Source organism: Bradyrhizobium elkanii USDA 76, assembly GCF_023278185.1.
In the GTDB taxonomy this organism is placed as follows: Bacteria; Pseudomonadota; Alphaproteobacteria; order Rhizobiales; family Xanthobacteraceae; genus Bradyrhizobium; species Bradyrhizobium elkanii.
Genome location: NZ_CP066356.1, coordinates 8368114 through 8424771, shown reverse-complemented (window position 1 = coordinate 8424771; position 56658 = coordinate 8368114). Strand labels below are relative to the sequence as shown.

The following is a 56658-nucleotide window of genomic DNA, read 5'->3' as shown; positions in this document are numbered from 1 at the left end:
AGCCTCGCGAGCTGAGGAAGAACGCCTCGCCTTTGGGCCTGGGAAACACGGTGTCGCGCTCACGGGCGTATCGACGAAGTTTGGCTGCCTGGGTCGTTGGGTGAACAGGAATCAGGCGGTCTTTACGGAACTTGGTTTTACGGACGAGGATGCCCCCGTTGGTCAGATCGACGTCGCCGCGATCAAGCCTGACCACTTCGCCCGATCGTAACCCCGTGCTGGCCAACAATCCGATTAGCGTCGCCATCGTGCGGCCCCTGAGAGGGGTCCCTGGCGAAATGAAGCTGCATGCGTCGATAAGCGACGTCAGCTCAGCCTCACTTAGGGATGCGCGGCGGCGGAATCGCCCTGGACCACGGGAAAGCTCTGCGCTCCAAGACCTCGGTCTGGGGGTCGTAGACGACCAGGTACTCGTAGAATCGGCGGAGCACGCCGTGACGGACCGCGCGGCTGTCGGCGGCGCCACCGAACGACAGGACGAAGTCCAGCGCCATCGTCCGGGTGGCGGGCGCACCCAGCTGAGATCGCTCGACGTAGCGAACGAAAGCCCGCAGCGTGCCGGCTTCTGGAAGCGGCGACAACAGGTGAGAGGAGGCCTGACTACCTCAAGCAGATTGGTCGCGACGCTCTTTCCAGAGCTCCGATAGTGTGGCGTTAGGTTTACTGAGGCCTTCCGCCGCGGCCCTGTCTTCCTAGAATCCATAGGACCGTTCGGCCCAGCGGAGAAGCACACGCGCATCCCGATCGGGTAAGACCACGCGCTGACTACGCAGGCCCTTGGCGATCGCTTGGCCAACCTCTGGCGCAACTCGATTACCATGGGTCATCAAGAAGAACCAACCAAATGGGACGCCGACCTCACGGTCGATGGCTTCGACGCGATCCATCAGGATATGAACCGAGGCGTCGCCAGCGATCAGCCTCTCTTCCGGCAGATGCCGCGGGCGCGGCACGAATCCGATCTCGCGTGTGCCTTTATCGTCGTAGTCGTAAATGTCGAGCGCCCAGTGCACATAGACCCGCTCGGCCGAAGCGCTTGATTCTTCCCAATCCTGGAAGAAGCGCGTCTCCCGCGGCACGAACTCGAACCAGTCCGGCACCAGTTCAAGAAACGGCGTCTCGGTCGTGCCCTCGCGTGTCGTTTCACGTACCACACGGCGTTCCATCTCTGGCCGCTGCGCCTCGCGCTTCTCGCGCTCGAGGCGGGCACACCGCGTCAGGAAGCTCCGGACATGGACGACGCTGCTGCCTGGGCGCCCAAGCATCCGATAGAGCGGACCAGCGATTACCTTGTCGTCGGACATATCTTCGTGCGTGATCCATGACGGATCGAGTAATTCGCCCTTGCCCCAAGGGCGATATGTCGGATTGACGATCGGCCCGGCACGCCATTCAACTTCCAGACCGAGACGGATTTGCACATAGTCCGCCGCGCCCGGTCCAGTTGGCGCGAAGGCATACACACTGTTGCCGTGCCATTCCGAGATCTGAAGGTCGCTCTCGCGCAGTCGCGTCCAGAGCGCGCCAATGTCGCCATTGTCCTTGGCAAGCTCCGCTTCCATCCACGGCCGGTATTCTGCGATCCGTGTCCCGTCGGCGGCGACCACCGAGCGCGTGTCGCGCCAATACTGCTCGTCAATGCCCGATGTCGAAAACGGAAATCCCGGAAACGCCTCTGTGAGCGCGGCCGCCAGCGCCGCTTCGTCAGATCCGGTCGGAAGACGTGCGAGAACCGCCTCGATCGAGGCGGGATCGGGCAATCGCATTGGGATGTTCTCTGGAGCGTCAGCCATGCCATGATCCTATCATCGGCGGTTGTCGAATTCTGCTCGTTTGCTAGCGCGTCCTATTCACCGCGCGTTCGATCTTTTCCATCGACGCGAGGATTTGCTCGAACCGAGGAGCCTCGCCGAAGATCATTGGCGTCATGTTCGTATAGTCACGCGCGAGCGCGTCGATCATTGCCGCAGTCGGCGCAAGCGCAAACGATCCGGTCACGGCCGAGACGAGATCGTAATCAGGCCGGTTGAAGAACATGAGAGCATGACGGACGCAGTCGGCCCCCAATTCGGCATCTTTGACCGCCGACCGGCCGATGTCGGAGGCGAAGAGGCAATACAGGTCGTAGAAGTGCCGCGAAATGCGCTGGCCTTCCTGGCGCAGCTCACCGCGGCGCTCGAACCAGCGGCGCAGCCCGTGAGCGATCACGATTTTGTCCCAGAACGTGCGCTCGGCGTCGATCGTCGTGACGTTCGGCACCGTCAATTCGAGGCCTGCCACGTCGTCGGCAATGTAAGGACGGATATTCGCCAGGTGGTTCGGGTCAAGCGCCGACTTCGCTCCGGACTCGATCCGGACTGCCGGCCGCACATAGGCCTCGTCGCGCGGTTCAACCTCGGGATACCAGACGAGAAGCGTCTGCCCGTCGGCATCCGACGCGTCGATCTCGAGGCGTCCGCGTCCACTCGTCGCTTCGGCGAGATGTTCGGTCAGGAAGGCGTATAGCGGACCGCTAATATAGCTGCGGCAAGCGTCCCGGATCGCATCCAATCGAGCGCGGCGTTTCTTATTCGACAAGATCGATCTCGAGTTCTTCGACTGAAGCAGACTCGTCGAGATCGTTGCGAAACACCGTTATATCGATGTCTTCGGAAAATCTTTCGATCAGCCCGTATGCCTTCGACAGCGACGTCCCGCCCTTGAAGAGAAGGCGCGGACCTCCTGCGGGCCGTTCGTGATAGAGAGCATTGAGGGTCCAGCAGACCCAAAAATCCTTCTCGACGTTTCCGATCGGCGCACCGAGCCGGTTCGCCGTCGTCAGGAAAAGATCAAGCTTCTCGCCGGGTGCGGCGGAGATGACCTCCTTGTAGGCTGCGCTACTCACGCGTGATCCTCCGCCGCGTCGTCAGGTTCGAGCAAGGGCCTGAGAAAGTCCTGCATCCAGATCGGCATAGCTGAAAGACCTGCACGGAGATCGTCGCGAATCTCCTTTCCATGCTGCGGGTTTGCGAACAGCTTGCTGAGGACGTTCTCTACCGCTTGTCGATCGTCCTTCCCCGCCATCATATCCTGCATCCAATAGAGCGCCTGAACGACGCGCATGCCCGGACGTCCGGCCCAATAAAGACGGCTAGGTGCCGCCGACTTGAAATTGATGACCTGCTTTCCAAGTTTGATCGGCTTCAGGCGAGCGTCGACCAGGACCTCGATGCGCGCCGGCACGGCCGTGGTGAGGCCGAGATCATTCGCGGCAGTCATCCCGTCGACCACGACGCGGGCCTGGTCGCGGCGCGCCACAGCCCTGATGACCGCGCGATAGTCGGGGACCATCGGCTTGCCTGTGAGGTTGCTCTTTCGCGGCCGGTCGTAGAGCCCGCGGTCGATGCGGCGCAACTCGCCAGCCGCAACGAGACGCTGCAACGTCTTGTCGACGGCCGCGCGACTGCCGAGATCAGCGAAATCACCGGGTGTCCATACCTCTGTCGGCGTTGCGTCGATGCGGGCAATGAGCCGCGGGCGGAGGTCTGTGGTCGGTTGATCAAGCATGTCCGAAATATGATGCAAATTTCGGTCGTCGGCAAGATTTGTCCGTCCGAACTATGCAGCATTTTTCGGACGTTCCGTTCCCCAAAGAAGCTCATCCAAGGCGACGAAGAATCAGGCAGTATAGCTATAAGTGGTTGATATAAAAAGTTAATTTGCGGTATTTCTGGCTTAATCTGAACCGGTGCCGGGTGGCTGCCTGCGGCGGCCCCGGCAAGGCGGGTAGCTACCAGAGCGGGTGCGGACGCGGAAGGGCTCGCAGGGGATATTTCAGACATACTGCTGCGACCGGCGGATGCCGGTGACAATTCTTGTTAAATTCAGCTCGCCGAATCAGGCTATCCCGCTGCTCGGGACGTTGCCGACGCAAATTTCGATACCATCGTTAGTTGGCTGCGAATACTGAAAATCATTGCATGTGCAAACGCCCGCCGCGCCAAAGCAGATGCTCCATTTGAGCTCATAGTTGATGCCGAGCACATTGAAAAAACTGCGGCCGTTGACGGATCAGTTCGACCTTGGGGACCAATACCTCTCGGCCCCCGGTGGTGAGCCGCTCAAATCGGCGATCATTTCGGCCCACGACAAGCGCGACGACCAGCCAGTCGTGCTCAAATACTGGCAAAAGACCGGCTCAGCGGTCGACGATGATCTTCGTGAAATTTGGCAGCATGAAATGCGCCAGGCACAGCGTGTGCTCGCCTATCCAGGCGCCGACAAGGTCATCGTCGAACTGCTGCGGTACGGCGAGGCGTCGGATGCCTTCTTTCTGGCCATGCCGCGAGATCTCGCGCCACTCGATACCATGGTCAAGCATGCGCGCCCCGATCACTGGCTGAACAATCTTGATGTCCCGCGCTCGCGCATCGTTCTCTGGCGCAACGCCGAGCGTCTGGCGAAGGCGCTTGAAGCCGTCCACAACCAGGGACTGGTCTATGGCCGTCTCGACAGTTCTTCGGTCTTCACGGCGTCTGCCACAGCGCCCGACTTCCGGCTTGGCAGCTTTGAGTGGTGCGTCCGATTGTCGGAGGCGGACAAAGCGCCGCTCGTCGTCTTTGCGAAATCCGCAGGTGCACCGATTATCATGTCGTTCCTCGACGATTGGCGTGCGCTCGGCCTGTTGCTCGCCGGTCTCCTGAAGCTCGATGCCTCGAGCCTCAGCCGTGGGCTCTCAGCCGTGGAGAACGAATCTGATGCGGCAGGTGAGCGGCTGGCCGTCCTCGAGGCCGGTGAGCGAGACACGCTCAGATGGTTGATCGAGCCTGCGCGCCATCGGGCGGTCGACGCCGAGATTGTTTGCAGACGTATCGGGCGCGCACGAAGGGCGAGACGGAGAATGGCGTCGGCTACGTGAAGAAGAACGCGATCGCCGGTCATTCCTTCCCAAGTTGGGAAGCATTCGAGGCGCATCTCGACAGATGGGAGCGTGATGTTGCGAACGTTCGCATCCAGGGCGCGACCGGCGAGGCGCCCCGATCATCCGCTTTGCGCGTGATGAGATACATCGGTTGAAACCGCTCGGCGGACAGCCGTCGTTCGGACCCTTGCGTGAACTGACCCACGTCGTCGGCAATGATTGCGCCGTCGAGATCGACGCGAACAGCTACTCCGTGCCATGGCGCCTTATTGGCGAGCGCATGGCGGTGACGATCGTGGCCGGGGAAGTGCGGATCCGCCATGGATTGCACCAGGTTGCCGTCCACACTGCAATCGGATGGGCGCCGGCTGCGGGTCGTCGACTCCGCTCATCTCGATGGAGTTGTTAGTCGCAATGGCGCGGTCCGCCCGGCTGAGATCGCGGCGGAGCTGGCGGCGTCCCCACCGCCGTCGTTGTTACGCATGCGCGGCGGCGATCAGGGTGAGACTCTCATCCTGATTGTCGCGCTATATACGCACTCTTGCCGAATACGAAGCCGTGGTCGGAGGAAGCTTAGGCGAGTGTGCGCTGCAGGCGGCTTTCGCGAAGAAATTAATAGCGGGACTATAGCCAGTGGTTTGAAGCCCCGGCTTCATGACATGTTTTACGCATGAAAACTCGTGCGATTGTGGCCTGGAATGTGCGTCGAATCCGCGTAGAGCGAGGTATTTCGCAAGAGAAATTGGCTTACGAAGCGGGGGTTGACCGCTCGTATATGGGGGCTCTTGAGCGGCAATCGAAGAACCCGACAATTGATCTTCTCGAACGCATCGCCGAGACGCTGGACGTTCATTTGTCCGAGTTGTTTATTCGGCCGTCTAAAAGTGCGACGACTCCCAAGACCCTGCCTGGAGGTCGCAAGCCGGCGCGTCCACGTCGCAGGAAGAAGAAATAGTGTAAGCGGCAAGCTGAGGCTGTCGGGCGGCGTCGTTCCATGCGAAGTGACCTCAAGGGACATTCGGCCTTCGACAAAGTCATGCTAGCAATGGACCAAGCGTTTATAGAAGTTCGTGGCTTGTAAGTAGCGTACTGGCTAATCTTCGTTACGGATATATTCCTAATCTCGGCTTAGTCGCGCGACCGAAACCTTCGACGACGAGGACGCTAAAAAGAATGATTTGGCTGACGGATGAGCAACGGGAACGCATCCGCAATCACTTTCTGGAGGAGCGCGCTATCGATAGACGACCGGTCGCAAGCCTACTGCGACGCGCCGGATTCTGGAAGCGGTTCTGCGGAGATCGGCGACCAGGCCCAGGACAGCGATGTGCTTAGCGGCCGTCACGACGACGGGGTACGATAACGTGAATGCTTTGCAAAATGGCGGTTCAGCCCTTCCGCAGGATAATCGCTGAAAGCAACCGCATCATCGGCGTGAACATGAAGTAGGCAGTCGTCCGTTAAGAGCGACCAAGCGACTGATGTGGAATCGTAATCTGACAGACCGGCTTTTTTGCGATTGCAGGGTTTTGATGCTTCAGGGATCGGAACCTTCCAATTTCATTTTCAAGATTCCGTCGAATCGCCAGTCATGATTCCGTGGTCGCATCGGAGGGGGTGATGCGGCCGAAGAAGCAGAAGGCGACGGGATCGGGCGATCTGTTCCGGGCCAGGCTGGACCAGATCATCAATATGAAGCACGAGCTGGTTCAGCTCGCCGGCAGGGTCGACTGGGACTGGATCGATGGGGAGATCGCCCCGCTCTACAGCGAGAACGGCCGGCCAGGCATCGCGACCCGCTTCGTGATTGGGCTGCTGCTGCTCAAGCAGATTTACGGCCTGTCCGACGAAGGGGTGTGCGAGCGCTGGGTCCACGACCCGTATTTCCAGTACTTCACCGGCGAAGAGTTCTTCCAGCATTCATTTCCGCACGAGCGCTCGGACCTGAGCCACTGGCGCAAGCGGCTCGGCGACAAGCTGGAGCTGCTGTTGGCCGAGAGCCTGCGGGTGGCGCACGAAGCCGGCGCGTTACGCAGCCAGGACCTCAAGCGTGTCACGGTCGATACCACCGTGCAGCCGAAGGCGATCACCTTTCCGACCGATGCTAAGCTGCTGCACGCGGCCATCAAGGGGCTCAACCGCATGGCGAGGAAGCACGGGGTCAAGCTGCGGCAGTCCTATCTTCGCGTCGCCAAGACCGCGGCAATGATGGCGGGACGCTACGCCCATGCCAAGCAATTCAGGCGGCATCAGCGGCAGTTGCGCATCCTGCACAGCCGGCTGGGCCGGATCATCCGTACGCATACGACGAGATCCCCGTCGGAGGCGTACGATCATCCGCGATATCGGCCGCAAGATCGAAGGTCGAGCTGTGCTCGAGAACGCCTTCGTCCTCCCGCTCAGCCGCGCTTCGCAGATCCGCTCGCAACAGCAGCGTCAGCGTGGCTGGAAGCATTATTCTTTCCACGCCCCGGAGGTGGAGTGCATCGGCAAGGGCAAGGCAGCCGCGCCTTACAACTCCAGTGAAGAACAGCGCCATTGGCGCACAGTCGCGGCCATTGTCATGAAATCTCAAGGCCGCGTTCTCGATGTGGAAGCTCAGATCCGACGAAGAGCTGAGGGCGCTAAAGTCCGACTTGGCGGACGGCAAGGGAATGACGTTGTTCACTAGGCTCTCGCTTTCGAACGACATCGAGAAGGGAGTGCCGAACAGCCCGGCGAAGAGAACGAGTAGATTCTCAGACAAGTACGACGCCTTTGGGATATGCTTTAGCTTCGCGCCATTGGACGGAGGGCGGTCGATGTTCGCATCGACCGGCAGATTCGTAATCTCGATAGCCGCGGGGCGAGCTGACGGAGGAACCTGCTCCGAGAGAAACGGCAGGATATCGGTCAACGCAACGGCGATCTTCGACCGCACTGCGGAGATCTGCGCAAGATAAGATCCGTAGGCGGTGGCAGGATATTTGATGGGAGCTAGTTCCTTCTGCAAAAATGCTTTTGCTGCATCGGGAAGCACGAAGGAATGTATCTGGGTTTTGTTCATGTCCGGATTCTTCCTATGTATTTGCGATGTCGCTTTCTGGCCACCGCACTACGAGATCCGCTTCGACTGTCCGCCGATCGCCCTCTCGTGCCCAAAGACAACCATGGGCGCCGCAAGAACGTAAAACGATCATTTGTAAACTAGGGTGCGTACTCATAAACTCTGCCGCTGAGAGTAGGCGCACCTATGTCCGCTTGTCCCCCAACAACGGCGCGAAAGCGGACATTGTCGGACTTCCGAGATGGGTCGACGCTTGGCCGCGACCGGCGTCAATGTCAGGAATTTCGTCCACTGGTAAGGCGTATGATCCTGCCAGTCGGAATTGACGAGTTAACGGGATGCATCGCGACATCCGCCTGTCAGAGCGGGGCTCCGATCATTCGGGTAACGTTGGCGTCAGTAAATCGGGGGACATCGTCCATAATTGCGTCGGTGTCGGCGGATGCAAGCGCAGCGTGAAGCGAAGCCTCATCGCGAAACCGATAAAACCCGACGGAAACATCTACCGAATTGACGTCTCGAGGGAAGAAGGCGGCGGCGCTTTCGAGGCCATGCTTCTGCCAGCATGCGAGCGCCAACGGTAGATGCACGTCGACATAATAGTCGCGATCGAAGTATGTGCCGCCGCTGCAGGTCACGACCATTGTTGCATTTGCCATCAGACGACTTTCTACAGAACCTTCGCATTCAGCGCGCGTCCGCTGTTTATGATTGCGATCGATATGTATGTCGGCCGCCGGACGGCCCTTGCCCGGTTTACGCGAACCGTGTGAATCGTCCGGCATCGCGCTGCCCCGCCGATTCGGGCACATATCGAGGATGAGACGGCGGCTTGGACTCTGTTTCGAAAAGACGCGCGGAGGACCGAGCGCCCAGCCGGTGCCGTGCAACCTGCATGTCGACGGCGCGAGCCGGCGCCGTCCCGCTCATCTCAATCCTCGTCTTGCCACCTCCGCAAGGCCGTCTGGTCGTGGTAAGGCATGCGATCTGGCGTGGTGATGAATTCCATCGTGGTGCCCCATGGCATTCGGCAGTAACAGACCTTGTTTCCAAGACCTTTCTCGGTTGCGTAAGGAATCGCGCGCGGCGCGGTGAGGCGTGTGCCTCCGGCCTTTTCGAAGCGCGTGACCGAGGCGTCGATGTCGTCGGTGTAGACACCGAAATGCGTGATGCCGAAGTCGCTCGCTCGGATCGGCTGGGCTTGTTGGGGGCCGTGCATTTCGAACAGCTCGATGTCGGGTCCGGTGCCGATCTTGACCATCGCCTGTCCACGCACGACCGTTCCCGGGAACGCTCCGACGGCCCGCTCGAATTCGGGGCCTTGCCGCGGCGGATCCTGCGGCCCGAAGGACTGATAGATCACCTGGCCGCCGAAAGCTTGCACCAGGAACGATTTCGCGGCTTCTATGTCGGGCACCGTGATGCCGATATGGTTGACGCCGCGGATGATAGGTGTGGTCATGACGGGTTGTCCTTTCTGATTGAATTGATCGATCGTGATGAGTGCGGGGCTCTGTTGCCGCAGTGTCGCGATTTCTCCGGCCCACAACGACACGGGCGCCGAGTTTCAATGGGCTCCGATGAACTCGATCAGAGCGGCTGCGACTGCATCCGGCCGCTCGTCCGCGACATAGTGGCTACAGCGGGCGATCGAGCCGCCCGTTACGTTGCTGGCGAATTCCTCGACCATCGGCACCATATGCGGACCAAAGCGATGATCCCCGCCGAGAGCCAGCACCGGGATCTCGAGCGGTTGCTTCTTGTACTCAAGCGCCGCTGCGTGGTCGGCGGCGAGGGTGCGATACCATTCCATGCCGCCGCGGGTGCGGCCGGGGAGCGCCATTGCTTTGGCGTAGATCTCGACATCCGCCGGATCGAAGCTGCTGTGATCGTAGAACCGCTCGGCCATGAAGCTCGAAACATAGTCGTATTCACGGCCATGGATCAGGCGCTCGGGGAGATCCCGGCTCATGTGGAAACCAAAGTGCCAGAGCGTTGCGATCGTCGCCTCCCATCCGCTCCAGCCGGGAAGCGGAACGTCCAGAACGGCCAGGTGGGTTACGGCCTCTCGATAGACAGCAGCCAGCGGCAAGGCCACCATTCCGCCGATATCATGGCCGCACACTGCGTAGCGTTGATGGCCAAGGGCAGCCATCACTTCGTGCGCGTCGCGCGCCATTGTCGCCTTGTCGTAGCCGCCGAGCGGACAGTCGGAAAAGCCGGCGCCGCGCAGATCGATCGCGACCACGCTGAAATGCGCGGCCAGTTGCGGCATCACATGGTGCCATTCCCACCATGTTTCCGGCCAGCCATGCAGCAGAAGAATCGACGGGCCTGAGCCGCCCGTGACGGCGTTGATCTTGATGCCGTTCACCGGCACCAGCTGTTGGGCAAAACCCTTCAGAGTCGCGATCATGGTCGCTGTCCCGTCGATGTTGACGTTCGATCGGAGCTCGCGACCCGCGTTCCGGGCGGGTCGAAATCGGTAGCGATCGTGATGTCGTGCCAGGCGTCGATATCGCTGCGGAAGGCAGCCAGCTTTCGCTCGGCGGCAGCATGCGCGACCGGGCCGAGCGGCAGGTGAAGCGGGGCGTCGTCGTCGTCGACGGCGCGCAGGATCACTGCGATCGCCTTGTCGGGGTCGCCCGCCTGATTGCCGTTATTGGTTTCGCGATAGTGCCTGCGCGAGGTCCCGGCATATTCCGGCATCTCGTTGGCGGCGACTGTGATCGAACGGCCGAGGAAATCGGTGCGAAACGGCCCAGGCTCCACGATCAGCACTCGGATGCCGAACGGCTTCAACTCGCTGGCGAGCGCTTCGGAAATCCCTTCCACGGCGAACTTGGCGGCGTTGTAGTAACCGCCGCCTCCGCCGCCCGAGATGCCGGCGACGGACGACATATTGACGATCGCTCCGCCCGAGCGCCGCATGACGGGCAGGGCGGCTCTGGTGGCTTCGATCAAACCGAAGAGGTTTACCTCGAACATCGGCCGGTATTCGTCAGACGTCCCCTCCTCAATCGCGCCATGCAGTCCGTATCCGGCATTGTTGACGAGCACGTCGAACCCGCCGAAGGTCTCGACCGCTTTTGCGACCGCGGCCTTGGCTGCCGCCGCATCGGTCACGTCCAGTGGCACGGTGATCATGCGGCCGTCGAAAGGCTCGGCCATATCCTCGATCGTCTTGACACTGCGGGCCGTCGCGACGACCTGATCGCCGCGCTCCGCCGCCGCGAGCGCGAGCCGCTGGCCGAAGCCGCTTGAGCAGCCTGTGATGAGCCAAGTCTTCATGCTTTCTTCTCCGAGTTGTTATCAGACGATGCAAATCGTTCGCCGCTATTGCGACCCGTGATATCGGCCAAGGCCGACCGACTCTCTGCGATCAGAGGCCATGCTCAAGAACTCACCGCTCGGCCGCCCTGGATGACGACGACGCGGCTGCCGATCTTGACCCGGCTATAGAGATCGATGATGTCTTGGTTGATGAGTCGAATGCATCCGCTCGAAACGGCGCGACCGATCGTCTCCGGCTCGGTCGTCCCATGAATGCGGAACATCGTGTCCCGTTCGCCCTGAAAGAGGTACAGCGCGCGTGGTCCAAGGGGATTGCCAAGCCCGCCGGCCATTCCGCTGGCGAGATGGCCATAGCGCGCAGGCTCCCGATTCATCATGTTCTTGGTCGGAGTCCAATGCGGCCATTCCGCCTTTCGCCTAATGGTCGCGGTGCCTGCGAAAGCGAGACCATCCTTGCCAACGCCAATGCCGTAGCGCATGGCCTTTCCGTCGCCCTCGACAAGATAGAGCTGATGAGCAGCCGTATCGATGACAATCGTCCCGACAGGCTCATTCGTCGTATAGTCCACGCGCTGGCGCAACATCGCCGGATCGACGCCGGATATGTCGACGGCTGGTAAGGTGTAAACTCCGTCGACGAGTTGCGCGTACTCACTCGGCGTGCTGATGATATCGGCCTCGACGAGGCCGCTGCGACTGGCACAACCCGAGAGAACGATCGCCATTGCACCGAATACCGAGAACCGCATAGAGCGCCTGGCATCTGAGTTCCTCATATCGAACCGTAACCTTCGCCGCAGTCCAATCGGTGACTCTGTTGCTGATATCCGAACATTGAAGCTCCCAGGAAAGCCAAGCGTGCCATCGGCACAACTGCAATAGGAACCAATTGGTTCCTAATTTTGCTTTTAAAAAAGCATCTCCATCAGGAGATCGGCATCTTTCAGCATCTCGTCGCGGCGTGATCCAACTTTACCAAGCACCCGCATGCCTTGTGCATGTGAGACGATAAAGTGCGCGATGACTTCAGGATCGGACCTATTGGCGATTTCGCCGGCGGCCTGTCCTTTCGCGATCGTTGCAGCGAACAGGGCTTGAAGCCTGGAGAAAAGACGCTTGATCACCTCTGCGATGTCGGGATCTCCCGGCAACATCTCGGCAGCCGTCAACACACCGAAACAACCGCGCACCCCTTTTTTCCCAGACGACAAATCCGCATACCGCACCAACGCGTTGCGGATTGCCGCCTTCGGCGAGGGGGCTGATCGCAGAACCTCCTGGACGTTTCGTACGCCATCGTCGGTGTAGAACTCGAGGGCGCGCAGGAAGACAGATTTCTTGTCACCGAAAGCCTTGTAGAAGCTGCCCTTCGAAAGCTGCATTCCGGCAAGCAGATCAGGCAACGATGCGTCGTGAAACCCACGATCCCAAAAGATTTGCATCGCTCGCCTCACCGCCTCGTCGAGATCGAATTCACGGGGGCGTCCCACAGGAAGTTTGGTATTGATGGTCATCATACGGGCAATATAAACCAAACGGTTCCTAATTGCAATAGTCGATTTATATGCAGGCCTGCGTTGCTCAGGCTGTGAGGACCGTCCAAAATTTTCGTTCGGCCTCAGTAACGGCTCCCGGCATCGCCTCGTAGTTGGTTACATCCTGTCCGACGCCGCCTCGCAAAGGAGGCGAAACGACAATCATGATGCTTCCCCTCTGCTACGCCGTGGCGTGAAAACATAATGACCAGGCGGACGGGTAACTGCCATCCAGGAAGAGACCACATGACGCTCAGCACTACACGTCCTTCTCCGAAAGCCAATGCCTGGCTCAAGCGCTACTATTTCATTCGCTCTGCCGTCGCGGCTCTATGGGCGGTTGCGGCCTTGACGATCGCCAGAGACCGTTCCCATCTCGCGGCCATCCTGCTGGTTGCCTATCCCTTGTGGGATGCCCTCGCCAACTATCTCGACGCGCAACGCAGCAGTGGGCTTGCTTCGAGCAAGAGCCAGATGGTCAATGTCATCATTAGCATTATTACTGCAATAGCGGTCACCATCGCGCTGACGCGGAGCATGAATGCCGTGCTTTTGATCTTCGGGGCATGGGCGGTCGTCGCGGGGCTTCTTCAGCTTGCGACCGGCGTGGGCCGCTGGGGATCGGCCGGCGCACAATGGGCGATGATCCTCAGCGGCGCACAGTCGGCGCTGGCGGGGTGCTTCTTCGTCTACCGGGCGGGGGTTGTTACCAATGTCGGGATTAGTGACGTTGCCGGCTACGCCGCGTTCGGTGCCTTCTACTTTATGGTTTCGGCCGTTTGGCTATGGAGCACCGGCTTGCGTCGCTCTTCTGTGCAAACCACTGCGTAGCACACGTTTGACGGACCTTCATCATGAAGGACCGGCAGCTGTCTTCGATACCGCCGGTTAGCCGATTGATGGTCCCCGCATCAGCCGTCAGGACGGCCCAGCCATCGCGCTGGCGCCGTCCTATCGAGAAAGATCACCACGTTGGCTACTTCGCGGGGCTCGGCGCAACGCCTCAGATCTGCTAATGGGATGGTCCGGCCGTGCTCCTGCCCCGCCAGCGATAAGCTGGCCAGGGGCGCCAAGACAAGGAGCACGCCATGTCCCAGACACCCAGTACTGCGATCGCCGTGATCGGCATCGATATCGGCAAAAACTCGTTCCACGTCGTGGGCCACGATACGCGCGGCGCCATCGTGCTGCGGCAAAAGTGGTCGCGTGGCCAGGTGGAGGCGCGGCTCGCCAATATGCAGCCTTGCCTGATCGGCATGGAAGCCTGCGTCGGCGCACATCATTTGAGCCGCAAACTCGCATCGCTAGGTCACGATGCCAGGTTGATGCCGGCCAAATATGTCCGCCCTTATAGCAAAGGACCGAAGAACGACTTCAATGATGCCGAAGCGATTGCCGAAGCCGTGCAACGCCCGACGATGAAGTTCGTGGCGACCAAGACCGCGGAGCAACTGGATCTGCAGGCGCTGCATCGGGTGCGCGAGCGGCTGGTGTCGCAACGCACCGGCATCATCAACCAGATTCGCGCCTTCATGCTGGAACGCGGGATCGCGGTGCGCCAGGGTATCGGCTTCCTGCGCACAGAACTGCCCACCATCCTTGCCACGCGCACCGATGCCCTGTCGCCACGCATGTTGCGTGTCATCGAGGAGTTGGCAGGCGACTGGCGCCGGCTGGATCAGCGCATCGATAGCCTCTCCGGCGAGATCGAAGCACTGGCCCGTCAAGATCAGGCATGTTCGCGCCTGATGACGGTGCCTGGCATCGGGCCGATCATTTCGAGCGCCATGGTAGCCGCGATCGGCACTGGAGACGTCTTCTCCAAAGGCCGTGACTTCGGCGCCTGGCTCGGACTGGTGCCCAAGCAGATCTCGACGGGAGACCGCACGATCCTCGGCAAAATCTCAAGGCGCGGCAATCGCTACCTGCGCGTTCTGTTCGTGCAGGCGGCATGGGTGGTGCTGGTCAGGATCAAGAACTGGGAACGTTACGGACTCAGATCCTGGATCGAAGCCGCCAAGAAGCGATTGCACCACAACGTGCTAGCGATCGCACTCGCCAACAAGCTTGCCCGCATCGCCTGGGCGGTGCTGGCTAAAGGACGCGCCTTCGAGCTGACAAGGACCAACGATGCAGACGTCCAATCCGCTTGATCGTCGCGCCGTGCTCGGGGCGGTCAAGGCGCGGCCTGGCAACGCCGGAGCCAGCCGCAAGCAAAGCGCAACGGCCGGCCTTGACCGCCCGTGCGCGCGACGCGACGCACGTCCTGCGGGCCGGGACGAAGGAACGGCCCCCGGCTCGAACACAGGAACTGCGAGGTAGGAGGAGCAAGCGATGACGTAACCCCATCAACAGGTTCCAGCCAAGGTCTGCGAGAGGATGAGACGAGATGGAGGTTCGGTCTTCCCGGCGCATGCGAACACTGGTGACCCAAATGGCCCAATCGAGGCCTGTCCGCTAATGAGAACGCACGCGCGCTGATATCCATGATGGCCCGGAGAGAATGCTCCAATCAAAGGCCGGATACATTGATGCAAGACCACTCACCACCTGATCGACGAACCTCTTGCTACGCACGGCCGGACCATACATTGGGTCAGGAACGACAAAACTCAAGGTGAGCATAATCGGTCGGCTTTCGAGTGCATAGCGACCAGTTGAGCCCGACAGCCGAGCCATGATTCAAGCCACACAACGGAAGGGGCCGAATCATGCGCTACGAACTCACGGACTATGAGTGGTCCGTCATTAAGCCGATGTTGCCGAATAAGTCGCGCGGCGTGCCGCGGGTGAATGACCGTCGTGTCCTCAACGGCATCTTCTGGGTCTTGCGATCCGGAGCGCCATGGCGCGACCTGCCAGAAAACTTCGGTCCGTACACCACTTGCTACAATCGATTCGTTCGCTGGCGACGGGCCGGCGTGTGGGCCAAGCTCATGAGCGCACTGGCCGGCGCCCATGATGCTGCCGTGCAGATGATCGACACTTCCATTGTTCGCGTACATCAACATGGGGCCTGCATCACAAGAAACTGGCGTCAATCGATGGGAAGGTCACGCGGCGGTCTGACGAGCAAAATCCACGCGGTGGTCGACAGCAATGGTCTACCGGTACAACTTGCGTTGAGTCCTGGCGAGGTGCACGACGTTCGACTTGCCGGTAAACTGCTCTCTCGTTTGAGATCCGGATCAATGCTGCTCGCCGACCGCGGCTACGACGCTGACTGGATCAGGGAGCTTGCCATGAAAAAGGGCGCATGGGCCAATATCCCGCCGAAAAGCAATCGGACCGATCCGATCTGCTTCAGCCCGTATCTCTACCGCGCCCGCAACCGCGTCGAGCGGTTCTTCAACAGGATCAAACAATGCCGTCGGGTGGCGACGCGCTACGACAGGCTTGCTGGAAACTACCTTGCCTTCATCCAACTTGCATCTATCCGGCTATGGCTCGCCGCTCGTTATGAGTCCGCGCCCTAGTCACATGAATCTAAAGTTCGCCACATAAAGTCTGCTGGGCTTTGTGGCAAAAGCGTTTGACGGAAGCCAAGATCTGGTCTGCGGACTTGGTCCATTTGAAGGGCTTCGGGTTGTTGTTGTGCAATTCGATGAAGGTACGGATGTCGGCTTCGAGCTGCCTGACGGAGGTGTGAACACCTCGCCGGATCTGCTTTCTGGTGAGTTCAGCGAACCAGCGCTCGATCTGATTGATCCACGACGCGGAAGTCGGCGTGAAGTGGACATGATAGTGCGGCCGGCGAGCGAGCCACGCTTTAATCTTGGGGGTCTTGTGGGTAGCGTAGTTGTCCATGACGATATGGACAGCGAGCCCCTCAGGGATTTGAGCGTCGATCTCTTTGAGAAACTTCAAGAACTCGAGCGCCCGATGGCGCTTGTAGCATTTGCCAATGACGAAGCCGGAAGCGACATCGAGCGCGGCAAACAGCGTGGTCGTACCATGCCGCACATAGCTATGCGTGCGACGTTCCGGCACCCCAGGCATCATCGGCAAGACCGGCTGCTCGCGATCGAGTGCCTGGATCTGGCTTTTCTCATCGACACTGAGGACAACGGCTCGGTTAGGCGGCGACAGATAAAGCCCGACAATATCGCGCACCTTATCGACGAATAGCGGATCGCTCGATAGTTTAAATGTCTGGCTGCGGTGCGGCTGCAAGCCGAACGCCGTCCACATTCGGCGGATCGTGGTGTGAGAAAAGCCAGTATCCGCAGCCATCGAGCGGATCGACCAGTGCGTTGCGTCGGGCGGCGTCGTACGCAATGTCCGCTCGATTACCTCGGCAACCTGATCATCGTCGATGGTTCGAGGGCGGCCCGGGCGGGCTTCGTCAAGCAGGCCATCACAACGATCCTTCAAGAATCGGCGGCGCCACTTGCCGACGGTGTGTTCATGGATGCCAAGTTCGGCAGCCACAGACTTGCTTGGCAGACCATCTGCACACCGCAGGATCGCGCGGCATCGCTCAGATAGCGATCGGGCTACACGATGACGACGAACTTGCCTCTCCAAGTACGCCCGCTCCTGCGAACTCAGCACCAACGGCGCGATCGGCCGGCCTTTCACACCTGCATTCGCCACGAGCGCTCTCCTCTCTAGAGATCCGAGCGATCAACTAATGTCACGAACTTCCGTTCCAGATGACTAGTTCGTGAAATATCTCGTCGGTGGCCATCTCAACGAGAGGCTTCACGTTCCCAAGAGCGACAAACATCCTCAGGAGAAGAAAAACTCTTTGACGGTCGTGATCGTTGGGTAGTGCCTTTATAAGGAGGTCGCGAATGGCCTCGCGTGCATTTTGCAGATGCTCACCCCCGGCGTCACTCAGGTAGGTGCGGCCGAGCGGTCTCATCGCATCGTGAATCTTGAAACGATCGACACCGAAAATCTGGATTGTACCGCTTGTTCGCAATCGCCTGAATGCCGTGGCCGCGATCTCCGGCTCGAGGTCGAAGGCGCGCTTCAATACGACACTGGCTTCGGATTGAGTCAGTGGGACGTCGCTGAGACTGAGCGCCGCGACAGCGCGGCGCTCAGGGTCGTTAAATCTGTCGAAGACATCTGACAGAATAAGTTCTTGCGCAGTCTCGACAATATGGGTGCGGTCCTCAAGCGCCGCGCAGACTCGGGTGACCACCCCCTCGTAGCTTTCAGCCGCAATTTTCAGCGCATTCTGGACGTAGAGCGGCAGCCCACCAGTGATTTTCAACAAGCGCTCATAGTCTGAGAAATCCCCACGGCATCCGAGCGACGCTCCCTCGGCCGCGGCCGTCTCATTGGACCAGCCGAGAAGCAACTCCGCCTTCACGCCAAGCGTTGCCTCGATTCGGGCGATCGTTGCGCTGGGCTGGGCGAGAAGCACAAACTGCAGCTGATCGGAGGCCCCGACCAGCGAAACCAAATCCGCGGCTGCAATGCGATGCGCGTTATCCAACACCACAGTCGCGGTGAGTTTGTCCTCGGCTAGGTGGCGACCGATCGCAAACAGGATTTCGGTGCCGCTTGCGCCCGGTAACAAGATCTCGCCTAGCTTGCCGCCACGCGATCCGAAGATGCGAGCTGCAAGTTCGCGTGCGACGGCATTGGCCAGCGCAGGGCCGGATATCTCGGCAATATCGTAATATGCCAGACGGTCAGAAGTATGCAGAGCTGTCTGAGAAACCCAGGACGTCTTTCCTGCACCGGAGAGGCCGACGACGAGCCGCACGCGTTGGCCATTTGCCAGATTTGGTTCATGTTCCTGCGGACGATATCGAAGCGGCGGAGCAGGAAAATCTTGGAGTTGGACAACAAGCTGCTCGAAGAGTGCCGGTAATTCCTCAACCGTGAACGTGTGATTGGAGCTTGGCTCAATCCCACCCGCTGCTGCCATCATCCGGCCAGCGATTTTCCAGACGAGGGTTTCTGGAGCCAATACGGAAAAAGGAAGCGTTTCGGCAGCCGCTCGGCACGCCTCGAAACCATCCGCGATGGTCCTCCACGGCAAGGGAAGGGCTTCGTCTACCGCCGGTGATTGCGGCCAATGGAGCCTGGTGTCGGACGGCCATTCTTTACCTGTGATAAGCTTGGCAAATTCCGGCCCAGGCGCACTATTCGATACTATGACGAACTGGCATGAACCGCTCCGTCGACCTTCCTCGTGCTCCTGTCTAATAGCCGCGAACCTTGAGAGTGCGCCATCAATGTCGCTTAGAATAAGGTTAGATGCCCGAGTTTTGACTTGTAGGTAGATTCGTCTGTCAGGCTGGACGAGTTCGACGTCTTCATCATTCTCGACGATGACATGGGTCACACCGGCCCGGGCAGCATCAAACAGACACGCGGCGGCATAGAGGTGCTGATAGAGGAACCCGCGATGAACGGCTTCGATCCGGGCAAGTTGACGGGGATCAAGGTTGAACGTTTCCATATCTGGCGGTCTCGTTATGGCTCAATAAAAGCGTGCGATGGCCGCTCGCGTTCGGCGATGGGTATCCGCTCTGTCGCACCTGTCGTTGAACTGCATCATGCCTTCAATTTCTCCTGGATTAGGCGCGTCGCAGCATTCGCGGGATGTGGACACGGTGAAAACCGTGGGTCTGCACTTGTCGGCGAAGTTTGGGGGTGTCATTGACGCCGAACGCAACCGCCGCCTTCAAGGGGCTGGCAAAGGTTGCGTAGAAGGTCCAGCGAGCGTCTTTCGGCAGAGGCGCGTTCTGCCGACGGTCGGTGATGACGACGTCGCGCGGGTCTTTGGTATTGCGGAAGGCATGGAAGGTGATCCAATCGGGCCGCCTGTAACGTGCCGCCTTGCTGAAGGGCACCGACTGAACCTTCACGTCGCTTTGGTCGAGAACCCAATCGCGCTGTTCCAATATCTGCCTGACCATGTGGCCGACCATCTGCTTGACGCGGTCAACCAGAACATCTTCGCGAAACTCCTCCAGAAGCTGCTCCTCGATGCCCTCGACGGCAGGCTTTCCGAGCTCCGAGGCCGTCTCCAAGCGAGCGATAGTGGCGGGCTTCGTAAGAAACGACCAAATCCGCTGACCGATGTCGGACTCCGAGAGCGAGGCGAATTTCTCCGGATTGTAACGAAGCATGATAAAGGTCTCCTTGACCGGTCATAAATGGCCGGTCATAAATGCCTAGTCAAGGGTACTGCACGTTGAATTGCCCAGTTTGCTGGTTTGCCGCCAGTGTGCCGCTCCGATTCCGGTCGGCTGCCTCACGCTGCCAGGCTCCCTCATGTAAATTTTGAGTCATCGAATACACGGGATGAGGTTGAGATGAGGAAGGTCGTGCCGAACGGGAAGGCGGTGAAAGCCCTGAGGGAGCAGCTTGAAAGGCTGTCGACCCAAAAGGAAATGGCGAGTGAAATCGGTGTCAGCATTCGCATGCTTCGTATGATCGAGAATGAGAATGCGCCAATTGCAGTGACAACGGCTGAACGGTTGGCAAAAGCGCTGCAAGTTCATCGTGAACGCATTATCCTTGGCTCCGAGCTTTCGGAAATGACGCCGACCGTAAGTGCGCCGGAAGTCCTTTCCGCGCTGATGGAAGATGAGGACCGGCTCATCCCCCGCAACGACTATGACATCGCCAGTGCGACAGCGGACGAGGGCGCGCTCTATACGGAGGCGGCCCGCTCGCACGACGTGGCCTGCATTATCGAGACAACGCTCGATGAGGAAACTGGAGCCTATGCGCAGGAGCTTTTCGATATCCTCGTTGGCTTGTCCTGGTCGCAGCGAGATATTCTCGTCGACATTCCCCCCGCGACGGAGATCGCGGTTCGCCGGCGCCTGCGACAGCTCATCGTCCTTCTCAAGGGCAACGACATCTGGATTTATCGAACCTCGGTTCTGAGGCGATTGCCGGAGCGCTACACGGTCGCACCGCCGGACGAGCCGTTCTCCTATCAAAGCCGTCAGGTCGTAGCACTAGGGCCGCCGGGTGAATATGGCGAGACCACCATGCGCGTGCCGATCGATCATGGGCAGCCGTTCATCCTTCCGGCATGGCGGAAGCTTCGCAAGAGCGACAACGAAACAGAGACAGCCTGATGATGAGACGCAATCGCTTGATCGTCGCAGAATTGCACGCGCGCACTGAAATCAAATAGAAGTGCATTGGGCGGAAGTCGGGGGAGCGTATGAAGTTTAAGCTGGAAAATACTTTCGAGGACAATCTCGCTTTGTTTAGGGCCGAGGCTGTACAGATCGATCCCGAATGCGCGAAGATCCTCTTCGACAATTTGCATCTGCTGGATTCGGGAGGTGACACCGCGCCAAGCCGGGCAACAATCGGCGAGTTTCATAAGGCGGTACTGGATGCGCTTGATGGCATGTCCATCCCTCTGGGCGAGGACAAGGCATGACGCGGTATTTCCTGGGCAGCCTGTCCATCGAGGGTTTTCGTGGGATCAATAATGACGGTGACCCGCTCGTCCTCAAGTTCAAATCTGACGCCGTCAACTCGGTGCATGCGCCGAACGGCGTCGGTAAAAGCTCCATATTCGAAGCCGTTTGCTTCGCGATCCACGGCATTGTCCCGCGCCTGAAGGCGCTCCAGGAAGCCGAGCAGGGCGACAGCTATATCGTGAATCGCTTCCATCCCGGGCAGCAAGCGACGGTTGATCTGATATTCGCCAGCGATGACGCCTCGCCAGATGTGGCGATCAAGGTGGTGCGGGCTGCCAACGGTGCGCGCCTAGTGACTTCGCCGAGCGGTCATGCCGACCCGCAGCAGTTCCTCGCGAGCCTGCAGGAGGATTTCGTCCTCGTCGACTATAATCGGTTCGCAAAGCTCATCGATATCTCCGCCTTGGAGCGGGGACGTTCTTTCGCATCGCTCGTGGGACTGAGCCGATACTCCCGGCTACGTCAGGCTCTGGACGGCGCCAAGCGAACGCAGAACGTCAACAGTGATCTGGGCCTCTCCGCGCTTGATGCCGAGGTGACCACAGGCGCGCGCGCGTTGAGTGCGATCGAGCGGCGTGTCATTGCGGCGCATGACGAGGTCGCCGGAGCGGGAAGCGCCGCCGTCGATAAACTCTCCGATCTGAAGGCGGCGGTAACCGCCGCCTTATCCGCCATCGCCTTGCTCAAGCCATTGATCGGCGAGGCCTCGGTAATGGATCTCGATTTCGAAGCGGCAGAGTTGGCGATCGAGAAACAGGAAGGCGGCGAAGCGCGAAAGACGCTGGACACGCTAACGACCTCCGCCACGTCGCTGGCGGGGCTTGAGGTCACGGTAGAGGAATTGGCCGACGTTGATCGGCTGCTCGAGTTGGCCGGAAGAAGAGACGAGGCCGTGCGCAGCGTCGGCGCGGAAGCATTGCACGCCCTTTTGCGCGATGCGCTGGCTGTGGTGTCCGGCTCCGATTGGCACGACCCGAATCAATGCCCAGTTTGCGAGGCGAAAGGTAGTGATGCTCTAAAGCCGCGGCTGGAAGGCAAGATCGCTAAATACGATGTAGCCGCTCAGCTCGGGGCCGAACTCATCAACGATGTCGCCACAGCGCCTGGGATCGCGAAGCTACGCAAGCTTGAAGAGGCGCCGGCCATGGCGATCGCGACGGGTGATCGCTTGCACGTAGCGTTCGATTTGGCCGCCAAGAAGGGGGATTTGGCGACCTCCGACCTGGAGATCATCAAGGCGCGCCTCGGGGTTCTTGAAACGCAGCGTGGCGAAACTCTTGCTCGGGTGCGAGGTGAGGCCGACGCGTTGCAGGCGCGCTTGCCTCCCTCATTGGTGCAGGTAACCCGCATCCTCAGCTTCGCAAAGCAGTTCCGCGATGCCGTGCTGGAATACGAGAGCGGCGAGCCGGTGCTCAAGGTGAAACAGGACAAGCTCAAGGTTCTGAATCGCTGGAAGACATTCATCACGCGCGCCGGCCAAAGCTTTGCTGATGCCGAAGCCGAACTGGCCAACGAGCGGATTGGCGAGATTCAGACCGCTTGTCAGGATCTGTTCGGCCGGTTCGTGCGAGGCGGTCCCGATGTGAAGCCGACCCTGAGCCGCGCGCAGAACAGCGAAAACGTTGATCTAAAGCTCGCGGACTTCTTCGGCCTACAGGACCTCAGTGCCCGGGCTCTACTCTCGGAAAGCTATCGGAACGCTGTGGCGGCTGCGATTTTCTTCGCGGCCGCGACCAAGCACAGCGGTGTTCCGCGCTTCATGGTGCTCGACGACGTGACATCGAGCTTTGACGCTGGTCACCAGTTCGCGTTGATGGACGCCGTGCGGACGTTGCTACGCTATGGCGCTGTGCCGGACGGGCTGCAGTTCATTTTCCTGAGCCATGACACCAGCCTGGAGAAGTACTTCGACAAGCTCAATGGCACTGCGGATTGGCATCACCAGAAGCTCCAAGGCATGCCTCCAAAGGGGCGGCTCATGGTATCGGCCCAGGAGGCGGATCGTCTCAAGGCGCAGGCGTTGCAGCACCTGAATGCTGGCCAGATCGATATTGGTGCGCCGATCCTGCGGCAATATCTCGAATACAAGCTGGGACAGATTATCGCCAAGTTGGAGATCCCTGTTCCACCGGACTATGCCACCCGTGGTGACAAGCGGACGCTTTCGACCTACATCGACGCAATCGGCGAGGCCGTGAAGCTTTATCATGCGGCCAATCGGTGTGTGCTGACGCCTCAGCAGATCGCCGATCTCCAAAACCATCATGTGCCATCGATCGTTGGGAATTTCGTCAGCCACTACGAGACCGGCGCGGGGACGCCTTTCAACGCCTACGCCTTGCTGGGGGTGTTGCAGAGCATTGATAGTCTCGCGGACTGCTTTACCTACGTTGATCCGAGTAACGGACAGAAGCGATACTATCGCCGGTTAGATCGCCGTTAAGCGACTCACGGAGGCTACGCGACAATCTCGCGATCAAGCAACAACAGGGCCGAAGGCCCTGGCGTTGCGCGTGCAGGGAGTTGCCGCAAGCTAGTCGAAGTGTGGGTCGGGATAGCGCTCTTCGATGACGTAGCGCATGACATTCCACCAGACGTTCTCGATCGTGTAGTCCATCGGTTTGATTTTGCGTGGGACCCACTCGCCGAGCGAGCTTGCCATGCGGACATGCCCGGGGGTCTTGATTTCCGGTTCCCTCTCGGCGGCCGTGCCCGATTTGACCGACAGCTCAATGACGTTGAGCGTATCCCGATCATATTCAATGATCGCCTGGAGGAAGCTGCCCTTATCGGTTAGCGGATGAGCGGCTGTATGGGATACAAGAGCCACTTGCAGTTTATCGCCCATTGCGATGTAAGGCTCTAGCAGTCCGTCTGTCTGGAGGCCTTGGCGCCAGCGGTCGTGGGTGTCGAGGGCGTCTGGAAAATCGCCCCAGTTGAAGTCTCCCCGGCCGCCGAAGGTGATCTTGCCGTAACCATCGACATGGTAACGCAGCGCGTCCATCAGCTCGAGCGCTCGACGCGGGTCTTTTTCTGTAAGGACCGCGTCGATGGCTCCCAACACCTCCTCCATGTCGAAAACGATCTTTCTGAGCTCCTCTTTTTGCTCAACAAACATCTTCGGGATTTCACCGACGGGGTTCGGAAGCGGAAGTGTCCAAGGAAAGTCGATGTCGTCTTCGCTGAAGCGCCGATAGGGAATGTTGAGCTTGTCCAGGAAGGCGGCCGACTGGTAGTAGGTCTGGCTCTTCAAGCTATGCTCGATCTGATCGAGTGCGAGCTTACGGGCATTAAATCTAAAAGTGCCTTGGAGCGCAGTCGTGCCGACGACGTAGCTTTCCGGTGAATGGGTGCTGCTGATGGATAGCGTGTTGACGATTTGCCGGGCCGACAGCAGGTACATCTCGCCGTCGTCCTCCCGGCCGACGTGAAGAAGCGCGAAGAAGCCTTCGAGCGGCATTCCTTTGTCGTCAACCACGTAGCTTTTGGGAATGTAGTGCGTTGTGCGGCGATCCTGAAAATATTTTGCCTGTATCACTCCGACGCGCGGCGGGACTCTATCGGTAAATCGCTGCGTGGTGGTGCGTCGCTGTATGAGAAAATCGGCCCCGTCGGTATCTACGCTCCGCTCGAGAACCCAGAACCGGTCGATGAGAAAAGAACGCGTACGCGCTTCTCCGACGGCGCCGTTCTCCATAATTTTGAGCCACGTCGGCCAGCTGTCTTCCACGAGATTGTCCTGTGCTTTCTGGGGTTTTGTCGGTGTCGGATTTGCCGCGAAAAGCACCTTACTCGTCTGTATTCAGTTTCTGGAGTTCCCCAAGGAAGATCGTGCCGATTTCGACGGCGCGTTCAGCGGTCTCCGGGTCCACATCCATGCCATGCGTAGCTTCGTTCATGGTGTGGAGGGCGTCGAGCATCTGCTCTGTGCTACTTGGCACCGATCCATTTCGATGCAGATCACGGAGCATTTTCATGATGCCGGTCGGCCGGTCGAAAGCGACGCCTCGCTTGTCCGCGAGATCGCGTACCGCGCGCTCGATTTCGATGCGTAGCTTGACCACGGACATCAGTGGAAATTCTCGCGCGAACTCCGCGGCCGTCGGGAGGGCATCCTCGAGTTGTGGCGGCAACGCAGCCGAGAGCTGATACTGGGCGACCCCCATCGGTTTGCTGGAGTCTCGCAACGCGTATTCCACGATCACCTCGTTGCGCCCTTTGCACAAGATGATGCCGATGGTCGGTTTGTCGTCGGGATGGCGCAATTGCTCGTCCACGGCCGAGAGGTAAAAGTTCATCTTTCCCGCAAATTCGGGTTTGAAGTCTTCGATCTTCAGCTCGATCACCACGAAGCAGCGAAGACGCAGATGATAGAAAAGAAGGTCCAAGTAGTAATCCTGCCCGCCGACTTCGAGGTGATATTGGCTGCCGACGAATGCGAAGCCCTTGCCGAGCTCGAGGATGAGTGAACGCAGATGCTCGACCAAACCACGCTCGAGGTCGCGCTCCAGCATGTCTGGGCCAAGCGAGAGGAAGTCGAACGTGTAGGGGTCTTTGAGGATTTGTTGGGCAAGCTCGGACTGCTCTGCGGGCAGGGTTCGCGAGAAATTGGTGAGGGCGCTTCCTTGCCGGGCAAAAAGCTTGCTTTCGATCTGATGGACAAGAACGTTACGACTCCAGCCGTGTTCAATTGCCTGCCGCGCGTACCAGGTGCGCTCTTCCTGCGTTTTGACGGCGTCGAGCAAACGGACGTTATGCCCCCATGGCAATAGTGCAACAACCTGTTGCACAAATTCGCCGTTGGGCCAGGCCTCGGCGAACGAGCGCATGTATTTCAGATTCCGGGGCGATAAACCGGTCATTTCCGGGAAAGCCAGGCGAAGATCGCCAGCCAGACGGTCGACCACCCGGGCACCCCAACCTTCGCGCTCCTGCCGTTCCAGGATGTCGCGCCCGATCGTCCAGTAGAGCGTCACTAGCTCGCGGTTGATCGACAAGCTGGCTCGGTGGCGTGCCGCCGCGATCTTCTGCTTCAGATCCCCGACGAACGCCGTGTAGCTTTGCGCGTCCACTTCGCCAGCGGAACCGAGCGCATCGCTGCGGCGAGGGGGCTTTCGCGGCCGCGAGCTCATGCGGCCTCTTTCAGTCGCTTCTTCGCCAGCATGGCGCGCACGAATTTGTCCCATTTCGCCATGCCAGCGCGTTTCTCGATCATATAGTGCCAGCGGTCGTAGTGCTTGGAGCTGACATCCTGTAGCGCGTGGTTCTGGAGGCGATCGCGGATTTCCTTCGACACGCCTGCCTTGCCGGCGAGCGTCTTGAACGTGCGCCGGAGATCGCGGTTTGTCGCATATGGAATCACGCCGCGATCTCGCTGCCGCCAAACAAAGCTATAAAGAGTGCCGTGGCTGACAGGCTTCGAGGGGTCCTTGGCGGAGGGGAAGAACCAGCCATACTCGTTCGGCTTGATCTTTTCGATCAGCTCGGCGGCAAGCAATGGCACTGGGACAGCGTGCGGCTGGAGGTTCTTGGTCTTCGACCAGTCGATGATTCGCTCACTGGCGTCCCATTGATTGACATGAAACCGCGCGATCTCCTCGACGCGCTGCCCTGTCAGCATGATGAGTTGCACCGCGCGGGGATAGGAGGGGTGGACCGGCGTGTCGGGGCTCTCCAGCCAGCGATAGAGTTGCACAAACTCGTCTTCGTCAAGCCAGCGCGTGCCCTGGATCTTAGGCTCGGTAGGAATGCCGGTTGCCGGATTGAAAGGGAGTCGAAAGCGTCTGGAAGACTGCTGCCGATAGTCGTTGTCAGACTTCATGCCCCAGCTAAAGGCGGCATGGAGATAGGAGCGCACATGGTCGGCCATTGATTTGGCACCGCGCTCGTAGATCGGGCGGATCAGCTCGATGATTTCCTCGGCCTCGATCTCGCGAGCGAGGCGGTTGCGTCCGAGCGTGTCGGCGATCTTGTTAAGGCCTTTTTCCGTTTCCTTCCAGGACGGCTTGCTCGCATCCTTGAGCGCGGCGACATAGCCTTCGAACAGATCAGCGACGGTGCCGGGGCGCGTGTCGGTAGCGATCTTGATGCTGCGACCCTTCTGGATGACGTCGGCGAAGTCGCGTTTGAATATTTCGCGTGCCTGGGCGAGCGATATGGAGGGATAAGCCCCGAGCTTCTTCTTGGTCCGCTTCCCATCGCGCCATTGCTGCGCCATCCAGTCGGCGGTGACGCGCTTCGGCATGGGCTTGAGGACAAGCACGAGGCGGCCGGTGCCGCGCCCTTCACCGTCGGCGAGATTTTCCTGTTTCTGACTTAGCTCCACCCGCTTCAACGCATGTCGGATCGCGGTGTCGGTCAGGCTTGGCATGGCGTTTCCTCCTGTGCCGCAACTGGGATCGGTCGAGGAGAAACGGGGATCGTTTGCTGGGATCGGAAAGCCGCTTTCAACCCCTCTTACCGCTCCCAATTTGCCATAGCCGCCCCCTGTGTGCAATGAAGAAAAAATCGGATATATCGTTGATGATTCATCGGTATTGAACGTGATCCAACGTGATCATAGGGTGGGTAGTGGGGTGGTTGTGCACCAGGATCAGCGCGGTGGCGGACAATTCAAGCGCGCGCTTGATCACCTCGCGCGGATAGACCGGGGTGTGATCGACGGTGCCGGTCTGCTGCACCTCGTCGGCGATCAGCCGGTTGCGCTTGTCGAGGAACAGCAGGCGAAACTGCTCCTTGTCGGCGAACGCCATGCCGGTGCGGCAATAGTCGATGACGTCGTTCCAGGACGACAGCGCGATGTTGCGCCTGATCTCGCCCTTGGCGATCCGGCCGGCGGCGGCGGCGAGCAGCTTGATCTGGTTGATCGAGGCATCCTTGACGCCCTCGACCTCGCGCAGCCGCGCCACCGGCGCGTGCACCACCTCGGCGAACGAGCCGAACTTCTTGATCAGGGCCTTGGCCAACGGCTTGGTGTCGCGGCGCGGGATGGCGGCGAACAGCGCCATTTCCAAGAGCTCGTAGTCGGTCAGCGCGTCGGGCCCGGCCGCATAGAAGCGCTCGCGCAGCCGTTCGCGATGGCCGTGATAATGCGGCGTCTCGCCGGCTTCGTCGTCGCTGGTATCGGGTTTGGCGGGCATCGCCCACAACCATGCCGTGCCGGCCGCATTTTGCAAGGGGCGATGCTGAAGGGGCGATGCCGCTCCGGTTTGCCACGACGCGACCAGCGAATTACCGTCGGCGACAACGGTTCGATAGCAAAGAGGGGGAGGGCGGCGTGACATCATTCAAGGTGATCCGCTCGCGCGCCGAGAAGCGCAAGGGCGGGCCGAAGGCGCTGGAGAAGCTGCTGCGGCCACCGGCGGGCGCCAAGGCGCTGGCAAAGCTCGGTGACGACCGCGTGCTGGCCGAGATGACCAGGCGGGTGTTCTGCGCGGGGTTTGCCTGGAGCGTGATCGACGCCAAATGGCCGGGCTTCGAGGAGGCGTTTCTCGGCTTTCAGCCCGCCAAGCTCGCCTTCAAGCCCGACGAATTCTGGGAGAAGCTCGTCAGCGACGCCAGGATCGTGCGCAACGGCGCCAAGATCATGTCGGTGCGCGACAACGGCCGCTTCGTGCAGGAGATCGCGCGCGAGCATGGCAGCTTCGGCAAATTCCTTGGCGCCTGGCCGTCATCGGATGAGGTCGGACTGCTGGAGCTGTTGGCCAAGCGCGGCAGCCGGCTCGGCGGCAACACCGGGCAGATGCTGCTGCGCTTCCTCGGTTGGGACGGCTTCGTCACCTCGCGCGACGTCGTCGCCTGCCTGCGCGATGCCGGCCTCGATATCGCCGAGGAGGTCAAGTCGAAGCGCGATCTCGCCAAGGTGCAGGCGCAGTTCAACGCCTGGGCGGAGGAGACCGGACTGTCCTATCTGCATCTGTCGCGGATCTGCGCGATGTCGATCGGAGAGAACCATACGCCCGAGGAGATCATCGAGCGCACGCGGAGCGATTATTGATCGCGGCAAAGCTCGATGAGGTTGGCTGGTGTAACGTCCGCGTCGGGACTGCGCTCCCTTCTCCCGCTTGCGGGAGAGGTAACAAGGACTACACCTGAACCCACGGCTTCTCGCCATGGCGCTCGGACAGCGTGAAGATCTCGACGCCGTCGGCGGTGACGCCGACCGAGTGCTCGAACTGCGCCGACAGCGAGCGGTCGCGGGTCACTGCGGTCCAGCCGTCGGACAGGATCTTCACATGCGGCTTGCCGAGATTGATCATCGGCTCGATGGTGAAGAACATGCCGGGCTTCAGCGGCGCGCCTTCGCCGGGGCGGCCGATGTGGATGATGTTCGGCTCGTCGTGGAACAGGCGGCCGAGGCCGTGGCCGCAGAAGTCGCGCACCACGCTCATGCCCTGCGGTTCGACATAGCTCTGGATGGCGTGGCCGATATCGCCGGTGGTGGCGCCGGGCTTCACCGCGGCAATGCCGCGCATCATCGCCTCATAGGTCACCTCGATCAGCCGCTCGGCCTTCCGCGCGATGGCGCCGATCGCATACATGCGGCTGGAGTCGCCATACCAACCGTCGACGATGAAGGTAACGTCGACATTGACGATGTCGCCTTCCTTCAACGGCCGGTCGCCCGGCATGCCGTGGCAGACCACGTGATTGATCGAGGTGCAGGTCGAGTAGCGATAGCCGCGATACATCAGCGTCGCCGGATAGGCGCCGTGGTCGAAGGCGAACTTGCGGACGAACTCGTCGATGACTGACGTCGGGATGCCCGGTTTGACGATGTCGGTGAGCGCGTCGAGGCATTTCGACACCAGCGCGCCCGCCTTGCGCATGCCGGCAAAGCCGCTCGGTCCGTGCAGCTTGATCTGGCCGGTCTTGCGAAGGGAGGTGTCGGTGGCGTCGATATAGCTCATGGGCGGGCTGTTTCTGCGGGCAAGGGGCTGATTTCAGGCCCTAATTTAATGATCGGCGCGCCCGGCGCAAGCCAAGCTTGAGCATGGGGACATGTCCAAACGGCTTGATTTCCGGGCACAATTCGGAACAGCGGCCACCGGTCCTGCAAAAAGATCGCGCTCAAGCGCTAGTTGGAGACCTCGACCACGCTCTCGACCGGCAGCGCGCCGCCGCGGATGCGGAGTTCCCGCACCGGGTAGGGCACCCGGATGCCCTGCTGCTTGAAGGCGTCCCACAGCGCCAGCATGACGTCGCTCTTCACATTGTCCATGCCGTCGGGGTCGGCGATCCAGAAGGTCAGCGAGAACTTCATGCCGAGTTCGGCGAATTCGGTGAGGATGCAGTTCGGCGGCTTGCCCTTGAGCGCGCGGGCGTGGGCCGCGGCGGTATCGATCGCGAGCTTGCAGACCAGCCTTGGATCGGCGTCGTAGTTGACGGCGAAAGCGATCTTCACCAGCGTATTCTTGTCGGTATAGGTCCAGTTGGTGACCTTCTGCGTCACCAGGTCCTCGTTCGGGATCAGGAACTCGCGGCCGTCGCCGGCGGCGACGGAGATGTAGCGGGTTTTCATCGCGCTGATGCGGCCCTGGCTGTCGCCGATGGTGACGAGGTCGCCCGGCTTCACCGACTTGTCGACCAGCAGGATGATGCCCGAGATGAAGTTGGCGACGATCTTCTGCAGGCCGAAACCGATGCCGACGCCGACGGCGCCGGACAGCACCGCCAGCGCCGACAGATTGATCCCGACCGCGCTCAAGGCAATGGCGACCGCGACCACCATCAGGCCGATGCGAATGATCTTGACCAACAACACCTGGATCGACGGGGTCAGGTCGGTCGATCGGGTGATCTGGCCGTCGATGAAATTGCTGGCGATATTGCTCAGCCACAGCGCCACGATCAGCAGCGCGCCGGCCTTGATCAGCAGCAGCGGCGTCAGCCGCAGACCGCCCACCACGACGGCGAACGAATCCAGCGTCTCGGCGGCCCAGTCGAGCTGGCCGATGATGCTGAGGGCGGCGACCACCCAGGCCGCGATCGAGACCAGTTTGACGATGAAGGCGTTGTCGATCACCGAGGTGACGAGGCGGATCACCAGCCAGGCCAGCGCCAGCTTGGCGGAGACCGCGATCAGATAGCTGCGGCTCGGCCAGGTCGCGTGCCACATCACGATGCGCGAGATGATCATCAGGACCGCGAACACCGCGGTGGAGGCGCTCTTCACCATCACGCGGGCGAAGTGTCGGAGCGGCAGCGGCCAGCGCATCGCCAGCGACGACATGTCGACCCGCGCATGTATGGCGGTATCGGCGGCGTAGGCGAGGCCCGCGGCGGCGAGGATGATGCCGAACTGCAGATAGAACCAGGGCGAGGCGACCTCGGCGCCGACCGAGCGCGCCGCCATTTGGATCGATTCCAGGACGTCCTTCAGGCTCATGTCCATCGGCAAATTCTCAACTTGCAGTGCGGGTCAGCCAAATGTGATTCGAATGCCCGGCGAGAATCCCACAAAGCCGCGCACGCGACCATCGATACAACACAGTGTGGAGGCGACCTAGGGATCGGGACCGGGCACATTGCCGCTCATGTCAGAAATCGGTTGGCGTCCCAGTGTGGCGACGATAAGGATGCAATTGCAAGTATTTGAGACCTCCGAAGGCGCATGGCATCCCTCGACTCCGTCAGTATAGCGATCCTGCTCGGCGCGGTGCTGGTGATGGCCGGCATCCTGTCGAGCCTGCTGGCCTTGCGGTTCGGCGCCCCCTTGCTGCTGGTGTTCTTGCTGGTCGGCATGCTGGCGGGCGATTCCGGCCCCGGCCGGCTGCAGTTCGACGACGTCCGCACCACCTATCTAGTCGGCTCGGTGGCGCTGGCGCTGATCCTGTTCGACGGCGGATTGAAGACGCGGTTTGCCAGCATCCGCACCGTGCTGGCGCCCTCGATGATGCTGGCGACCGCCGGCGTGCTGTTGACCGCGCTGATCACTGCGCCGGTCGCCCGCTTTGTGCTCGACCTCAACTGGACCGAGTCATTGCTGGTCGGCGCCGTCGTGGCCTCGACCGACGCCGCGGCGGTTTTCCTGCTGGTGCACACCCAGGGCCTCCGCCTGCGCCCTCGCGTCGGCGCGACGCTGGAAGCGGAATCCGGCACCAACGATCCGTTCGCGATCTTCCTCACCTTGATGCTGGTCGAGTTCATCTCGATCGGCCAGAGCTCGGCCTCGCACATCGCGCTCGAGTTCATCCAGGAGGCTGTGTTCGGCGCCATCATCGGGGTGATCGGCGGCCGGCTGGTGGTGATCGCGCTGAACTATGTGGCGCTGCCGCAGGGCCTGCATGCGCCGTTCGTCACCACAGCGGCACTGGTGATCTTCGGCGGCTCGCAGATCGTGCATGCGTCGGGATTCCTCGCGGTCTATCTCGCCGGTATCATCATCGGCAACCGGCCGACCCGCGCGCATAATTCGGTGGTGACGTTCCTCGACGCCGCGACCTGGCTGGCGCAGATCGTGATGTTCGTGCTGCTCGGCCTCTTGGTCTCGCCGCATCGCCTGCTCTCCAGCGCCGGCGGCGCCGTGCTGGTGGCGTTCGCGCTGATGCTGGTGGCGCGGCCGCTGGCGGTCCTGATCTGCCTCGCACCGTTCAAGTTCAACTGGCGGGAGAAGATCTTCATCGCCTGGACCGGGCTGCGCGGCGCGGTCGCGATCTTCCTCGCCTCGATCCCGATGCTGGTCGGGCTGTCGAAAGCCTATCTCTATTTCGACGTCGCCTTCGTCGTCGTCATCATCTCGCTGCTGTTGCAGGGCTGGACGCTGGCGCCGGCGGCGCGGCGGCTGCATGTCGCGCTGCCGCGCGCCGAACGCGGTCCGCGCCGCGTCGAGCTCGACTTGCCCGGCCAGCTCGAGCAGCAGCTGGTCGGCTATCCGGTGCGGCCGAAGAGCCTGTACTTCCGCCGCGGGCTGATCCCGTCCTGGTCGAAGCCGACGCTGGTGATCCGCGAGGAGCGGATCCTGACGCCGACCGAAGCCGATCCGGTCGCGCCCGGCGACTACATCTACCTGCTGGCGCCGCCGGAGCGCGCCGAGGCGCTCGACCGCTTCTTCGTCGACATGGCGCCGTCGAGCGCGCCCGATCCGCATCTGCTCGGCGACTTCATGGTGTCGGCGGAGCATACGCTCGGCGAGCTCGCCGAGATCTACGGCGTCAAGGTCGACGAGCACCAGGCCAAGCTGACGCTCGCCGACTATTTCGACGTCAATCTCGACCGCGCGCCGAAGGAAGGGGCCGAACTGGCGCTCGACGAGATCGTGCTGGTGGCGCGCAGCATCAGCGGCGGCCGCGTCAACGTCGTCGGCCTGCGCCTGCCGGAGGAAGAGGAAAAGGTCGCGCCGCAAACGCGGATGCAGATCGTCAAGCGCAAGCTCGCCGATATCTGGGCGTCGGTTGCGGGGGTCTAGAGCGTTTTCGAGCGAAGTGGATACCGGTTCGCGTGAAGAAAACGCGTCAGAACAAGACCGGCGCCGTTACGTCTTGCGCAGGAAGTTCGAATCCGGGGCGAACTTCTTGATCATGTCGGACAGCCCGTCGTCGGCCGGCGGACCGGATGGGCCCTTGGACGCTGCGTCCGGCTTGGGCTCGCCCTTGATTTTCTGACCGGAAATCTCGGCCAGCGCCGCGAGCAGCGTCTCGTCGAGATGATCGGCAGGCGTCTTCGCAGGTGGTGTCTTCGCAGGTGGTGCCGGTGGAGGGGCAGGCGCGACGCCACGAACCTCGGGCTCGTGTTTTGCCGGCGACGGCGCGGGCTCCTGCGCCGGCTTGGGGGTGTCCTTGGCGTCCGCCCGCCGGACCGCGGCCTCGTTGACGGCGGCGATCAACGATGCTTCGAGGTCGGCCGGCATCGGTGGCGGTGCCGCCGGCATTGGCGGCGGTGTGACCGGCACCGGCGGCGGCCCGGCGGGCTTCGCGTCCCGGGCTGCGCGACCGAACAGCGGCTCCCGCTGGCCCGCCGCCTGCGGCCGGCTGTCGGTTGCTTCGCCGGGCTCCTTATTAAGTTCCTTGGCAGGCTTGAACAGACCCGCGCGTTCGGCGGCGATCCTGGCGGAAGCCTCCTCGACCGTGGCGAGCAGCGACGCTTCGAGAGCGTCTGCGCGATTGCTTGGCGAAGTCGCCGGCTTGGCGGCAGGGATGATCACCGGCTTCGGCTCCGGCCGAGGCGGCAACGGCGGTGGCCGCGATGCTTCGACTGGTGCGGGCGGCGGCGGGACCGGCTGACCGTCCCGCGCGCGCGCGATGATGCCGTCGACGATCGCCGCTAGGCGGCCCTTGTCGGGAGCGGCGAGGTAGCTGCCCGCCAGCTCGTCGACATATTGCGGGCCGTAATCGGCGAGCACATTGGCGATCTGGGCGAGATCAGGATCACTCTCGACCAGCCGGCGCCACGCCTCGCGGTCGTAGGGCGCGTCGTTGTTCTTGTCGGGCCAGGCCACCCGGCGGGGCGGCCGCTGAGGGCCGCTGTTCTGGCCTGCGACCGGGTCGAGGGTCGGCGGCTGCAGCCCGTCGCTGAGGTGAGGCGGGGTAAATCCCGAGGCGGCGGCCGGCACGGCAGCATCGGCCGGACGCCGGCCCCGCTCGGCGACCTGCAGCGCGATCAGGCCGACGCCCATCAGCAGGAAGCCGAGCGCGGCCCACGAAATCGTGGCGCACAGCAGCCCGCCGATCAGCAGCAACACCCAGCCAGTCAGTCGCACAATTCACCCTTCCCCATGCCCGATCGGACGTCCCGACGCGGGCCTAGCAGACAAGATTGGCTATCTTATGCCGACTTTCGGAAAAACGGCCAGCTACGCGCCCGCCGTCAGCACCTTGACACCGCCGAACGCGGTCACCTGGCCGCGGCGCAGCATCACGATCTGGGTGGCGAGCTGGCGCAGCTCGGCCGCGTCGTGGCTGACATAGACCATCGGGACGCCGGCTTCGTCGCGCAGCCGGACCAGATAGGGCAGGATCTCGAGCTTGCGGCTTTCGTCGAGCGCGCCCAGCGGCTCGTCGAGCAGCAGCAGCCGCGGCTTGGACAACAGCGCCCGGCCGAGCGCGACGCGCTGGCGCTCGCCGCCGGAGAGCTTTCCGGGACGGCGGTCGAGCAGGGCGCCGATGTCGAGCAGGTCGACGACGCGCCGGTGTTGCGCGGGATCCTCGGTGAGGCCGTTCATGCGGCGGCCGTAGTCGAGGTTCTGCCCGACGTCGAGATGCGGAAACAGCCGCGCGTCCTGGAACACGTAACCGATGCGGCGGCGCCAGGTCGGAACGTGGATGCCGGTTGCGGTATCGTCGAGGATCTCGCCGTCGATCACGATGCTGCCGCGGTCAGGACGCAACAGCCCCGCGATGGTGTTGATCAGCGAGGTCTTGCCGGAGCCGGACGCGCCGAACAGGCCGGTGACGCGGCCCTCGCTGGTGAACGAGGCCGCAAGCGAGAACTCGCCGAGCTGCTTGGTGATGTCGACGCGCAGCATGGCTAAAGCGCGATGAGATTGAGTTGAATCGTCATCGCGCTTTAGCTCCTTGTTTGAGCATGATCTCTTCGGAAAACCGCTTCACACTTTTCCGGATCATGCTCTATTGCCCATGCAGGCGCGCGGTGGCGCGGCGCGCGAACACTTCAGCCGCGACCAGTGCGCCGACCGCGAGCACGATCGAGATGATCACGAGCCGCGCGGCGGCGGTGTCGCCATCCGGTGTCTGGATCAGCGAATAGATCGCCGACGAAATGGTCTGGGTCTCGCCGGGAATGTTGGAGACGAAGGTGATGGTCGCGCCGAACTCGCCGATCGCCTTGGCAAAACCGAGCACCATGCCGGCCAGCACCCCCGGCAGCGCCAGCGGCAGCGTCACCGTTGCGAACACCCGCCAGGGCGCGGCGCCGAGTGTCTCGGCCGCCTGCTCGAGGCGGCGGTCGACCGCCTCGATCGAGAGACGGATCGGCCGCACCAGAAGCGGAAACGACATCACGCCGCAGGCGAGTGCCGCGCCGGTCCAGCGGAAGGCGAACACGATGCCGAGATGGTCGGCCAGCCAGCCGCCGACCAGGCCGCGCTTGCCGAAGGTCAGCAGCAGCAGATAGCCGGTGACGACGGGCGGCAGCACCAGCGGCAGATGCACGGCGGCATCGAGCAGCGACTTGCCCCAGAAATCGCGCCGCGCCAGCAGCCAGGCGAGCGCTACCCCGAACGGGGTCGCCACCAGTGTTGCGACGACGGCGACCCGCAGCGACAGCAGGATCGCCGTCCATTCGGCTGGCGAGATCTCAAACACTAGCGTCTGTTCCCGAAGTTCGTATGCAAGTGCGGCTCCTCAGTTACGAACTTCGGGAACAGACACCAGTAAGAGTCAATAGCCCAGTGCCGCTGATCGATTTGACGTTCCTCACGGTGCGCGCGGCTATCACTGGAGGAATGTCAACTCGGGGGCGCTGGGCTTAAGTCGTCGGGCTGATCAGGAACTTGAAGCCGTACTTCTCGAGGATCGTCTTCGCCACAGACGAGCGCAGGAAGGCGAGATAGTCGGCGGTCTCCGGCTTCGCGGTCGTGGTCGCCGCGACCGGATAGATGATGGCCGGATGGGTATCGGGCGGGAAGGTGCCAACGATCTTGACGCCGGGCTCGACCTTGGCGTCGGTCGAGTAGACGATGCCGAGCACGGCTTCGCCGCGCGCCACGAGAGTCAACGCCGCGCGCACGCTCTCAGCCATCGCGAATTTCGGCTCGGCGGCCTGCCAGGCGCCGAGCTTCTCCAGCGCGGCCTTGGCGTATTTGCCGACCGGCACCGCCTTGACGTCGCCGGTTGCGATCCTGCCGTCGCCGGCGAACTTGGCGAGATCGAAGCCGGGTCCGATGTTGACGTTGTCGATCTTGGAATCTTTCGGCGCGATCAGCACGATCGAGTTGCCGAGCAGGTTCACCGGCGTCGGCTCATTGATGTTCTTCTGCTTGATCGCATAGTCCATCCAGTCGGTATCGGCGGAGACGAACACGTCGGCCGGCGCGCCCTGCTCGATCTGCTTGGCAAGTGCCGAACTCGCGGCATAGCTGGCCGTGATCTTGACGCCGGTCTTGGCGGTATAGGCTGCATCGATGTCGTCGAGCGCGTTCTTCATCGAGGCGGCGGCAAAGACGGTGAGCGTCTTGTCCTCGGCGCTCGCAGGCGAATGCAGCGCGCCGAGCAGGATGACGAAAGCGGTGAAAAGTCCGGCAAGCCTTAAAATTGAAAGTCGTGACATGGAAAGCGCTCCGTACGAGTTCGCGCGCGAACCGGCGCGCAAATCAGGCGTTGGGTGAGGTCTGGCCTGCGACGGACGGAAGCGCTGTTCCGCTGGTCCCCGACGGACTTACGGTCCTCAGGGATATCGCACTGCAAACATAGCAGACTGGGGCTTGCGGTAAAGGCGACCCTTTGACTAACGGATCGTCCTAATCATCCGACAGCTGGATCGCGACCGACAGCGAGTTCTCTTTCGAGCCGCTGACCTGCAGCACGAAGGGGCTGGCGGCGAGGTCATATTTCACGGTCTTGCGGATACCGTCGCAATCGGTCGCGCCGCTGAACGCCTTGGGCTTCAGGAAATGCCCGTCCTGCACCAGGTCGACCCAGGCCCCGGCCGACAGGCTGACGGTATAGAGCCCGGCCTTCGGCGCGGCCTTGAAGCTGGTGAAGCCGGCGAAGGTGCCTTCCTTCGGCGCGCGCTCCGGCGGGGTCGGCAATCTGGCGTCGCCGGGGGCCACCAGCGCCAGCGTGATCGCGGTCGCCGGCAGCGCGGTCTGCTCGCTTCCCGATACGACCTTGGCACGATCGGGCGCGGTCAGCGCGGCGCGTGCGCGCTCGATCGACCATTTGAACTTGTCACAGCCGCTCGGCTCTTCCGCCGCGAAAGCGGGAGCCGAGACGAGCAGCAGCGATGCCGCGAGGAGCGATTTGCGCATGTCTGATCCATTGATGATGACGGATAATAGATCAGCGGCCCCGATCCATCGCCCGAACGCGCTTACGGCGCGACGGCACGAGATCATATCGCAGTTCGAGCCGGCCGGCATAGCCGCCTGACGAAGATGTTATTGCCCTGGCAGCTGCTGTTTGGCGTCGGGCGCGTTCAGCACCGTCCTGCAGTCCGCCGGCATCTGCGCCAGCGTCATCGGCGGGCGGGGTTTCGGCGGCTTCGGCGGAGGCTTCGGATGCAGCACCGAATCCTTGAACCAGAAGGCGAGATCGGACGGCTTGCAGCCTTCGCCCTCCGCTTGCGGCTTCTGTCCCTCGCAGGCCGGGCTGCCGGGCGGACATCGCATGCGAATGTGGAAGTGGTAGTCGTGGCCCCACCACGGCCGGATCTTCGACAGCCAGCCGCGATCGCCCTTGGCCTCGCGGCACAGCGCCTTCTTGATCGCGGGATTGACGAAGATGCGCTGCACCGCCGGCTCCCGCGCCGCGTCGCGGATGACCAGCACGTGGCCCGGCGTGAAGACGCGCGGATCGATGTCGAGCCGGTCGTCGCGCACCATCATCACCGCCGACATCTCCTCGCGGTCCTCGCGCGACAATTTACGATCGGGCATCGGCGTCAGCCAGATATCGGCGTCGAGCCCGATCTGGTGGCTGGCATGACCGGAGAGCGCGGGGCCGCCGCGCGGCTGGCCGATATCGCCGACCAGGATGCCCGGCCAGCCGGCGTCCTTGTGCGCGTTGGCCGCCAGCCGCTTCAGCAGCGCGATCATGTTGGGGTGACCCCAGTAGCGGTTGCGCGACAAGCGCATCACCTGCCAGGTGTCGCCGTTGAGCGGCATCTGCGCGGCGCCGGCGAGACAACCCTTGGTGTAGCCGCCGATCGACCGGGTCGGCAACGCCGCCGGCAAAACCTTGCGCGCGAACAGCTGCTTCGCCCCGATCTTTGGATCGTCAGGGTTGGCGAGCGGCGGCAGCGGCTGCGGATTGAGCGAGCCCCTGTCCTGCGCCCGCGCGGAGATGGTGCAGGTGACGAGGGCTGAGATCAGGAGCGGGAACAGACGCAGGCGGGGTGTCATTCGGATCACTCTGTCGGCGCAAGGCTAGCATGGATTCGGAGCAGGCGGACCGCGCTTTCATCCCATTCGCTTGATCGCCCACAGGGTGGATTAAGATTACCCGCGGCTTCCAGGCTCCGATGTGAGCCACGCCACTTTACAAGCGCACGTTGTGGGCGACATCATGTCCGCAATAATTTCAGGGTAGGCGTTATTGTGACAAGCGTATCGTGCGTACGGCCGGCATTTGCCGCCGCGATAGCTGCGTCGATATTGGCGCTCTCCCCGGCGCGGGCCGACGTCGTCGTTCACATCGATAAATCATCGCAGCGCATGGCGGTCAGCGTCGACGGCGCGAGACGCTACAACTGGCCGGTGTCGACCGGCCGCCGCGGCTATGGCACGCCGAGTGGAGTCTTTCGTCCGCAGATGCTGGCGCGCCGCTGGTACTCGAAGAAGTACTATAACTCGCCTATGCCGCATTCGATCTTCTTCCATGGCGGTTTTGCCATCCATGGAACATACGAACTCACGCGCCTTGGCGGGCCGGCCTCGCATGGCTGCGTGCGCCTGCATCCCTCGCACGCCGCAATGCTCTATGGGCTGGTCGAGCGCAATGGCCGCGGCGGCACGCGGATCGAGATCACCAACTAATGTATGATCCGGCAAAATGCGAAGGCCGAGGCGCACCGCGGCTTAACCGCGCGATAACCCTGCCGCACGCTGACAAACATTGGTGCGCTTGAAGCGTCTTCGGCGCATTCATTGTGCAATCGCGCGCCGGTTTACGCTTCCTTCACCAAGCGCAGGCGCTTCCATGCCGTGAATCTGTGCCGTGCGCCGCCGGCGCGCCGGAAGCAAACTCGCGCCCGGCGTGATTCGCCTGCAAAGCAGGCATGCAAGGGCTTCTCAGGCAGCGCAGCTACTCGCCAAGAGATACCAATTTTTCAGAGACTTATCGCAGAATGTCGCCGAACTGGAATGCGCGTGGGGCGTGCGATACCGATGATGCGGCCGAAGAAAAACACCAAGAAGCCGAACCAGGCCAAACTGTCCCGTCCTCGGGGACGCCGGCCCACACCGATGCCGAAAGTGTCGGGCGGATCGCGCCGCCCCGCGGTCGAGATCGGCGAGCTGGTGCGCCAGCGCGCGCAGGCCGAGGCCGCGATCGCTGAGGCGCGCAAATCCAACGCGCGGCTGCGTGAGGCGATCGACATCCTGCCGCAGGGCATCGTGTTCCTCGACCCCGAAGGCCGCTACACGCTCTGGAACAAGAAATACTCGGAAATCTACAAGCGCAGCTCCGATCTGTTCGAGCACGGCGCGCGTCTCGAAGACACCATCCGCATCGGCGTCGCGCGCGGCGACTATCCCGAGGCTGCCGGCCGCGAGGAGGAGTGGATCGCCGAGCGGCTCAAGAAGATGTACCAACCGGGCGAGCGGCACGAGCAGGTGCTGGCCGACGGCCGCGTGGTGCTGATCGAGGAGCGGCTGACCTCGGATGGCGGCATCGTCGGCCTGCGCGTCGACATCACCGAACTGAAGCAGCGCGAGGCGTCGTTCCGCCTGCTGTTCGACGGCAATCCGGTGCCGATGATCCTGTGCGCGCTCGACGGCGAGCGGATCCTCGCGGTCAACGACGCCGCGATCGCGCATTACGGCTATGTCCGGGCCGAATTCGAGCGGATGACGATCAGGAGCCTGCAGGCGTTCGATGCCGAGCTGCCCTGGGCGGCGGGCCGCAGCAGCGACGAGCAGGCGGCGCGGACCTGGAAGCATGTGCGCGCCGACGGCACGCTGATCGACCTTGCGATCTATTCGCGCCAGCTGATGCATGGCGACCAGCCGGCGATGCTGCTCGCGCTGATGGACATCACCGAACGCAAGCGCGCCGAGGCGCGGCTCGCCTTCATGGCCCAGCACGACAGCCTGACCGGCCTGCCCAACCGCAATCTGCTGCGCCAGCAGATGGACGAGATGCTGCAGCACACCCGCCGCTCGACCGACAAGGTCGCGGTGCTGATGCTGGGCCTCGACAATTTCAAGGCGGTCAACGAGACCCTCGGTCACGGCATCGGCGACAAGCTGCTGCGCGCGGTCGCAAAGCGCCTGCGCTCGACGCTGCGCGAGGAAGATGCGCTGGCCCGTCTCAACTCCGATGAGTTCACCATCGTGCAGGGCGGCGTGATGCGGCCCGAGGACGCGGTGTTGCTGGCGCGGCGGATTTTGGACTCGATCGGCGAGCCCTATCTGCTCGAGGGGCATTCGGTGGTGATCGGCGCCAGCATCGGGATCGCGATGTCGCCCGGCGACGGCGAGGATTCCGAAAAGCTGCTGAAGAGCGCCGACATGGCCTTGTCGCGCGCCAAGAGCGAATTCCGCGGCACCTTCTCCTTCTTCGAGGCGGAGATGGACGCGCGCGCCCAAAGCCGCCGCAAGATCGAGATCGACCTGCGCGATGCGATCCAGAACGAAGGCCTGCGGCCCTATTACCAGCCGCTGGTCGATCTTGCGACCGGGCGCATCACCGGCTTCGAGGCGCTGGTGCGCTGGCCGCATCCGGAGCGCGGCATGATCTCGCCGGGCGAGTTCATCCCGGTCGCCGAGGAGACCGGGCTGATCAATCCGCTGGGCGCGCTGATGCTGCATCGTGCCTGCATGGACGCAGCGCAATGGCCGGATGACGTGCGCGTTGCGGTCAATCTGTCACCGCTGCAATTCCGCACCGGCAATCTGCTGGCGCTGGTCACCGACGCGCTGCGGCAATCCGGCCTGCCGGCGCGGCGGCTCGAGCTCGAAATCACCGAGACGCTGCTGCTCGAAAAGAGCAGCCAGGTGCTGGCGACGCTGCATGCGCTGCGTGCGCTCGGGGTGCGGATGTCGATGGACGATTTCGGCACCGGCTATTCGAGCCTCAGCTATCTGCGCAGCTTTCCGTTCGACAAGATCAAGATCGACCAGTCGTTCGTGCGCGACCTCGGCGCGAACCCCGACGCGCAGGCGATCGTGCGTTCGATCGTCAGTCTCGGCATCGGGCTCGGCGTCACCATCACCGCCGAGGGCGTCGAGACCGAGGCGGAGCTGAGCCGCCTGCGCGCCGAAGGCTGCCACGAAGGCCAGGGTTTTCTGTTCAGCCGCGCCCGGCCCAACGCCGAAGTCATCAGACTCTTGAAGGCGCAGCGCGTGGCGACGGCGGCAGGCACAGCGCTGGTCGCGTAGGGCGCGCCGCCGGCCACAACGTCGTTGCGCTGGATCCTGCAACAAATTCAGTGTCGTCCCGGCGAAGGCCGGCAACTGTTATGTTGGTTTGGTCTGCAGGTACGGCTTTCGGTCTCGCATCATGGCATTGAGGACCGTGAGCAGCTTCCTGGCGACGGCGATGAGGGCGAGTTTGGCTGGTTTTCCGGCCTGTCGCAGTCGTGCATAGAAGGCCTTGAACGGATCAGCTCTGCGAACTGCGTTGAGGGCCGCCATATAAAGGGCGTCACGAACGCGCTTTCGGCCGCCCGCAATCTTGCGCTTGCCGCGGAAGGTGCCGCTGTCGACGTTGAAGGGAGCAAGGCCAGCGAGCGCTGCGAGTTGTTTCGGTCCGACCCGCCCGAGTTCCGGCATCTGCGCGATGAGCTGCATGCAGGCCACGGGACCCACGCCGGGCAGCGAACGCATTAACTTCGCATCGTCCGCGATCTGCGCTTCGGCTTTAATCAATGCGCTGATGTCGGCCTCGATCTCGGCGATCTCGCTGTCGAGGACCTCGATGAGGCGGCCGATGCGTTCGGCCATGGCGCGATCGTCGGCCTCGCTGCGCCGGTTCTTCTCCTGGGCGCGCATGAGGACCAGCTGATCCCGCCGTTTTGCAAGCCTCGCCAAGGCGCCCCGTGCAGGATCGGCGACCTGCTCGGGGGCGGGCTGCATGGCCCGCGCAAAGGCCGCCAGCATCCGCGCATCGATCGGATCGGTCTTGGCGAGTAGGCCGCTGGCCCGTGCAAAGTCGCGGGCACGGGCCGGGTTGATCCGTGCGAACTGGATCCCGGCCTGACGCAGCGCCTCGCGAAGCGCGAGGTCATAGATACCCGTCGCCTCGAAGACCACCAGCGCATCGCATTGCCAACGCGCCACCTGCTGTGTGATGGCCTGTGTCGCGTTGGCAATGCGCCTCGGCACGCCGTCAGCCTCATCAAAGATATCGAGGTGTTTCTTGGAGATGTCGATTCCGACGTAACGAAGAGCTATGATCACGGTGCCTGTCCCTGTGATGCGAGGTCTGTTGGTGCAGCCTCGTGCAACTGTTCAGGTTGATAGATGGAACGGGCGGGAGACCGAGCCGGCTCACGGCGTCAAGCGCCAAGGACCCAACGGCTTCCCGCCCACCCTCATCCTGACACACTTCCAAGACACAGGGACCCATAACCCAAATGCCGGTCGTTGCGCGCCGCCGGAATGACGAGTCCCATTCACAACATCCGCCGCGGCGTATGGGTCCCGGCCTTCGCCGGGACGACGATTATTTCTCTGTCGTGCTGGCGAAAGCCAACGTCGTAGGGAGGACAAGGGGTTGGCGCGCCCACCATGGTGAGCACCACGTGAATGGTAGGCACGTCGCTGCGTGCCTTTGCCCGCCCTACGAAGTCTGCGACGCCTTCTTGTTCAGGTGATACGTCAGCGCCAGCGCCACGCAATGGCGCAGCGCGGGCTCCGGCAGCTTGCCCGCGACATCGAGCAGGATGGCGCGGTTGCCGCTGTAGCTGAGCTCGGGATAGAGCTCGCGGAAGGTCTCGACCAGATTGGTCTGGCAGTGGAAGTAGACCGCGACCCGGTCGGCGGCCTGCTTCACCTGATCGATCCGGACCGTGCTGCCGCTGCCGGTCTCCGGCGTGAGGTAGCTCGGCTGGCCCCATTTCAACGTCTCTTCCAGCGCGCCGACGCCTTTGGTCGCCTTCGCGGTCTCGAAGATCAGGCGCCGCAGTGCCAGCAGCCTGGCCTTGACCGGGGCAGGGTAGGCGTCGAACAGCGCAGCTGGTGGTTTCGCGTGCGACCGTGATGCCGCTTTGCTGGTCGATGTTGCCGGCTTGCGCATGGTGGGCTCCGCGAGGAGGGCGTATCCACGTCAATCTACCACAGCGCCTTGAAGGTCATATAGACCGTCATCAGCGTGACGAAGACGATCATCGCGCTGCGCAACCGCGCGCGGTCGATGCGGTTGGCGGCGCGGGCGCCGAGATCGGTGCCGGCCAGCAGGCCGACGATCACGCCCGCCAGCACCGGCCAGGACGCCAGCGAGCCTTCGCTCCAATAGATCCAGGCCGAGGGGATCGTGGTCGGGATCAGCGACATCACGAGGCTGGCCATCTGCGCCTGATGCTGCGGCATGCCGAGCACGGCGCTCAGTCCAACCACGGTCGCCAGTCCGCCGCCGATGCCGAGAAAGCCCGACGACAGGCCTGCCAGCAGCCCGACAACGAGCAGCGCCGGCCAGGATATGTCGCGCGCGGTGCCTTTGTCGTCGTGCTTCGCCTCGTCGCGTCCGCCGCGCAGGATCAGCATCGCGTCGAGCACGACGAGATAGGCCACATAGGTCCAGCGCAGCGCGGGCTCGGCGACATGGTTGGCGGCGAGCGCGCCGGCCGCGCCGCCGGCGACGAAGCCGACTGTCAGCAGCGCGATCCAGCGCAATGGCGTGCGGTTGCCGCTCTGCCAATAGCGCCGGATCCCGGTGAGGCTGGTCGGCGGCACTTGCGCGACCAGCGAGATGCCCTGCGCGACATGCTGCCCGGCGCCGAGCAGCAGCACCGAGAACACGACGAGGCCACCGCCGGGGCTGACGCCGAGCAGCCCGGCGGTGAGGCCGCCGGCAAGGCCGGTGGCGATGCCGGCAAACAGGTCGTGGACGATCACCGCATCCTCCGTCAGCGCCTGGCGGCAAGACCGGCAAGGAAGATGTCGAAGGCGTGCATCGCCTCCGCGGTCGAGACGGTTTCGCCCCACAGCCGTTGCAGCACGATGCCCTGAAACATCGCGACCATCGCCCGCGCCGCGCCGCGCGGCTGCAGGTGAGGATCGATCGCGCCGCTCTTCTGGCCGCGCCGCAGCAGGTCCACGATCAGGGCGATCGGCTGGCGGATTCCGCTCACCACCTGGTCGCGGACCACGTCGTCGCGCAGCGCCTCGGCCCAGAGCTGCAACGCGACGCGGCGGGCGCGCAGGCCTTCTTCCCTTTGCAGGTCGCCGAGAAAGGTGCGGGCGATCGACCGCAGGCTCTGCAACACATCGTCCGATGGATCCTTGAGCGCCAGCAGCGCGCTGTCGCGGCCATGGCGGCTTTCGCCGATCGCCTGGATCAACTCTTCCTTGCCGGTGAAATGCCCGTAGATGCAGCCGGCACTGAGCCCGGACTGCTTGATCACGTCCTGGATCGTGGTCTGGTGAAATCCCTGGCGGGCAAAGCAGATCTCCGCGGCCTGCAGGATCTCCTCGCGCCGGATCGCGAGCGTCTCGGGTTTCACCTTCGGCATTGTCGGGTCCTTGCCAGGTCGCGGCCGGCCGATGCGGCGGGCTTGACGATCATTTGCCGGCATTATAAAGAACGAATATTCGTTTTGTAAAGAGGGGGGGCATCGGCATGATCGGCTTTGCAAAGCTTCTGTGGCATCCGGGCACGGCTGAGACCGCTCACATCGAGCTGCCGTCGACCGGCGCGCGGATTGCGTTCCTGCTCGCGTCGTTCGCGATCGTGCTGCTGTTCGAGGCTGCGTTTCCGCTGTTCAGCTGTGGCCGCAGCGACCGGCTGCGCAATATCGGCCGCAACGCCGCCATCACCGTGATCTTCGTCGGCGTGAACCTGCTGCTCAGCCCGCTGTCGCCGCTGGCCGCGCAATGGACGCTGGATGCGAAATTCGGCCTGTCCTGGTGGCTCGGCCTGTCACCCCCGAGCCAGCTGCTGCTTGGCATCGTGGGGCTCGACCTGTTCGCCTATTTCGCCCACGTCTCCATGCACAAGCTCGGCTGGATGTGGCGCTTCCATCGCATGCACCATGCCGATCGCTTCGTCGACGTCACCACGGCGTTCCGCGAGCATCCCGGCGAGACGCTGTGGCGGATCGGCTGGCACATCGCCGGCGTCCTGGTGTTCGGAACGCCGGCCTGGGTGCTGGTCAGCTATCTGACGTTGTCGGCGCTGAACGCCCAGTTCGAGCACGCCAATATCCGCCTGCCCGAGCGGCTCGACCGCTGGCTGCGGCTCGTCTTCGTGACGCCGAACATGCACAAGATGCATCATTCGCGTCATCAGCCGGAGACCGACGCCAATTATTCGAACCTGCTCTCGATCTGGGATCGGCTCGGCGGCACCTATCATCGCGGTCCGCGCTTCGCGGAGCTGCGCTATGGCCTCGACGGCTTTGATGATCCCGAGAAGCAGTCGCTGCGCGGACTGCTGAAGATGCCGTTCATGCGCGACTGGGGCCGGCCCGGGGCAGGGCCGGACGATAAGGCGGATCGATCGGCTCCGCCGCCCATGTTGCCGTGGCCATGATCGCGGCCTGGTCCTGCTGCGTCATAGCTCCGAGGCGTATGCTTTCTGTCCCGTCATCCTGAGGAGCCGCGTAGCGGCGTCTCGAACGATGGATCGGCCCCGCTGGTGGCCGTCGACCCTTCGAGGGCCGCTGAAGAAGCGGCCACCTCCAGCGACAAAGGCGAAGCCTTTGCGCGGGGGTGACGGATGACGGGTATTGTGCCTATGACAAGGCAAGATCAGGCCGCGTTGCGCAGCCCGGCAAGGAAGGTGTCGACGCTGTGCGACAGCGCGGCGGCGTGATCGCCGAGCTGGCCGGAGGCATCCAGCACATTGCCGGTGAGGGCCCGCGACTGGCCGGCGGCCTCGCTCGCGCCCGCGATATTGGCGGAGACCTCGACGGTCCCGGTGGACGCCTGCTGCACGCTGCGGGCAATCTCCCGCGTCGCCGAGTCCTGCTGCTCGACGGCGGCCGCGATCGCGGTGGCGATACCGGAGATCTCGCGGATGGTGCCGCTGATGTCGCCGATCGCGCTGACGCAGTTGCCGGTGGCGGACTGGATCGCGCCGACCTGGCCGGCGATCTCCTCGGTCGCCTTCGCGGTCTGGCTCGCCAGGTCCTTGACCTCGGCGGCGACCACGGCAAAGCCGCGACCGGCCTCGCCGGCGCGGGCGGCCTCGATGGTGGCGTTGAGCGCCAGCAGATTGGTCTGGCTCGCGATCGCGCTGATCAGGCGCAGCACGTCGCCGATCTTCTCTGCCGATGCGGCGAGGCTCGTCACCATCTCGGTGGTCTCCATGGCCTTGGTCACGGCGCTGTCGGCGACGCGGCTGGAATGGGTGACCTGGCGGCCGATCTCGGTGATCGAGGACGCCAGTTCCTCGGTTGCGGCTGCGACCGCGTTGACGCTGGCGGAGGCTTCCTCGGACGCGGCGGCTGCCGCCGAGGTCCGTTCGGAGGCGCCGTTGACGCTGGCCGTGATCTCGCCCGCGACGCGCTGCATGTCGCCCGAGGACCGTGCGACGGCGGCGACCATGCCCTTGACGTCGGCTTCGAAACGGTCGGCCATCTGCCGCTGCAAGGCCTGCTTGTCGGCCTCCGCTTTCACCTTGTCGGCTTCCTGCGCCCCGCGCAGCGAGGAGGTTTCGACCATGCTGCGGCGGAATACGTCGACCGCCTTCGCCATCGTGCCGAGCTCGTCGCGGCGCTCGCTGCCGGGTATCGTGACGCTGGTGTCGCCGCTGGACAGCCGGTTCATGACCGCGGTGATCGCGGTGAGCGGCCGTGACAGGCCGCGGCCGAGCAGGAACGCGAGCAGCACGGCGGCTGCCATGATCGCGACCACGCCGAGGATCAGATTGCGCTGCGCGCTCGCGGCGGCGGCTTCATAGTCGCTGGTGTCCTTGACGATCTCGAGCACGGCGACCGGTTCGCCGGCATAGTTCTTGATCTGGCCGAGATAGAGCTCCACCGCATGGCCGTCGAGAACCGCGTCGCGCAGCAGGGCCGTACCGTTCATCACGCGCTTGAGCTCGTCCTGGGTCGCGACCACGGTATCGCCGAAGGTCGAGGACAGCCGCTTGAAGCTCTGGCCGTCGAAGGAATGCACCGCGAGATCGATGCCGAAGCGCTTCTTGGCGCGGTCGACGAATTCCTTGCCGAAGGCGGCGCCGACGTCGACATTGGCCAGCGTCTTGCCCTCGTGCATGATCGGGGTCATGCCGAAGATCGACAGCGCTTCGCGGCCGGGCTCGACGCCGACGATCGGCTTGCCGGTCCTGTTCGATTCCACCACCGTCATGCGCCGCGTGGAGGCGTCGTCGCCGAAGGTCTTCGGCGCATGGACCCGGTAGAAGCTGGTCGCCGGGGGCTGCCAGAACGAGATCAGCGGGATGCCCTGCGCCTTCATCGACGCCCAGGAGGCGCCGAGCAGCTTGCCGAGGCCGTCGCGGTCGCCCTTGGCGATGGCGTCCTCGACCGGCGGCAGGGCGGCGATGACCGCCGAGACCGCGAGCGCGGCGCGCCCCTCGTAGTCGATCGCTGCAATCACGCTGTCATATTGCAGCTTGAGCTGCTGATCGAGCGCGAGCCGGGTCAGCGCCCGCTGCTGGCTGATGGAGAAGCCGCCGAGGATGGCGCAGGCGACCGCGACGGTCAGCGAAATCGCCAGAATGAGGCGGGCGGCAATCGATCGAAGCGTGAACATGGGACCAGCGAAACTCCAGGCATTAGCGCCGTCCGCAAACTCTCAGAAAAAGCTTAACAACCGGATGTTGCGCCGCCGGTATTCGTGCGGGGGGCCATCGTCGCCGGTGCCTGCTTTCGTACCGTGAGCCCAAATCGAGATGAGGTTGAGTTGAATCGGCCGGACCTCGGTCGTCTCCCGCTTGCGGGGGTAAGCGGACACGCGGCCTCGAGCGCAGGGATGTCGTTCGGCTGAATGAAAGAAGCCGCCAACTGAGGTGGCCATTACTTTGCCGCCTCAGGTCTCGAGTTCTTGCTGCGCCACTCAGCCAGCTTCGCGCTATTTGCGCAGCGACGCGACGTAAGCGGCGATATCCGCTGCTTCGGCTCGGTTCAGCGGAAAATTTGGCATCTTGGGATGCGGGTCGAGCAGGAAAAACGCCAGCTTCTCGGGACTAAAATCTGGGTTACGCGCAACCGCAGCAAATGGCGGCACATCGGCGACTGCCTGCTTCTGATCGTCGCTCACCACGTGACAGGTGGCGCACCATCGTTTTGCCAGCTCCGCCCCGTGGTTTGCATCCGCAGCAATGACCGCCGATCCGGTCAGTTCAAACGCGACAGCAAGAATCGCTGCATGACAGATTTGCATTGAGCAAGATTCCAACTCGATGGATCTCTTGTAGCGCTGATCGGCCACCGCTTGAAGGGGGCAGGTGATTGCGATGCTTTCGTGCCGCATTGCAGCACGGCCGTATTCCTTGTGGGATCGGGGTCGGATCAACTTGGTCGAGTGATTGGACGCCTCTCCTGATGCCTGAAGAGATCGCGAACGCCAACATTGCGCACTTCAAGACGCTGAGACCGAAACAGACGCGGAGAGAGGCGCGCCGCCATCGAACGTCTGCTGGCGGAGGAGAAACTAAAGGTCGCCGCCTTGCGCAATTCCCGGACCGAGCACAACAAAAAGCGCCGAGTTGGAGGCCTTCCATTCGCGCCAATGGGTTGGATGAATGGCCACGGGGGCGGCTGTCTCTGCGCTTACCCAACCCCGAAGCACACGGCGGCACGGAAAGACAACCGCGTGGGTTTCTCCAGCGTCGAGAACCGCGACTTCGAGATCACGGTCGAACGGTGCGCTCGCTATCGTCTGCCAGTCCATAGCAAAATGGTCTGGCAGTTCCTTGGCAGCGTCTTTGACCTTCATCAATTCAAGCTTGGTCATTGTTCGTCGAACATCGCTAACGGACACTCTTTGCTCATCATGGCCCGAGCATCCTGGCCTCATCGAGCATCATCTAGCCCGACGGAGCCGTATTTGAAATTCGGGTGGTGTCCGTAAGGGGTTTCCCGGATCGAAAGTCCGGTGTCGGGGTGAAGCGGACCTCACGGTTGCGCGTTCCGACTTCCGAGTTTGACCCTCAACTGACCTCCCCAGCCCTCGACACGAGTAGTTTCACCGCTGATTACTTATGTTAATCACCGGTAGGCTGTGGCACGATGGAACTCGGCAATCGGGCAACCAGCGGCAAGCATGGCTGACTTCGTCTTTCGAGCGAACATCGCTCATTACAAAGAGCTTTTGGAAACGGAAACCGACGCTCGGAAGATCGAGACGTTGCGCAAGCTGTTGGCCGAGGAAGAAGGCAAGCTGGCCCAATGGCTGGCCAAAAATCCACAGCCGCCTGCTAAAGAATAGAGGCTCCCCCGGGGATCACTACTGGACTTTGATACCGATCAATAGCTGGTAGCGGGTTGCTCTCTAGCCTTTCGTGATGATTCCCCTGCCGTCGCGCCCTCGAGGGCTGGATCAAGACATCAACCGGCCATCCCGCTCAGGTTCATCTGACGCACTGGCGTAATTGGGACAAGTAGCAAGGAAGGTTGCGCCATGCGACAGAACAGCGGAACGACTGCGATGACGCGATCCTTGCTGGTACTGACCATATGTCTCTTTTCGAGCACCATGGCCCAGGCGCGGGCTGAGGAGCAGCGGCATGGCAAAGAGATGTTGCAAAAGCTATGCGCCGGATGTCACTCCATTGGCAGGACCGGGAACAGCCCGAACAGGCTGGCGCCGCCCTTTCGCACCTTCAGTGAAACCAAACTCTACGACAGCGACTTCTTGCAACGACTGCAGGACGGCTATAGCAGCATCCATCCCTCCATGCCGACCTTCCGCTTCAGCAGGGAGGATGCGGAGGAGGTCGTCAGCTATATGAAGTCAATTCAGGAACCTCCCAAGTCGAAATAACCTCAAATCGCGGCAGGAAGGGCTCAGGATTGTTCTGCCACTCATACAGCGCCGCCGTGCGCTTGGGTGCCGAAGGACGCATAGCGCCGAAGCAGATATGCTTCATCGCGCCGTCGGCGGCGCGGAGAGATTGCCCGCCAGGATCGCCTTGCCGGCGTCCTCATATTGCGTGTCGCGGGCCTGGATCTGCTGTGCGATCGCATGCATGTCGCGAAACCGCCGCTCGAACGGATTTTTCGCGAATACCGCCGTCGCGCCCGACATGTGATAGGCGATGTCGACCACGGCGGCCGACTGGTGGATGGTCCAGGTCGAGGCGATGCGGATCGCGACGCGATGCGCCTCGGTGATGGGATCGCCGCGGACGAGATCGCTCCAGACGTCGTGGGCCGTCGTGTACAGATAGGCGCGCGCGGCGCGCAGGCTCGCCTCGGTGCGGCCGATCTGGCCTTGCACGGCATTGTTGTCGCGCATCGCCTTGAGGCCCTGCGGGGTCTTGCCGCGGGCAAGCTCGGTCGTCGCATCCAGCATGGCGCGGGCGACGCCGAGCGAGGTGGCGGCAAAGCCCATGCTGAACACCATGTTGGTGGAGAGCTTGTAGAGCGGCCCCGGCTCGCGGCACGCGGCCGGATCGTCGCGCAGCGCGGCGAATTTTTCCGGAATGAAGAGGTTGTCGACCGAATAGGAATCGGTGCCGGTGCCTTTCAGGCCGATCACGTCCCAGACGTCGTACATCACGGCCTGCGACATCGGAAACAGGATGGTGCGGATCTCCGGCGAACCGTCGGCCCTCTTGCGCGGTGAACCGTCGGCCTCGACGACGCGGACATGGGCGCCGAGCCAGCTCGCCTGTCGCGAGCCCGAGGCGAAATCCCAGCGCGCACTGGCGCGATAGCCGCCGGGCTCGGCACGCACCTCATGGGCGATCGCGCCCCATGCCAGGATGCCGGGCGCGGTGTTGAAGATTTCGTCGGCCACGTCGGGCTCGAGATAGGCCGCGGTCATGGCGCAGACGCTGCACTGGCCGAGGCACCACGCCGTGGAGGCATCGGCCTTGGCGATCTCCTCCTGCATCTGCATGAACGCGTCCAGCGTCGCCTCGGCGCCGCCAAAACGCTTCGGCAGCAGCGCGCGATAGAGCCCGTTCTCGACCAGCGCTGCGGTGACGGCCGGCGTCAGCCGCCGCGTCCGTTCGATCTCGTCGGCTTCACTTGTGATCAGCGGCGTCAGCGCGCGCGCCCGCTCGACAAGGTCTACTCCCTGCGGCCTGTTCATGCGTGTCCTCGGCGCCTTCTGTCATTCTTGTTGGGCGGGTGCGTGATGGTGACGCATCCGGCAAAGGAGGGCAAGGCGGGGCGGCGCCGATGCAGATCAGCCATCCGCCGCGCGCGAACGACGAACGCTGCCGCGCTCAGGCGGTGGCGCGGCCGAGATCGAGCGACGGCTGGCGCTTGGTGGAAAAACTCAGCGCCACCGCAACCGCGGCGAGGCCGATCGCGAACGAACCGGCGTGCAGCCACGTATAGCCGTGGAACGTGTCGAACACGTAACCGCCGGCCCACGGCCCGAGCGCCATGCCGAGGCTGGCGAACGCCGACACCGCGCCGAACACCGTGCCCATGATGCGCGCGCCGAAGAACTCGCGCACCAGCACGGCGTAGAGCGGCATCACCCCGCCATAGGCGAGGCCGAACACGACAGACAGCGCATAGAATTCGCCGAGCTGCGCCACCGCGAGATAGGTCGCGATCGACAGCGCCTGCACCAGAAGGCCGCCGACCAGCACCGGCTTGGCGCCGAGCCGGTCGGCGAGCACGCCGAGCAGCAGCCGGCCGCCGAGCCCGGAGAAGCCGGCGAGGCTGTAGACCGTGACCGCGGTGAGCGGCGCGATGCCGCACACCATGGCGTAGGACACCATGTGGAAGATCGGGCCGGAATGCGCCGCGCAGCAGGCGAAATGCGCCAGCGCCAGCGTAATGAATTGCGGCGTGCGCAGCGCCTGCGCCGCGGTCCATTCGGTCTGCGGCGCGTTCGCGGCGGTCGGGATTGCGACGTCCGTTCCCTGCGGCGCCGGACGCACCAGGAACGACGCGGGGATCAACAGTGCCCATGCGGCGATGCCGATCACGAGCATCGCGAAGCGCCAGTCATAGGCCGTGATCAGCCAGCTTGCCGACGGCGCGACGGTCAGCGGCGACACGCCCATGCCGGCCGACACCAGCGCGACGGCAAGGCTGCGATGCTTGTCGATCCAGGCGCTGGCGAGCGCCATCATCGGCGCATAGAAGCTGCCGGCCGCGATCCCGATCAGCACGCCGAAGCAGAGCTGGAATTGCCACAGGCTCTGCGCCTGGCTTGCCGTCACGAGGCCGAGCCCGAGCAGCAGGCTGCCCGCCAGCACCACGATGCGGGTGCCGAAGCGGTCGGACAGCGCGCCCCAGGCGAACGCCGCAAAACCCATGCAGAGGAAATCCAGCGTCGCCGCCGCCGAGATGCCGGCGCGCGACCAGCCCATCGCATCCGAGATCGGCTGCAGGAACACCGCGAGCGACAGCATGGTGCCGAAGCCGACGCAAGTCATCAGCGCGCCCGCGCCGACGACGACCCAGCCATAATCCAACCGAGCGGTCTTGCTCATGCGTTTCCCCGGCGCTGTTGTTTGTTGTGGTGCGCGCAGGGAGGATGCTGGCCTATCCGAGGTCCAGGGGCAACATGACGGGCAACATGCCTCTCATTCCGGGATCAGCGGATTGTGAGTTGCGTGCGCAGGATGTCGCAGCGACGCGCGGCTAGAGCCCCGTTCCGATAGAATCGGAACGGGGGCTCTAGACACTTGCTTTGACGCGTTTTCTTCACGCGAACCGGGAGCCACTTCGCTCGAAAACGCTCTAGCCGCACTGCCAGGCCCGGCCGATCGGCGTCCAGGTCCAGCACGGGCCAAAACTGCCGCCATTGTAGCGGCCGCGATAGAATCCGGGGCGGCCGAAATAGTACCAATCCCCGCCATACCAATATTGCGGCGAATAGTCCGGGTAGCCGCGCGCGGCGCCGCGCGGGCCGAACACCGGAATGGTTTGGTTCGGCGGCTGCCGGTAGCCGGGCAGGAAGCCATAGCCGTGCCAGCGCGTGCTGCCGTGCCGCTTCTTCGAGGACGCGGCCGAGCTCAGGTCCGGCTGCAGCAATGCGAGGATGACGATCAGGAGGGGCAGAATGCGCAACATGATCGGAGCTTAGTCCGGCCACCGCGTGAACGCGATTCAAATCATGGTGCGTTTTGTTGCTGGGACAAGAATGCGCAACAGTCGCGCCGGCGGCGTCGTCTCAGCTATCGACCTTGAGTGCGGCGATGAAGGCTTCCTGCGGAATGTCGACCTTGCCGAACTGCCGCATCTTCTTCTTGCCTTCCTTCTGCTTCTCCAGAAGCTTGCGCTTGCGCGTGATGTCGCCGCCGTAGCACTTCGCGGTGACGTCCTTGCGCAGCGCGCGGACGGTTTCGCGCGCGATCACCTTGCCGCCGATCGCCGCCTGGATCGGAATCTGGAACATGTGCGGCGGGATCAGCTCCTTCATCTTCTCGACCATGGCGCGGCCGCGGCCTTCGGCGCGGGTGCGATGCACCAGCATCGACAGCGCGTCGACCGGCTCGGCGTTGACCAGGATCTGCATCTTGACCAGATCGGCCGGCTTGTAGTCGGTCAGATGATAGTCGAACGAGGCGTAGCCCTTGGAGACCGACTTCAGGCGATCGTAGAAATCAAACACCACTTCGTTGAGCGGCAGGTCGTATTTCACCATCGCGCGGGAGCCGACGTAAGTGAGCTCCTTCTGCGAGCCGCGGCGGTCCTGGCACAGCTTCAAGACGCTGCCGAGATATTCGTCGGGGGTGAGGATCGTCGCCTCGATCCACGGCTCCTCGATCTCGGCGATCTTGACCACGTCGGGCATGTCGACCGGGTTGTGGATCTCGAGCTCGGTGCCGTCGGTCAGCTTCATCTTGTAGATCACGCTCGGCGCGGTCGCGATCAGATTGAGGTCGAATTCGCGCGACAGCCGCTCTTGGATGATTTCCAGATGCAGCAGGCCGAGGAAGCCGCAGCGGAAACCGAAGCCGAGCGCGGCGGAGGTTTCCATCTCGTAGGAGAAGCTGGCGTCGTTTAGCCGCAGCTTGCCCATCGCCGCGCGGAGCGTTTCGAAGTCGTTGGCGTCGACCGGGAACAGGCCGCAGAACACGACCGGAATCGCCGGCTTGAAGCCCGGCAGCATTTCGCTGATCGGTTTCCTGTCATCGGTGATGGTGTCGCCGACGCGGGTGTCGGCGACTTCCTTGATCGCCGCGGTGATGAAGCCGATCTCGCCGGGGCCGAGCTCCTCGACCTGCTCCATCTTCGGCGTGAAGAAGCCGACGCGCTCGATGTCATAGGCGGCGCCGGTGCCCATCATGCGGATGCGGCTCCCCTTCTTCATCACGCCGTCGACGACGCGGATCAGGACCACCACGCCGAGATAAACGTCGTACCAGCTGTCGACCAGCAGCGCCTTCAGGGTCGCGTCGCGGTCGCCCTTCGGCGGCGGGAGGCGGGTGACGATCGCTTCCAGCACGTCGGGCACGCCGACGCCGGTCTTGGCCGAGATCATCACGGCGTCGGACGCATCGATGCCGATCACGTCCTCGATCTGCTGCTTGACCTTCTCGGGCTCGGCCGCCGGCAGGTCGACCTTGTTCAGGACCGGCACGATCTCGTGATTGTTGTCGAGCGCCTGATAGACATTGGCGAGCGTCTGCGCCTCGACGCCCTGGCTGGCGTCGACCACGAGCAGGGAACCCTCGCAGGCCGCCAGCGACCGCGAGACCTCGTAGGCGAAGTCGACATGGCCGGGCGTGTCCATCAGGTTGAAGATGTAGTCCTTGCCGTCCTTGGCGCGGTAGTTCAGCCGGACAGTCTGCGCCTTGATGGTGATGCCGCGCTCGCGCTCGATATCCATCGAATCGAGCACCTGCTCCTTGCCCGCCATTTCGCGATCCGACAGGCCGCCCGTCATCTGGATCAGGCGGTCGGCAAGGGTCGATTTGCCATGGTCGATATGGGCGACGATGGAGAAGTTGCGGATGTTCGAAATCGGGGCAGTTGTCATGGGCGCGGGATAGCATCCGCACCCCCGCGCGGGCAACCAAATTGCGGTATTTTGCAGCGGTGTGACGGCGAATCACGACACCGTTTCCGGCGGGGTTGCCGTGATCGATTTTCTGGCCTGTTCCTGCCAGGTCCGGCGGCCCGAAAATCGTCTTTCGCGTTGCCGGCACCGGGCGGATGAGCATGCATGGCTACGCCGCCGCCATCGACCTCAACCTGAAAGTTTCGGATCACTGGCTGTGGGCCGGCAAGACCATCCCCTGCAACAACCGGATGCCGCGCCAGATCGTCGACATCGTCGCGCGTCACGGCTTCATCTGGGGCCGCAAATGGTATCACTGCGATACCATGCATCTCGAGTCCCGGCCGGACTTCCCGGAAAGTGAAGCC

The 56658-nt window shown here is 62.6% G+C and carries 55 protein-coding genes and 1 pseudogene (2 of these 56 cut by a window edge); 19 read left to right on the top strand and 37 right to left on the bottom strand.

What is annotated here, in order from left to right:
* The 5 genes in view from JEY66_RS39900 to JEY66_RS39885 are tightly spaced (at most 43 nt apart) and all read right to left on the bottom strand, a layout consistent with a single transcriptional unit that may run on beyond the window.
* Positions 1-703: the 5' portion of a tyrosine-type recombinase/integrase gene (locus JEY66_RS39900; protein WP_307724540.1), read on the bottom strand. It extends 314 nt beyond the left edge of the window; the window shows 703 of its 1017 coding nt (coding positions 1-703); its start codon is at positions 701-703; its stop codon lies beyond the left edge, outside the window.
* Positions 693-1793 (bottom strand): hypothetical protein, encoded by a 1101-nt coding sequence (locus JEY66_RS39895; RefSeq protein WP_018647441.1) that lies wholly within the window; start codon positions 1791-1793, stop codon positions 693-695. The genes JEY66_RS39900 and JEY66_RS39895 overlap by 11 nt, the downstream gene beginning before the upstream one ends.
* A gap of 43 nt (positions 1794-1836) precedes the next feature.
* Positions 1837-2577, bottom strand: a complete 741-nt coding sequence (locus tag JEY66_RS39890) for a nucleotidyl transferase AbiEii/AbiGii toxin family protein (protein WP_014498610.1) — start codon at positions 2575-2577, stop codon at positions 1837-1839.
* A complete protein-coding gene (locus JEY66_RS45735; RefSeq protein ID WP_014498609.1) occupies positions 2567-2884 on the bottom strand; it encodes a nucleotidyl transferase AbiEii/AbiGii toxin family protein in 318 nt (105 codons plus the stop codon). The genes JEY66_RS39890 and JEY66_RS45735 overlap by 11 nt, the downstream gene beginning before the upstream one ends.
* Positions 2881-3546, bottom strand: coding sequence for a DUF6088 family protein (locus tag JEY66_RS39885; protein ID WP_014498608.1), 666 nt, complete (start codon positions 3544-3546; stop codon positions 2881-2883). Before JEY66_RS39885 ends, JEY66_RS45735 begins: the two co-directional genes overlap by 4 nt.
* A 466-nt stretch (positions 3547-4012) precedes the next feature.
* Here JEY66_RS39885 and JEY66_RS39880 point away from each other — a divergent pair, with 466 nt between their 5' ends.
* The 5 genes and pseudogenes from JEY66_RS39880 (at position 4013) to JEY66_RS39860 (ending at position 7842) form a co-directional block, all read left to right on the top strand.
* Positions 4013-4897, top strand: a complete 885-nt coding sequence (locus JEY66_RS39880) for a serine/threonine-protein kinase (protein ID WP_014498607.1) — start codon at positions 4013-4015, stop codon at positions 4895-4897.
* Positions 4898-5051: 154 nt separating this feature from the next.
* Positions 5052-5309 carry a Mu transposase domain-containing protein gene (locus tag JEY66_RS45730; RefSeq protein ID WP_464115855.1) on the top strand — a complete coding sequence of 86 codons (258 nt, stop codon included), beginning with the start codon at positions 5052-5054 and terminating at the stop codon, positions 5307-5309.
* A gap of 261 nt (positions 5310-5570) precedes the next feature.
* Positions 5571-5855 carry a helix-turn-helix domain-containing protein gene (locus JEY66_RS39870; protein WP_014498605.1) on the top strand — a complete coding sequence of 95 codons (285 nt, stop codon included), beginning with the start codon at positions 5571-5573 and terminating at the stop codon, positions 5853-5855.
* A 665-nt stretch (positions 5856-6520) separates the two neighbouring features.
* A pseudogene (locus JEY66_RS39865) lies at positions 6521-7415 on the top strand (IS5 family transposase); the annotation flags it as partial.
* A gap of 73 nt (positions 7416-7488) precedes the next feature.
* Positions 7489-7842, top strand: a complete 354-nt coding sequence (locus tag JEY66_RS39860; protein ID WP_014498603.1) for a hypothetical protein — start codon at positions 7489-7491, stop codon at positions 7840-7842.
* A 463-nt stretch (positions 7843-8305) separates the two neighbouring features.
* On the opposite strand, the gene JEY66_RS39855 is transcribed toward JEY66_RS39860, so the two are convergent.
* The 6 genes from JEY66_RS39855 to JEY66_RS39830 all read right to left on the bottom strand — a co-directional run bounded on the left by JEY66_RS39855 (position 8306) and on the right by JEY66_RS39830 (position 12754).
* Positions 8306-8731, bottom strand: coding sequence for a hypothetical protein (locus JEY66_RS39855; protein WP_223153792.1), 426 nt, complete (start codon positions 8729-8731; stop codon positions 8306-8308).
* Positions 8732-8877: 146 nt separating this feature from the next.
* Positions 8878-9408 carry a VOC family protein gene (locus JEY66_RS39850; RefSeq protein WP_026192141.1) on the bottom strand — a complete coding sequence of 177 codons (531 nt, stop codon included), beginning with the start codon at positions 9406-9408 and terminating at the stop codon, positions 8878-8880.
* Between the two features lie 105 nt (positions 9409-9513).
* A complete protein-coding gene (locus tag JEY66_RS39845) occupies positions 9514-10362 on the bottom strand; it encodes an alpha/beta fold hydrolase (protein ID WP_011090907.1) in 849 nt (282 codons plus the stop codon).
* On the bottom strand, positions 10359-11237 hold the full coding sequence (locus JEY66_RS39840; protein ID WP_011090906.1) for an oxidoreductase: 879 nt from the start codon (positions 11235-11237) through the stop codon (positions 10359-10361). Before JEY66_RS39840 ends, JEY66_RS39845 begins: the two co-directional genes overlap by 4 nt.
* 104 nt (positions 11238-11341) lie before the next feature.
* Positions 11342-11989, bottom strand: coding sequence for a L,D-transpeptidase (locus JEY66_RS39835; RefSeq protein ID WP_014498601.1), 648 nt, complete (start codon positions 11987-11989; stop codon positions 11342-11344).
* A 159-nt stretch (positions 11990-12148) separates the two neighbouring features.
* Positions 12149-12754 carry a TetR/AcrR family transcriptional regulator gene (locus JEY66_RS39830; protein ID WP_244423860.1) on the bottom strand — a complete coding sequence of 202 codons (606 nt, stop codon included), beginning with the start codon at positions 12752-12754 and terminating at the stop codon, positions 12149-12151.
* Positions 12755-13021: 267 nt separating this feature from the next.
* Here JEY66_RS39830 and JEY66_RS39825 point away from each other — a divergent pair, with 267 nt between their 5' ends.
* The 3 genes from JEY66_RS39825 (at position 13022) to JEY66_RS39815 (ending at position 16251) form a co-directional block, all read left to right on the top strand.
* Positions 13022-13606 carry a DUF308 domain-containing protein gene (locus JEY66_RS39825; protein WP_009734588.1) on the top strand — a complete coding sequence of 195 codons (585 nt, stop codon included), beginning with the start codon at positions 13022-13024 and terminating at the stop codon, positions 13604-13606.
* A 257-nt stretch (positions 13607-13863) separates the two neighbouring features.
* Positions 13864-14928, top strand: coding sequence for an IS110 family RNA-guided transposase (locus JEY66_RS39820; RefSeq protein ID WP_011088795.1), 1065 nt, complete (start codon positions 13864-13866; stop codon positions 14926-14928).
* A 558-nt stretch (positions 14929-15486) separates the two neighbouring features.
* Positions 15487-16251 carry an IS5 family transposase gene (locus JEY66_RS39815; protein ID WP_011090902.1) on the top strand — a complete coding sequence of 255 codons (765 nt, stop codon included), beginning with the start codon at positions 15487-15489 and terminating at the stop codon, positions 16249-16251.
* A gap of 10 nt (positions 16252-16261) precedes the next feature.
* Here JEY66_RS39815 and JEY66_RS39810 read toward each other — a convergent pair whose 3' ends face one another.
* The 3 genes from JEY66_RS39810 to JEY66_RS39800 all read right to left on the bottom strand — a co-directional run bounded on the left by JEY66_RS39810 (position 16262) and on the right by JEY66_RS39800 (position 19872).
* On the bottom strand, positions 16262-17371 hold the full coding sequence (locus JEY66_RS39810; RefSeq protein ID WP_011085265.1) for an IS630-like element ISBj5 family transposase: 1110 nt from the start codon (positions 17369-17371) through the stop codon (positions 16262-16264).
* A 40-nt stretch (positions 17372-17411) separates the two neighbouring features.
* Complete coding sequence (locus JEY66_RS39805) at positions 17412-19199, bottom strand: ATP-binding protein (protein WP_014498597.1); 1788 nt, start codon at positions 19197-19199, stop codon at positions 17412-17414.
* 118 nt (positions 19200-19317) lie between these two features.
* Complete coding sequence (locus JEY66_RS39800) at positions 19318-19872, bottom strand: hypothetical protein (RefSeq protein WP_014498596.1); 555 nt, start codon at positions 19870-19872, stop codon at positions 19318-19320.
* Between the two features lie 186 nt (positions 19873-20058).
* On the opposite strand from JEY66_RS39800, the gene JEY66_RS39795 reads away from it, so the two are divergent.
* The 3 genes from JEY66_RS39795 to JEY66_RS39785 all read left to right on the top strand — a co-directional run bounded on the left by JEY66_RS39795 (position 20059) and on the right by JEY66_RS39785 (position 23635).
* The gene (locus tag JEY66_RS39795) at positions 20059-20835 is read left to right on the top strand and encodes a helix-turn-helix domain-containing protein (RefSeq protein ID WP_014498595.1); all 777 of its coding nucleotides are present in this window, start codon (positions 20059-20061) and stop codon (positions 20833-20835) included.
* An 89-nt stretch (positions 20836-20924) separates the two neighbouring features.
* On the top strand, positions 20925-21149 hold the full coding sequence (locus tag JEY66_RS39790; protein WP_014498594.1) for a hypothetical protein: 225 nt from the start codon (positions 20925-20927) through the stop codon (positions 21147-21149).
* Positions 21146-23635 (top strand): AAA family ATPase, encoded by a 2490-nt coding sequence (locus JEY66_RS39785; protein WP_011090898.1) that lies wholly within the window; start codon positions 21146-21148, stop codon positions 23633-23635. Before JEY66_RS39790 ends, JEY66_RS39785 begins: the two co-directional genes overlap by 4 nt.
* A 90-nt stretch (positions 23636-23725) precedes the next feature.
* Here the strand turns inward: JEY66_RS39785 and JEY66_RS39780 are convergent, their stop codons facing one another.
* The 4 genes from JEY66_RS39780 to JEY66_RS39765 form a co-directional block, all read right to left on the bottom strand.
* Positions 23726-24922, bottom strand: coding sequence for a hypothetical protein (locus JEY66_RS39780; RefSeq protein ID WP_244620932.1), 1197 nt, complete (start codon positions 24920-24922; stop codon positions 23726-23728).
* 58 nt (positions 24923-24980) lie between these two features.
* Complete coding sequence (locus tag JEY66_RS39775; protein ID WP_014498593.1) at positions 24981-26324, bottom strand: PDDEXK nuclease domain-containing protein; 1344 nt, start codon at positions 26322-26324, stop codon at positions 24981-24983.
* A complete protein-coding gene (locus tag JEY66_RS39770; RefSeq protein WP_011090895.1) occupies positions 26321-27562 on the bottom strand; it encodes a tyrosine-type recombinase/integrase in 1242 nt (413 codons plus the stop codon). Before JEY66_RS39770 ends, JEY66_RS39775 begins: the two co-directional genes overlap by 4 nt.
* A gap of 157 nt (positions 27563-27719) precedes the next feature.
* Complete coding sequence (locus tag JEY66_RS39765; RefSeq protein ID WP_026192143.1) at positions 27720-28331, bottom strand: JAB domain-containing protein; 612 nt, start codon at positions 28329-28331, stop codon at positions 27720-27722.
* Between the two features lie 137 nt (positions 28332-28468).
* Here JEY66_RS39765 and JEY66_RS39760 point away from each other — a divergent pair, with 137 nt between their 5' ends.
* The gene (locus JEY66_RS39760; RefSeq protein ID WP_018269541.1) at positions 28469-29188 is read left to right on the top strand and encodes a DNA-3-methyladenine glycosylase I; all 720 of its coding nucleotides are present in this window, start codon (positions 28469-28471) and stop codon (positions 29186-29188) included.
* An 88-nt stretch (positions 29189-29276) separates the two neighbouring features.
* Here the strand turns inward: JEY66_RS39760 and map are convergent, their stop codons facing one another.
* Complete coding sequence (gene map, locus JEY66_RS39755; RefSeq protein WP_016844429.1) at positions 29277-30101, bottom strand: type I methionyl aminopeptidase; 825 nt, start codon at positions 30099-30101, stop codon at positions 29277-29279.
* A gap of 167 nt (positions 30102-30268) precedes the next feature.
* The gene (locus JEY66_RS39750; RefSeq protein ID WP_016844428.1) at positions 30269-31585 is read right to left on the bottom strand and encodes a mechanosensitive ion channel family protein; all 1317 of its coding nucleotides are present in this window, start codon (positions 31583-31585) and stop codon (positions 30269-30271) included.
* A 219-nt stretch (positions 31586-31804) separates the two neighbouring features.
* Between JEY66_RS39750 and JEY66_RS39745 the strand changes: the two genes are divergently transcribed.
* Positions 31805-33598, top strand: a complete 1794-nt coding sequence (locus JEY66_RS39745; protein ID WP_018269542.1) for a potassium/proton antiporter — start codon at positions 31805-31807, stop codon at positions 33596-33598.
* 66 nt (positions 33599-33664) lie between these two features.
* Here the strand turns inward: JEY66_RS39745 and JEY66_RS39740 are convergent, their stop codons facing one another.
* The 6 genes from JEY66_RS39740 to mepA form a co-directional block, all read right to left on the bottom strand.
* Positions 33665-34888, bottom strand: a complete 1224-nt coding sequence (locus JEY66_RS39740) for a hypothetical protein (RefSeq protein WP_129964819.1) — start codon at positions 34886-34888, stop codon at positions 33665-33667.
* Positions 34889-34981: 93 nt separating this feature from the next.
* A complete protein-coding gene (gene modC, locus JEY66_RS39735) occupies positions 34982-35653 on the bottom strand; it encodes a molybdenum ABC transporter ATP-binding protein (protein ID WP_018269544.1) in 672 nt (223 codons plus the stop codon).
* Positions 35654-35756: 103 nt separating this feature from the next.
* Positions 35757-36452 (bottom strand): molybdate ABC transporter permease subunit, encoded by a 696-nt coding sequence (gene modB, locus JEY66_RS39730; RefSeq protein ID WP_016843325.1) that lies wholly within the window; start codon positions 36450-36452, stop codon positions 35757-35759.
* 163 nt (positions 36453-36615) lie between these two features.
* Positions 36616-37416: a molybdate ABC transporter substrate-binding protein gene (gene modA, locus JEY66_RS39725; RefSeq protein WP_016843324.1), complete on the bottom strand. Its 801-nt coding sequence runs from the start codon at positions 37414-37416 to the stop codon at positions 36616-36618.
* A gap of 190 nt (positions 37417-37606) precedes the next feature.
* Positions 37607-38116: a hypothetical protein gene (locus tag JEY66_RS39720; protein WP_018269545.1), complete on the bottom strand. Its 510-nt coding sequence runs from the start codon at positions 38114-38116 to the stop codon at positions 37607-37609.
* 129 nt (positions 38117-38245) lie between these two features.
* Entirely contained in the window at positions 38246-39208 is a 963-nt protein-coding gene (mepA, locus tag JEY66_RS39715) for a penicillin-insensitive murein endopeptidase (protein ID WP_018269546.1), read from the bottom strand.
* A 195-nt stretch (positions 39209-39403) separates the two neighbouring features.
* Here mepA and JEY66_RS39710 point away from each other — a divergent pair, with 195 nt between their 5' ends.
* Complete coding sequence (locus JEY66_RS39710; RefSeq protein WP_276469627.1) at positions 39404-39841, top strand: L,D-transpeptidase; 438 nt, start codon at positions 39404-39406, stop codon at positions 39839-39841.
* 354 nt (positions 39842-40195) lie between these two features.
* Complete coding sequence (locus JEY66_RS39705; protein ID WP_162136769.1) at positions 40196-42406, top strand: putative bifunctional diguanylate cyclase/phosphodiesterase; 2211 nt, start codon at positions 40196-40198, stop codon at positions 42404-42406.
* A 78-nt stretch (positions 42407-42484) separates the two neighbouring features.
* Here JEY66_RS39705 and JEY66_RS39700 read toward each other — a convergent pair whose 3' ends face one another.
* The 4 genes from JEY66_RS39700 to JEY66_RS39685 all read right to left on the bottom strand — a co-directional run bounded on the left by JEY66_RS39700 (position 42485) and on the right by JEY66_RS39685 (position 45699).
* Positions 42485-43426 carry an IS110 family transposase gene (locus JEY66_RS39700; protein WP_018271587.1) on the bottom strand — a complete coding sequence of 314 codons (942 nt, stop codon included), beginning with the start codon at positions 43424-43426 and terminating at the stop codon, positions 42485-42487.
* A 382-nt stretch (positions 43427-43808) separates the two neighbouring features.
* Positions 43809-44264, bottom strand: a complete 456-nt coding sequence (locus JEY66_RS39695) for a DUF1801 domain-containing protein (RefSeq protein WP_016843319.1) — start codon at positions 44262-44264, stop codon at positions 43809-43811.
* A 35-nt stretch (positions 44265-44299) separates the two neighbouring features.
* Positions 44300-45082, bottom strand: a complete 783-nt coding sequence (locus tag JEY66_RS39690; RefSeq protein ID WP_018269549.1) for a sulfite exporter TauE/SafE family protein — start codon at positions 45080-45082, stop codon at positions 44300-44302.
* A gap of 11 nt (positions 45083-45093) precedes the next feature.
* Positions 45094-45699 carry a TetR/AcrR family transcriptional regulator gene (locus tag JEY66_RS39685; RefSeq protein WP_018269550.1) on the bottom strand — a complete coding sequence of 202 codons (606 nt, stop codon included), beginning with the start codon at positions 45697-45699 and terminating at the stop codon, positions 45094-45096.
* A 107-nt stretch (positions 45700-45806) separates the two neighbouring features.
* On the opposite strand from JEY66_RS39685, the gene JEY66_RS39680 reads away from it, so the two are divergent.
* Complete coding sequence (locus tag JEY66_RS39680; RefSeq protein ID WP_016843316.1) at positions 45807-46718, top strand: sterol desaturase family protein; 912 nt, start codon at positions 45807-45809, stop codon at positions 46716-46718.
* Positions 46719-46936: 218 nt separating this feature from the next.
* Here the strand turns inward: JEY66_RS39680 and JEY66_RS39675 are convergent, their stop codons facing one another.
* The 3 genes from JEY66_RS39675 to JEY66_RS39665 all read right to left on the bottom strand — a co-directional run bounded on the left by JEY66_RS39675 (position 46937) and on the right by JEY66_RS39665 (position 50107).
* The gene (locus JEY66_RS39675) at positions 46937-48904 is read right to left on the bottom strand and encodes a methyl-accepting chemotaxis protein (RefSeq protein ID WP_018269551.1); all 1968 of its coding nucleotides are present in this window, start codon (positions 48902-48904) and stop codon (positions 46937-46939) included.
* Positions 48905-49222: 318 nt separating this feature from the next.
* Complete coding sequence (locus JEY66_RS39670) at positions 49223-49624, bottom strand: c-type cytochrome (RefSeq protein ID WP_016843301.1); 402 nt, start codon at positions 49622-49624, stop codon at positions 49223-49225.
* A 180-nt stretch (positions 49625-49804) separates the two neighbouring features.
* Positions 49805-50107 carry a hypothetical protein gene (locus JEY66_RS39665; protein ID WP_016843300.1) on the bottom strand — a complete coding sequence of 101 codons (303 nt, stop codon included), beginning with the start codon at positions 50105-50107 and terminating at the stop codon, positions 49805-49807.
* 309 nt (positions 50108-50416) lie between these two features.
* Between JEY66_RS39665 and JEY66_RS39660 the strand changes: the two genes are divergently transcribed.
* On the top strand, positions 50417-50581 hold the full coding sequence (locus JEY66_RS39660; protein ID WP_016843299.1) for a hypothetical protein: 165 nt from the start codon (positions 50417-50419) through the stop codon (positions 50579-50581).
* Positions 50582-50773: 192 nt separating this feature from the next.
* Positions 50774-51136, top strand: a complete 363-nt coding sequence (locus JEY66_RS39655; protein WP_016843298.1) for a c-type cytochrome — start codon at positions 50774-50776, stop codon at positions 51134-51136.
* Between the two features lie 102 nt (positions 51137-51238).
* Here JEY66_RS39655 and JEY66_RS39650 read toward each other — a convergent pair whose 3' ends face one another.
* The 4 genes from JEY66_RS39650 to lepA all read right to left on the bottom strand — a co-directional run bounded on the left by JEY66_RS39650 (position 51239) and on the right by lepA (position 56269).
* Positions 51239-52411 (bottom strand): acyl-CoA dehydrogenase family protein, encoded by a 1173-nt coding sequence (locus JEY66_RS39650; RefSeq protein WP_016843297.1) that lies wholly within the window; start codon positions 52409-52411, stop codon positions 51239-51241.
* A 136-nt stretch (positions 52412-52547) separates the two neighbouring features.
* Complete coding sequence (locus tag JEY66_RS39645) at positions 52548-53774, bottom strand: MFS transporter (protein WP_018269552.1); 1227 nt, start codon at positions 53772-53774, stop codon at positions 52548-52550.
* Positions 53775-54024: 250 nt separating this feature from the next.
* Entirely contained in the window at positions 54025-54357 is a 333-nt protein-coding gene (locus JEY66_RS39640; RefSeq protein WP_016843295.1) for a hypothetical protein, read from the bottom strand.
* A gap of 100 nt (positions 54358-54457) precedes the next feature.
* Positions 54458-56269, bottom strand: a complete 1812-nt coding sequence (gene lepA, locus JEY66_RS39635) for a translation elongation factor 4 (protein ID WP_018269553.1) — start codon at positions 56267-56269, stop codon at positions 54458-54460.
* A gap of 176 nt (positions 56270-56445) precedes the next feature.
* Here lepA and JEY66_RS39630 point away from each other — a divergent pair, with 176 nt between their 5' ends.
* Positions 56446-56658, top strand: partial view of a M15 family metallopeptidase gene (locus tag JEY66_RS39630; RefSeq protein ID WP_016843293.1) — the 5' portion only. 57 nt of this gene lie beyond the right edge of the window; only the first 213 of its 270 coding nucleotides appear in the window; it begins with the start codon at positions 56446-56448; its stop codon lies beyond the right edge, outside the window.

Bases quoted from the DNA above. Each gene is read 5' to 3' on its own strand.
- JEY66_RS39795 (WP_014498595.1), top strand. From the start codon at position 20,059: ATGAGGAAGGTCGTGCCGAACGGGAAGGCGGTGAAAGCCCTGAGGGAG.
- JEY66_RS39805 (WP_014498597.1), bottom strand. From the start codon at position 19,199: ATGGAAACGTTCAACCTTGATCCCCGTCAACTTGCCCGGATCGAAGCC.
- JEY66_RS39770 (WP_011090895.1), bottom strand. From the start codon at position 27,562: ATGCCAAGCCTGACCGACACCGCGATCCGACATGCGTTGAAGCGGGTG.
- JEY66_RS39685 (WP_018269550.1), bottom strand. From the start codon at position 45,699: ATGCCGAAGGTGAAACCCGAGACGCTCGCGATCCGGCGCGAGGAGATC.
- JEY66_RS39855 (WP_223153792.1), bottom strand. From the start codon at position 8,731: ATGCCGGACGATTCACACGGTTCGCGTAAACCGGGCAAGGGCCGTCCG.
- JEY66_RS39870 (WP_014498605.1), top strand. From the start codon at position 5,571: ATGAAAACTCGTGCGATTGTGGCCTGGAATGTGCGTCGAATCCGCGTA.
- JEY66_RS39675 (WP_018269551.1), bottom strand. From the start codon at position 48,904: ATGTTCACGCTTCGATCGATTGCCGCCCGCCTCATTCTGGCGATTTCG.
- JEY66_RS39680 (WP_016843316.1), top strand. From the start codon at position 45,807: ATGATCGGCTTTGCAAAGCTTCTGTGGCATCCGGGCACGGCTGAGACC.
- JEY66_RS39750 (WP_016844428.1), bottom strand. From the start codon at position 31,585: ATGGACATGAGCCTGAAGGACGTCCTGGAATCGATCCAAATGGCGGCG.
- JEY66_RS39840 (WP_011090906.1), bottom strand. From the start codon at position 11,237: ATGAAGACTTGGCTCATCACAGGCTGCTCAAGCGGCTTCGGCCAGCGG.
- JEY66_RS39640 (WP_016843295.1), bottom strand. From the start codon at position 54,357: ATGTTGCGCATTCTGCCCCTCCTGATCGTCATCCTCGCATTGCTGCAG.
- JEY66_RS39785 (WP_011090898.1), top strand. From the start codon at position 21,146: ATGACGCGGTATTTCCTGGGCAGCCTGTCCATCGAGGGTTTTCGTGGG.
- JEY66_RS39835 (WP_014498601.1), bottom strand. From the start codon at position 11,989: ATGCGGTTCTCGGTATTCGGTGCAATGGCGATCGTTCTCTCGGGTTGT.
- JEY66_RS39895 (WP_018647441.1), bottom strand. From the start codon at position 1,793: ATGGCTGACGCTCCAGAGAACATCCCAATGCGATTGCCCGATCCCGCC.
- JEY66_RS39860 (WP_014498603.1), top strand. From the start codon at position 7,489: ATGTGGAAGCTCAGATCCGACGAAGAGCTGAGGGCGCTAAAGTCCGAC.
- JEY66_RS39670 (WP_016843301.1), bottom strand. From the start codon at position 49,624: ATGCGGCACGAAAGCATCGCAATCACCTGCCCCCTTCAAGCGGTGGCC.
- JEY66_RS39720 (WP_018269545.1), bottom strand. From the start codon at position 38,116: ATGCGCAAATCGCTCCTCGCGGCATCGCTGCTGCTCGTCTCGGCTCCC.
- JEY66_RS39850 (WP_026192141.1), bottom strand. From the start codon at position 9,408: ATGACCACACCTATCATCCGCGGCGTCAACCATATCGGCATCACGGTG.
- JEY66_RS39800 (WP_014498596.1), bottom strand. From the start codon at position 19,872: ATGCTTCGTTACAATCCGGAGAAATTCGCCTCGCTCTCGGAGTCCGAC.
- JEY66_RS39655 (WP_016843298.1), top strand. From the start codon at position 50,774: ATGCGACAGAACAGCGGAACGACTGCGATGACGCGATCCTTGCTGGTA.
- map (WP_016844429.1), bottom strand. From the start codon at position 30,101: ATGAGCTATATCGACGCCACCGACACCTCCCTTCGCAAGACCGGCCAG.
- JEY66_RS39695 (WP_016843319.1), bottom strand. From the start codon at position 44,264: ATGCGCAAGCCGGCAACATCGACCAGCAAAGCGGCATCACGGTCGCAC.
- JEY66_RS39665 (WP_016843300.1), bottom strand. From the start codon at position 50,107: ATGACCAAGCTTGAATTGATGAAGGTCAAAGACGCTGCCAAGGAACTG.
- JEY66_RS39650 (WP_016843297.1), bottom strand. From the start codon at position 52,411: ATGAACAGGCCGCAGGGAGTAGACCTTGTCGAGCGGGCGCGCGCGCTG.
- JEY66_RS39765 (WP_026192143.1), bottom strand. From the start codon at position 28,331: ATGCCCGCCAAACCCGATACCAGCGACGACGAAGCCGGCGAGACGCCG.
- JEY66_RS39845 (WP_011090907.1), bottom strand. From the start codon at position 10,362: ATGATCGCGACTCTGAAGGGTTTTGCCCAACAGCTGGTGCCGGTGAAC.
- JEY66_RS39820 (WP_011088795.1), top strand. From the start codon at position 13,864: ATGTCCCAGACACCCAGTACTGCGATCGCCGTGATCGGCATCGATATC.
- JEY66_RS39745 (WP_018269542.1), top strand. From the start codon at position 31,805: ATGGCATCCCTCGACTCCGTCAGTATAGCGATCCTGCTCGGCGCGGTG.
- modA (WP_016843324.1), bottom strand. From the start codon at position 37,416: ATGTCACGACTTTCAATTTTAAGGCTTGCCGGACTTTTCACCGCTTTC.
- modC (WP_018269544.1), bottom strand. From the start codon at position 35,653: ATGCTGCGCGTCGACATCACCAAGCAGCTCGGCGAGTTCTCGCTTGCG.
- lepA (WP_018269553.1), bottom strand. From the start codon at position 56,269: ATGACAACTGCCCCGATTTCGAACATCCGCAACTTCTCCATCGTCGCC.
- JEY66_RS39660 (WP_016843299.1), top strand. From the start codon at position 50,417: ATGGCTGACTTCGTCTTTCGAGCGAACATCGCTCATTACAAAGAGCTT.
- JEY66_RS39790 (WP_014498594.1), top strand. From the start codon at position 20,925: ATGAAGTTTAAGCTGGAAAATACTTTCGAGGACAATCTCGCTTTGTTT.
- mepA (WP_018269546.1), bottom strand. From the start codon at position 39,208: ATGACACCCCGCCTGCGTCTGTTCCCGCTCCTGATCTCAGCCCTCGTC.
- JEY66_RS39885 (WP_014498608.1), bottom strand. From the start codon at position 3,546: ATGCTTGATCAACCGACCACAGACCTCCGCCCGCGGCTCATTGCCCGC.
- JEY66_RS39815 (WP_011090902.1), top strand. From the start codon at position 15,487: ATGCGCTACGAACTCACGGACTATGAGTGGTCCGTCATTAAGCCGATG.
- JEY66_RS39825 (WP_009734588.1), top strand. From the start codon at position 13,022: ATGACGCTCAGCACTACACGTCCTTCTCCGAAAGCCAATGCCTGGCTC.
- JEY66_RS39830 (WP_244423860.1), bottom strand. From the start codon at position 12,754: ATGACCATCAATACCAAACTTCCTGTGGGACGCCCCCGTGAATTCGAT.
- JEY66_RS39705 (WP_162136769.1), top strand. From the start codon at position 40,196: ATGCGGCCGAAGAAAAACACCAAGAAGCCGAACCAGGCCAAACTGTCC.
- JEY66_RS39645 (WP_018269552.1), bottom strand. From the start codon at position 53,774: ATGAGCAAGACCGCTCGGTTGGATTATGGCTGGGTCGTCGTCGGCGCG.
- JEY66_RS39880 (WP_014498607.1), top strand. From the start codon at position 4,013: ATGCCGAGCACATTGAAAAAACTGCGGCCGTTGACGGATCAGTTCGAC.
- JEY66_RS39775 (WP_014498593.1), bottom strand. From the start codon at position 26,324: ATGAGCTCGCGGCCGCGAAAGCCCCCTCGCCGCAGCGATGCGCTCGGT.